At 73.1% G+C, this 41,320-nt stretch carries 41 protein-coding genes; 18 read left to right on the top strand and 23 right to left on the bottom strand.

The features are described from left to right. Positions 1–97 precede the first annotated feature (97 nt). A complete protein-coding gene (locus tag DRV96_RS14195; RefSeq protein ID WP_162911066.1) occupies positions 98–619 on the bottom strand; it encodes an alpha/beta fold hydrolase in 522 nt (173 codons plus the stop codon). 38 nt (positions 620–657) lie between these two features. Beyond that, positions 658–1,689, bottom strand: coding sequence for an alkane 1-monooxygenase (locus DRV96_RS14190; protein ID WP_162911065.1), 1,032 nt, complete (start codon positions 1,687–1,689; stop codon positions 658–660). Between the two features lie 104 nt (positions 1,690–1,793). On the opposite strand from DRV96_RS14190, the gene dapC reads away from it, so the two are divergent. The 5 genes from dapC to prmB are packed head-to-tail and all read left to right on the top strand — an operon-like array spanning position 1,794 to position 7,095. Then, positions 1,794–2,990 (top strand): succinyldiaminopimelate transaminase, encoded by a 1,197-nt coding sequence (dapC, locus tag DRV96_RS14185; protein ID WP_119292253.1) that lies wholly within the window; start codon positions 1,794–1,796, stop codon positions 2,988–2,990. After that, positions 2,987–3,808, top strand: coding sequence for a 2,3,4,5-tetrahydropyridine-2,6-dicarboxylate N-succinyltransferase (dapD, locus tag DRV96_RS14180; RefSeq protein WP_119292251.1), 822 nt, complete (start codon positions 2,987–2,989; stop codon positions 3,806–3,808). The genes dapC and dapD overlap by 4 nt, the downstream gene beginning before the upstream one ends. 46 nt (positions 3,809–3,854) lie before the next feature. After that, complete coding sequence (locus DRV96_RS14175; protein WP_119292264.1) at positions 3,855–5,051, top strand: PilT/PilU family type 4a pilus ATPase; 1,197 nt, start codon at positions 3,855–3,857, stop codon at positions 5,049–5,051. After that, the gene (gene dapE, locus DRV96_RS14170) at positions 5,048–6,214 is read left to right on the top strand and encodes a succinyl-diaminopimelate desuccinylase (protein ID WP_119292249.1); all 1,167 of its coding nucleotides are present in this window, start codon (positions 5,048–5,050) and stop codon (positions 6,212–6,214) included. Before DRV96_RS14175 ends, dapE begins: the two co-directional genes overlap by 4 nt. Further along, positions 6,211–7,095 carry a 50S ribosomal protein L3 N(5)-glutamine methyltransferase gene (prmB, locus tag DRV96_RS14165; protein ID WP_119292247.1) on the top strand — a complete coding sequence of 295 codons (885 nt, stop codon included), beginning with the start codon at positions 6,211–6,213 and terminating at the stop codon, positions 7,093–7,095. The genes dapE and prmB overlap by 4 nt, the downstream gene beginning before the upstream one ends. Here the strand turns inward: prmB and DRV96_RS14160 are convergent. After that, the gene (locus DRV96_RS14160; protein WP_119292245.1) at positions 7,038–8,858 is read right to left on the bottom strand and encodes a GGDEF domain-containing protein; all 1,821 of its coding nucleotides are present in this window, start codon (positions 8,856–8,858) and stop codon (positions 7,038–7,040) included. The genes prmB and DRV96_RS14160 overlap by 58 nt on opposite strands. 95 nt (positions 8,859–8,953) lie before the next feature. On the opposite strand from DRV96_RS14160, the gene DRV96_RS14155 reads away from it, so the two are divergent. Beyond that, complete coding sequence (locus DRV96_RS14155) at positions 8,954–10,921, top strand: ABC-F family ATP-binding cassette domain-containing protein (protein ID WP_119292243.1); 1,968 nt, start codon at positions 8,954–8,956, stop codon at positions 10,919–10,921. A gap of 33 nt (positions 10,922–10,954) precedes the next feature. Here DRV96_RS14155 and DRV96_RS14150 read toward each other — a convergent pair whose 3' ends face one another. Then, positions 10,955–11,872, bottom strand: a complete 918-nt coding sequence (locus tag DRV96_RS14150) for an asparaginase (protein ID WP_336470521.1) — start codon at positions 11,870–11,872, stop codon at positions 10,955–10,957. Between the two features lie 100 nt (positions 11,873–11,972). On the opposite strand from DRV96_RS14150, the gene lexA reads away from it, so the two are divergent. The 4 genes from lexA to DRV96_RS14130 all read left to right on the top strand — a co-directional run bounded on the left by lexA (position 11,973) and on the right by DRV96_RS14130 (position 15,321). Continuing rightward, the gene (gene lexA / locus DRV96_RS14145) at positions 11,973–12,656 is read left to right on the top strand and encodes a transcriptional repressor LexA (protein WP_119292238.1); all 684 of its coding nucleotides are present in this window, start codon (positions 11,973–11,975) and stop codon (positions 12,654–12,656) included. Between the two features lie 139 nt (positions 12,657–12,795). Further along, positions 12,796–13,665 (top strand): HTD2 family dehydratase, encoded by an 870-nt coding sequence (locus DRV96_RS14140; RefSeq protein WP_119292235.1) that lies wholly within the window; start codon positions 12,796–12,798, stop codon positions 13,663–13,665. An 11-nt stretch (positions 13,666–13,676) separates the two neighbouring features. Next, positions 13,677–14,111, top strand: a complete 435-nt coding sequence (locus DRV96_RS18130) for a hypothetical protein (protein ID WP_162911064.1) — start codon at positions 13,677–13,679, stop codon at positions 14,109–14,111. Between the two features lie 238 nt (positions 14,112–14,349). Beyond that, on the top strand, positions 14,350–15,321 hold the full coding sequence (locus DRV96_RS14130; RefSeq protein WP_119292233.1) for an IS110 family RNA-guided transposase: 972 nt from the start codon (positions 14,350–14,352) through the stop codon (positions 15,319–15,321). A 115-nt stretch (positions 15,322–15,436) separates the two neighbouring features. On the opposite strand, the gene DRV96_RS14125 is transcribed toward DRV96_RS14130, so the two are convergent. The 10 genes from DRV96_RS14125 to DRV96_RS14080 form a co-directional block, all read right to left on the bottom strand. Further along, on the bottom strand, positions 15,437–16,096 hold the full coding sequence (locus DRV96_RS14125) for a hypothetical protein (protein ID WP_119292231.1): 660 nt from the start codon (positions 16,094–16,096) through the stop codon (positions 15,437–15,439). Between the two features lie 39 nt (positions 16,097–16,135). Continuing rightward, entirely contained in the window at positions 16,136–16,387 is a 252-nt protein-coding gene (locus DRV96_RS14120; RefSeq protein ID WP_119292228.1) for a hypothetical protein, read from the bottom strand. A 57-nt stretch (positions 16,388–16,444) separates the two neighbouring features. Beyond that, entirely contained in the window at positions 16,445–17,329 is an 885-nt protein-coding gene (locus tag DRV96_RS14115) for an ABC transporter permease (protein WP_119292262.1), read from the bottom strand. Between the two features lie 18 nt (positions 17,330–17,347). Then, on the bottom strand, positions 17,348–18,289 hold the full coding sequence (locus DRV96_RS14110) for an ABC transporter permease (RefSeq protein WP_119292226.1): 942 nt from the start codon (positions 18,287–18,289) through the stop codon (positions 17,348–17,350). Positions 18,290–18,490: 201 nt separating this feature from the next. Continuing rightward, a complete protein-coding gene (locus DRV96_RS14105) occupies positions 18,491–19,999 on the bottom strand; it encodes an ABC transporter substrate-binding protein (RefSeq protein ID WP_119292223.1) in 1,509 nt (502 codons plus the stop codon). A 34-nt stretch (positions 20,000–20,033) separates the two neighbouring features. Further along, a complete protein-coding gene (locus tag DRV96_RS14100) occupies positions 20,034–21,101 on the bottom strand; it encodes an ABC transporter ATP-binding protein (protein WP_119292221.1) in 1,068 nt (355 codons plus the stop codon). Continuing rightward, entirely contained in the window at positions 21,098–22,102 is a 1,005-nt protein-coding gene (locus DRV96_RS14095; RefSeq protein ID WP_119292219.1) for an oligopeptide/dipeptide ABC transporter ATP-binding protein, read from the bottom strand. Before DRV96_RS14095 ends, DRV96_RS14100 begins: the two co-directional genes overlap by 4 nt. Positions 22,103–22,115: 13 nt before the next feature. Then, positions 22,116–22,832: a DUF1028 domain-containing protein gene (locus tag DRV96_RS14090; RefSeq protein ID WP_119292217.1), complete on the bottom strand. Its 717-nt coding sequence runs from the start codon at positions 22,830–22,832 to the stop codon at positions 22,116–22,118. Next, on the bottom strand, positions 22,829–23,806 hold the full coding sequence (locus DRV96_RS14085) for a Bug family tripartite tricarboxylate transporter substrate binding protein (protein WP_119292215.1): 978 nt from the start codon (positions 23,804–23,806) through the stop codon (positions 22,829–22,831). The genes DRV96_RS14090 and DRV96_RS14085 overlap by 4 nt, the downstream gene beginning before the upstream one ends. A gap of 13 nt (positions 23,807–23,819) precedes the next feature. Beyond that, entirely contained in the window at positions 23,820–24,701 is an 882-nt protein-coding gene (locus DRV96_RS14080; protein ID WP_119292213.1) for a fumarylacetoacetate hydrolase family protein, read from the bottom strand. Positions 24,702–24,793: 92 nt separating this feature from the next. On the opposite strand from DRV96_RS14080, the gene DRV96_RS14075 reads away from it, so the two are divergent. From DRV96_RS14075 to DRV96_RS14065, 3 genes are all read left to right on the top strand, one after another. After that, positions 24,794–25,465, top strand: coding sequence for a FadR/GntR family transcriptional regulator (locus tag DRV96_RS14075; RefSeq protein WP_119292211.1), 672 nt, complete (start codon positions 24,794–24,796; stop codon positions 25,463–25,465). Positions 25,466–25,563: 98 nt separating this feature from the next. Continuing rightward, positions 25,564–26,418 (top strand): tripartite tricarboxylate transporter substrate binding protein, encoded by an 855-nt coding sequence (locus DRV96_RS14070; RefSeq protein WP_119292209.1) that lies wholly within the window; start codon positions 25,564–25,566, stop codon positions 26,416–26,418. 16 nt (positions 26,419–26,434) lie between these two features. After that, positions 26,435–27,136, top strand: a complete 702-nt coding sequence (locus DRV96_RS14065; RefSeq protein ID WP_119292207.1) for a molybdate ABC transporter substrate-binding protein — start codon at positions 26,435–26,437, stop codon at positions 27,134–27,136. 87 nt (positions 27,137–27,223) lie between these two features. Here the strand turns inward: DRV96_RS14065 and DRV96_RS14060 are convergent, their stop codons facing one another. From DRV96_RS14060 to DRV96_RS14050, 3 genes are all read right to left on the bottom strand, one after another. Continuing rightward, on the bottom strand, positions 27,224–27,835 hold the full coding sequence (locus tag DRV96_RS14060) for a hypothetical protein (RefSeq protein WP_162910342.1): 612 nt from the start codon (positions 27,833–27,835) through the stop codon (positions 27,224–27,226). A 62-nt stretch (positions 27,836–27,897) separates the two neighbouring features. Further along, positions 27,898–28,275 carry a hypothetical protein gene (locus tag DRV96_RS14055; protein WP_210757054.1) on the bottom strand — a complete coding sequence of 126 codons (378 nt, stop codon included), beginning with the start codon at positions 28,273–28,275 and terminating at the stop codon, positions 27,898–27,900. A 39-nt stretch (positions 28,276–28,314) separates the two neighbouring features. Further along, the gene (locus DRV96_RS14050) at positions 28,315–28,500 is read right to left on the bottom strand and encodes a hypothetical protein (RefSeq protein WP_119292201.1); all 186 of its coding nucleotides are present in this window, start codon (positions 28,498–28,500) and stop codon (positions 28,315–28,317) included. Between the two features lie 70 nt (positions 28,501–28,570). On the opposite strand from DRV96_RS14050, the gene DRV96_RS14045 reads away from it, so the two are divergent. The 5 genes from DRV96_RS14045 to DRV96_RS14025 all read left to right on the top strand — a co-directional run bounded on the left by DRV96_RS14045 (position 28,571) and on the right by DRV96_RS14025 (position 36,107). After that, positions 28,571–29,398 (top strand): FRG domain-containing protein, encoded by an 828-nt coding sequence (locus DRV96_RS14045; protein ID WP_119292199.1) that lies wholly within the window; start codon positions 28,571–28,573, stop codon positions 29,396–29,398. Positions 29,399–29,563: 165 nt separating this feature from the next. Further along, positions 29,564–29,995: a hypothetical protein gene (locus DRV96_RS14040; RefSeq protein WP_119292197.1), complete on the top strand. Its 432-nt coding sequence runs from the start codon at positions 29,564–29,566 to the stop codon at positions 29,993–29,995. A 69-nt stretch (positions 29,996–30,064) separates the two neighbouring features. Continuing rightward, entirely contained in the window at positions 30,065–31,072 is a 1,008-nt protein-coding gene (locus DRV96_RS14035) for a D-2-hydroxyacid dehydrogenase family protein (RefSeq protein ID WP_119292195.1), read from the top strand. Beyond that, positions 31,069–32,268 (top strand): MFS transporter, encoded by a 1,200-nt coding sequence (locus DRV96_RS14030; protein ID WP_235823408.1) that lies wholly within the window; start codon positions 31,069–31,071, stop codon positions 32,266–32,268. Before DRV96_RS14035 ends, DRV96_RS14030 begins: the two co-directional genes overlap by 4 nt. 164 nt (positions 32,269–32,432) lie before the next feature. Continuing rightward, the gene (locus DRV96_RS14025) at positions 32,433–36,107 is read left to right on the top strand and encodes an ATP-binding protein (protein ID WP_119292193.1); all 3,675 of its coding nucleotides are present in this window, start codon (positions 32,433–32,435) and stop codon (positions 36,105–36,107) included. Between the two features lie 34 nt (positions 36,108–36,141). On the opposite strand, the gene DRV96_RS14020 is transcribed toward DRV96_RS14025, so the two are convergent. The 6 genes from DRV96_RS14020 to DRV96_RS13995 all read right to left on the bottom strand — a co-directional run bounded on the left by DRV96_RS14020 (position 36,142) and on the right by DRV96_RS13995 (position 41,052). Then, on the bottom strand, positions 36,142–37,320 hold the full coding sequence (locus tag DRV96_RS14020; RefSeq protein ID WP_162911063.1) for an MFS transporter: 1,179 nt from the start codon (positions 37,318–37,320) through the stop codon (positions 36,142–36,144). A 31-nt stretch (positions 37,321–37,351) separates the two neighbouring features. Then, a complete protein-coding gene (upp, locus tag DRV96_RS14015; protein ID WP_119292189.1) occupies positions 37,352–37,984 on the bottom strand; it encodes a uracil phosphoribosyltransferase in 633 nt (210 codons plus the stop codon). Positions 37,985–38,128: 144 nt separating this feature from the next. Further along, positions 38,129–38,905 (bottom strand): SIR2 family NAD-dependent protein deacylase, encoded by a 777-nt coding sequence (locus DRV96_RS14010; protein ID WP_119292187.1) that lies wholly within the window; start codon positions 38,903–38,905, stop codon positions 38,129–38,131. A gap of 4 nt (positions 38,906–38,909) precedes the next feature. Continuing rightward, on the bottom strand, positions 38,910–39,641 hold the full coding sequence (gene rlmB, locus DRV96_RS14005; protein ID WP_119292185.1) for a 23S rRNA (guanosine(2251)-2'-O)-methyltransferase RlmB: 732 nt from the start codon (positions 39,639–39,641) through the stop codon (positions 38,910–38,912). Between the two features lie 254 nt (positions 39,642–39,895). Next, a complete protein-coding gene (locus DRV96_RS14000; protein ID WP_119292183.1) occupies positions 39,896–40,207 on the bottom strand; it encodes a hypothetical protein in 312 nt (103 codons plus the stop codon). 104 nt (positions 40,208–40,311) lie between these two features. After that, complete coding sequence (locus tag DRV96_RS13995) at positions 40,312–41,052, bottom strand: acetyltransferase domain-containing protein (RefSeq protein ID WP_259371665.1); 741 nt, start codon at positions 41,050–41,052, stop codon at positions 40,312–40,314. Between the last annotated feature and the right edge of the window lie 268 nt (positions 41,053–41,320).

Genomic DNA, 41,320 nt, shown 5'->3' with positions numbered 1-41,320 from the left:
CAAGATCGCACCGCAGTGGGTCGGTCTGGGCACAGGTGCGCCCGCAGCGGCCCTGGCGGCCGCGTAAGGGGTGCGGAAGATGAGAAATCGACCCGAATCAAGCGCTGCGAAGCGCGCACGAGCCCGTCGCAGCGACATCACCCGCGCAGCAGCGCCGCGTGACGTTCGTTCCTCTGGCCCTGACGCCAACCCGACGGGCGTCTGCGGCGATCAATTGCCTCTCAGCCTCTGACGCCCACGCGGCGCGCACGTCGGCGTGCAGCTGCGCCTCGCTGTCGATGCGGCCGCTGCTCTTGCCGTAGCCGCGGTAGTCGGGCATGAACAGGTCGTGACCGGCGCGGCGGTAGAAGCCGACGTCGGCGAACCAGCCGTCGAGGTTGCCGGCGTTGCCGTGCAGGAAGAACACGAGGCCCGCCGGCGCCGGCAGCTGCAAGTGCAGCGCGTGCAGCCGCGCGCCGGGCACGTCGACCCAGGTCTCGTGCACGTCGGGGCCGAACGCGAAGCGGTGCGCGGCCGGCAGCGGCTGCGGCATGAAGATCAGCCGCTCCTGCGCCGCCCACAGCAGCGCGAGCACCGCGGCATAGGCGCCGGCGGCGACCGCCGCGAACCCGATCCACATCGCCGGCGGCCGCGGCTTCAGGCCGCGGCGCACGCCGCCTACAGCCGCGGGTGCATCACGCGGAACCACAGCGGCGGCACCGACGCGAGGAACAGGCAGCCGGCGTAGCCGGTGGGCAGCTGCGGGCCCGGCAGCGCGGCCAGCGTCGGGTACGGCTTCCAGGCGTGCAGGTGGTGGTCGCTGTGGCGCTGCAGGTTGGCGATGAAGCAGTTCGTCAGCGCGTGGTCGGCGTTCCACGCGTGCTGCACGCCGAACGGCTCGCGCCGGCCGCCTTCGCCGATGCGCCGCTCGAGCCCGTAGTGCTCGACGTAGTTGATCGCCTCGAGCAGGAACACCGCGTAGGCCGCCTGCACGAGCCAGAACAGCAGCGCCGCACCGCCGCCGAAGGCGGCCAGCGCGGCGAGCAGCGCGAACTGCGCCAGCGTGGCCCACGCGAGCGCGCTGCGGTGCCAGCCGCGCCGCAGGCGCGCGAGCTGCTGCGCCTCGAGCCGCCACGCGCTCGCGAAGCTGCCCACCAGCGTGCGCGGCAGGAAGCGCCACAGGCTCTCGCCGTAGCGCGCCGTGGCCGGGTCGTCGCGCGTGGCCGCGCGCGGGTGGTGACCGCGGTAGTGCTCGACCATGAAGTGCGCATACAGCACGCTGCCCATCAGCAGCCAGCCGAGCGCGCGGTCGAGCCTGGACTTCGAGTGGCCGAGCTCGTGCGCGAACGTGATGCCCTGGCTGCCGGTGACGCCGCCCACGCCGAGGCCGAGCGCGACGACGGCCCACCACGAACCGCCGCCGTCGACGTGGCGCACCGCCAGCGCGACGCCGAGCGCGAGCAGCAGCGCCTGCCACAGCGCGTGCGCGCGCAGCACGGCAACGAATCCGGGCGTGGCCGACGCCGCCGGCGGCGGCGACGTCCAGCGCGGCGCGGCGCGCTCGACGAGCGCGAGCACGACCTGGAAGCCGAGCGCGGTGGCCCACGCGGCCCAAGGCGTGCGCCACGCCGCCACGCCGACCGCCAGCGGCATCAGCCACGCGAGCATGAAGCGCGCGGGCGATGCGGGAGTCGAGGCCGTGGTCGTCACCGCACGATGATGCGCGCCGCGCGCGCCACGCGTCAATGCGGGCTCGCCGCGCACGGGGCCCGGCCGCCGCAGTCGTTTTCGATAGCGTCTTCGATAATCGGCCGATGAATCCGCTGCTGCAGCGCCTGCACCCCTACCCCTTCGAGCGCCTGCGCGAGCTCACGCGCGACATCGTGCCGTCGCCGGCGCACCGGCCGATCAGCCTGGGCATCGGCGAGCCCAAGCACCCGACGCCGCCACTCGTCGAGCGCGCGCTGGTCGGCGCGCTGCAGGGGCTGTCGAGCTACCCGGCCACCGCCGGCACGCCGGCGCTGCGCGAAGCGATCGCCGGCTGGGTGCAGCGCCGCTACGGCGTCGCGCTCGACCCGGCGACGCAGGTGCTGCCGGTCAACGGCTCGCGCGAGGCGCTGTTCGCGTTCGCGCAGGCCGTCGTCGATGCGTCGCGGCCCGGCGCGACCGTCGTCGTGCCGAACCCGTTCTACCAGATCTACGAGGGCGCGGCGCTGCTCGCCGGCGCACAGGTGGCCTACGCGAACAGCGACCCGGCGCGCAACTTCGCCGTCGACTGGAGCGGCATCGACGAGGCGACGTGGGCGCGCACGCAGCTGCTGTACGTCTGCTCGCCGGGCAACCCGACCGGCGCCGTGATGCCGCTGGTGGAATGGCAGCGGCTGTTCGAGCTGAGCGACCGCCACGGCTTCGTGATCGCCAGCGACGAGTGCTACTCCGAGATCTACTTCGGCGACGAGCCGCCGCTGGGGGCGCTGCAGGCCGCACGCGCGCTCGGGCGCGACCGCTTCGAGCGGCTGGTCGTGTTCACGAGCCTGTCCAAGCGCAGCAACGTGCCGGGGATGCGCTCGGGCTTCGTCGCCGGCGACGCCGCGCTGCTGAAGGACTTCCTGCTGTACCGCACGTACCACGGCAGCGCGATGAGCCTGCCGGTGCAGGCGGCCAGCATCGCCGCGTGGAACGACGAGGCGCACGTGCGCGACAACCGTGCGCAATACCGCCTCAAGTTCGAGCGCGTCACGCCGATGCTCGCCGACGTGCTCGACGTGAAACTGCCCGACGCCGGCTTTTACCTGTGGGCCGGCGTGCCGGGGGCCGACGACGTCGCGTTCGCCCGTGGACTGCTCGCTCAATACAATGTCGCCGTCCTTCCCGGCAGCCTGCTCGCGCGCAGCGCGCGTGGCGTCAACCCCGGCGCCGGGCGCATCCGCATGGCGCTGGTGGCGCCGCTCGACGAGTGCGTCGAAGCCGCCGAGCGCATCGTCGCCTACACCCGAGCCCATCTGACATGAGCCAAGACCTCCAGTCCGTCATCGACCGCGCGTGGGACGAGCGCGCCCACCTGCCCGCCGCCGCGACGCCCGAGCTGCGCGAGGCCGTCGAGCAGGCCATCGCCGACCTCAACGCCGGGCGGCGCCGCGTCGCCGAGCGCCAGGGCGTCGGCCGGTGGACCGTCAACCAGTGGCTGAAGAAGGCGGTGCTGCTGAGCTTTCGCCTCAACGACAACGTCGCGATGCACGCGGGCGACCTGGCCTTCTTCGACAAGGTGCCGACGAAGTTCTCGCACCTCGACGAGGCGCAGATGCGCGCCGCCGGCGTGCGCGTCGTGCCGCCGGCCGTCGCGCGCCGCGGCAGCTACCTCGCCAAGAACGTCGTGCTGATGCCCAGCTACGTCAACATCGGCGCCTACGTCGACGAGGGCACGATGGTCGACACCTGGGCCACCGTCGGCTCGTGCGCGCAGATCGGCAAGAACGTGCACCTGTCAGGCGGCGTGGGTATCGGCGGCGTGCTCGAGCCGCTGCAGGCCAACCCGACGATCATCGAGGACAACTGCTTCATCGGCGCGCGCAGCGAGATCGTCGAAGGCGTGATCGTCGAGGAGAACTCGGTGATCTCGATGGGCGTCTACATCGGCCAGAGCACCAAGATCTACGACCGCGCCACCGGCGAGGTGATCTACGGGCGCGTGCCGGCGGGCTCCGTCGTCGTCAGCGGCTCGCTGCCGTCGGCCGACGGCAAGTACAGCCTGTACTGCGCCGTCATCGTCAAGAAGGTCGACGCGCAGACGCGCGCGAAGACCAGCATCAACGAGCTGCTGCGCGCCTGAGACGCGCGACGGCCGCGAAAGGATCGCCATGAGCAGCGCCGGCAACATGGAACGCGTGCTCCGCCTGATGGCGGAGAAGAACGCGTCGGACGTGTACCTGTCGGCCAACACGCCGATCCTGATCAAGATCGCCGGCCAGATCCTGCCGGTGTCGGACCAGGTGCTGACGCCGTCGCAGCCGCGCCAGCTGCTCGCCGAGCTGCTGACGCCGCACCAGCTCGAGGAGCTCGACGACACCGGCGAGCTCAATTGCGCGATCGGGCTGCCCAAGGTCGGCAGCTTCCGGCTGTCGGCGTTCCGCCAGCGCGGCTCGATCGCCGCGGTGTTCCGCTGCATCCCGTTCCAGATCCCGTCGCTCGACTCGCTCGGCGTGCCCGAGATCCTGTCGCAGCTCGTGCTCGAGAAGCGCGGCCTGATCCTGATGGTCGGCGCCACCGGCACCGGCAAGAGCACGACGCTGGCCGCGATGCTCGAGAAGCGCAACCAGGAGATGACGGGCCATATCCTGACGATCGAGGACCCGATCGAGTTCCTGTTCACGAACAAGAAGAGCGTCGTCAACCAGCGCGAGGTCGGCCGCGACACGCAGAGCCTGCAGGTGGCGCTGAAGAACGCGCTGCGCCAGGCCCCCGACGTGATCCTGATCGGCGAGATCCGCGACCGCGAGACGATGACCTCGGCGATCTCGTACTCGCTGTCGGGCCACCTCGTGCTCGCGACGCTGCACGCCAACAACAGCTACCACGCGCTCGGGCGCATCCTGTCGTTCTACCCGCCCGAGGCGCGCCCGTCGCTGCTGGCGGACCTCGCGTCGGGGCTGAAGGCCATCGTTTCGCAGCGGCTGATCCGTGCGGTGGCCGGCGGCCGCATCCCGGCCGTCGAGGTGCTGCTCAACACGCAGCTCGTCTCCGAGCTGATCGCGCAGGGCGACCTCGCCGGCGTCAAGGAAGCGATGGAGAAGTCGCTCGCCGAAGGCTCGCAGACCTTCGAGGAAGACCTCGCGAAGCTGATCGAGAAGGGCAAGATCACGCGCGACGACGGGCTGGCGTTCTCCGACTCGCCGAGCAATCTGATGTGGCGGCTGCAGAACGACACCAGCGCGATCTCGCGCGTGGCACCGAAGGCCGCCGCCCCCGAGCCCGACGGGCCGTCGTTCACCGAGATCACGCTCGACGTGCGCCCCGAGGAGCCGCGCTCGATCGCCGGCATGAAGCTGCCGCCGCTGCCGCCCGAGCGGCGATGACGCACCCCGCCCGCGACCCGCACGCCGCGCTGCGGCTGGCCGAGGCGCTGATCGCGCGCCCGTCGGTCACGCCCGACGACGCCGGCTGCCAGACGCTGATCGGCGAGCGGCTGCGCGCCGCCGGCTTCGTGTGCGAGACGCTGCTGCGCGGCCCCGACGACTTCCGCGTCACGAACCTGTGGGCCGTGCGCTGCGGCGCGCGACCGGGCCCGACGCTCGCCTTCGCGGGCCACACCGACGTCGTGCCGCCGGGGCCGCTCGCGCAGTGGACGAGCGACCCGTTCACGCCGTCGCACCGCGGCGGCAAGCTCTACGGGCGCGGCGCCGCCGACATGAAGAGCTCGCTCGCGGCGATGGTCGTCGCCGTCGAGGACTTCGTCGCCGCGCACCCCGACCACGCCGGGCGCATCGCGTTCCTGATCACCAGCGACGAAGAGGGCCCGTCGGTCGACGGCACGGTGCGACTCGTCGAGTGGCTGCAGCAGCGCGGCGAGCGGCTCGACGCGTGCATCGTCGGCGAGCCGACCTCGGTCGAACGGCTCGGCGACACGATCAAGAACGGCCGCCGCGGCTCGCTCAGTGGCCGGCTGCGCGTGATCGGCGTACAGGGCCACGTCGCGTACCCGCAGCTCGCGCGCAACCCGATCCACCAGCTCGCGCCGGCGCTGGCCGAGCTGGTGGCGATCGAATGGGACCGCGGCAACGACCACTTCCCGCCGACGACGTTCCAGGTCAGCAACGTGCATGGCGGCACCGGCGCGACGAACGTGATCCCGGGCGACGTCGTCGTCGACTTCAACTTCCGCTTCAGCACCGAGTCGACGCCGCAGCAGCTGCGCGAGCGCGTGCACGGCGTGCTCGACCGCCACGGGCTGCAGTACGCGCTCGACTGGACACTCGGCGGCGAGCCGTTCCTGACGCCGCCGGGCCCGCTCAGCGACGCGCTCACCGCGGCGATCCGCGCCACCACCGGCGTGACGCCCGAGCTGTCGACCACCGGCGGCACCTCCGACGGCCGCTTCATCGCGCGGATCTGCCCGCAGGTCGTCGAGTTCGGCCCCGTCAACGCGAGCATCCACAAGATCGACGAACACGTCGAAGCCGCGAGCGTCGACACGCTGGCCGCGATCTACCGCGGCACGCTGGAGCGCCTGCTGGCATGACGCTGCTCGACGCCGTGCGCGCCGCCAGCGCCCGCCTCGAAAAGGCGGGCGTTTGCTTTGGCCACGGCACGACCAATGCGTGGGACGAGGCCGTGTGGCTCGTGCTGTGGCGCCTGGGGCTGCCGCTCGACGACCTCGACGGCGTCGCGCAGCGCGAGCTGACGCCCGCCGAACAGCGCGCCGTCGACGCGCTGATCGACGAGCGCATCGCCACGCGCAAGCCCGCGGCCTACCTCACCGGCGAGGCCTGGCTGCAGGGCGTGCCGTTCACCGTCGACGAGCGCGTCATCGTGCCGCGCTCGCTGATCGCCGAAGTGATCGCCGACGGCACGATCGACCCGTGGCTGAGCGCGCACACGCGCCGCGTGCTCGACCTGTGCACCGGCAACGGCAGCCTCGCGGTGCTGGCCGCGATGGCGTGGCCCGACGTCACCGTCGACGCCGCCGACCTCAGCGCCGACGCGCTCGCGGTGGCCAGGATCAACGTCGAGCGCCACCACCTGGCCGACCGCATCACGCTGTTCCAGGGCGACGGGCTGGCCGCGGTCGGCGACCGGCGCTACGACCTGATCCTGTGCAACCCGCCGTACGTCAACGCGCAGTCGATGGCGGCGCTGCCGCCCGAGTACCGCGCCGAGCCGGCACTGGCGCTGGCCGGCGGCGCCGACGGGATGGACTTCGTGCGCACGCTGCTGCGCGACGCGCCGGCGCACCTGAACGACGACGGCGTGCTCGTGCTCGAGATCGGGCACGAGCGCGCGCACTTCGAGCACGCGTTCCCCCATCTCGAACCGGTGTGGCTGCCGACCAGCGCCGGCGACGATCAGGTGCTGCTGCTCGAACGCGGCTCGCTCGTCGACGCATCGGCGTCCCACACGTAAACGCCGACCCCGCTGGTCTTCGCGTGGCGTTTGGCCTTGGCCGCGGCGTTGGCGACTTCCTCGGCGGCGCGGAACCGCCCCGGCGCGATCCGAAGCACCCCGAGCGCCAGCGTCGTGCACGGATGGAAGCGCACGACGCCATCGCGGTCTTCGGCCCGGATGCCCCCTGCCGCGAGGTCGTCGGGATCGAACAAATCGCGCGCCCGGGCGTTGAACTGATCGACGATCGCGCGGCAACGGGCCTGCCAGTCGCCGCTCTGGAAGACGACGACGAAGTCGTCACCGCCCACGTGACCGACGAAGTCGCGGTCGGCCTCGACGTGGGTCAGCAGCACCTGGGCGAGCAGGCGGATCATCTCGTCGCCGCGCCAGTAGCCGTAGTGGTCGTTGTAGGGCTTGAAGTGATTCAGGTCGGCGTAGGCGACGGCGAACGGTGCGCCACGCTCGAGCAGGCGTTCGACGTGCTGCGTGATCGGGATGTTGCCGGGCAGGAAGGTCAGCGGGTTGGCGTGGCGCGCCGCCTCGATGCGCGCCTCGGTCACCGCACGCACGAGTTGCTCGCCGGTGCCCAGCCCGCGGTAGCGCCCGCCCTCGGTCAGGATGAAGCCCTGCGACAGGTAGCGCTGGTCGGCCGAGGTCAGCACCGCAATCAGGTCGTCGACCTGTGCGTGCACGTCCAGGCACAGCGGATGCGTGTTCGCGTGCAGCATCGCCGGGCGGCGACCATACAGTTCCTTGAAGAAGGGGCGCGCATACTGCGCGATGAATTCGCTGCGCACCAGCAGTCCGCAGGGCCGGTCGGCGTCGACGATCGCCAGTGCGGGCAGGTCCGCGCGGCGTTCGAAGGCCGCGAACACCTCGTCGTGCGTCGCCGTCACGGGCAGCGCCGGGGCGTCGATCAGAAGCCGTGACGCCGACCAGCCGCGGTTGCCCACGCGCTGACGCTGCGGCAGCACGGCGATGGCGTGGTCGGCGAGCACCTGTGCCGCCTCGCATTCGATCGCCTCGCGCAGCTGCGCTGCCGGCCGCCCGAGGAAGTACCCCTGCACCAGCGGCACGCCCAGGTCGCGCACGACGCGCAGCTCGGCAGCGGTCTCGACGCCTTCGGCCACGAGCTGCGCACCGAACGTCTCGGCCAGCTGCTGCAGCGCGCGAAACGTCTGCACCTTGTCACCGTTGCAGCCGACATCGCGCGTGAAATAGCGGTCGATCTTGACGATCTCCGGCTTGATCTGCGACCACAGCCTCAGGCTGGACCGGCCGTCGCCGAAGTCGTCGAGCGCCACGCCGATGCGTGCCCGGCACAGCTGCTCGGTCGCCTCCACCAGCGCGTCGACGTCGCGCACGTGCTCGTGCTCGGTCAGCTCCACGACCAGCGCCTCGCTGGCCACGCCCTGCGCACGCAGCAGGTCGAGCATGCGGCGCAGCTGACCGTCAGCCAGCGCCGCCAGCAGCGCCGCCGCACTGAGGTTGACCAGCAGACGCCCGCGCGCGCCCTGCGTGAGCCAACCGGAAAGCGCCGCCCGCACACAGGCGAGTTCGAGCGCTTCGGTGACCCCTTCGGCGCGGGCCGCCTGGAAGAGCGCCTCGGGGCCTGGCCACCGGCAGCCGGGTGGCGTGCGCACCAGCGCCTCGTGCCCGTAGACACTGCCATCGCGGCTGAGCACGATCGGCTGGTAGTGCATCAGCAGGGCGCGGCGCTCGACCAGCTCGCGAACGCTGCGCACATCCTTCGTCGCCGCGGACCAGGTCGTGGGGTCCATCGCCTCCCTCCTTGCACGCCAACTGCGGATATCGGCATCCCCCGAGGGCGACTTGAGGACGCCGGGCGCGGTGCAGGCGGCGACAATCGCGCCCCGTGATCACCCTGCGCAACCTCACCCTGCGCCGCGGCACCAAGGTCGTGCTCGAGCGCGCGAACCTCGTGATCAACCCGGGCGAGAAGGTCGCGCTGGTCGGCCGCAACGGCGCCGGCAAGTCGAGCCTGTTCGCGCTGCTGGCCGGCCGGCTGCACGCCGACGCCGGCGAGTGCGAGATCCCGCCGAAGTGGCGCCTCGGCGAAGTCGCGCAGCAGATGCCCGACACGGACGACGGCGCGACCGACTTCGTGCTCGCCGGCGACCTGCCGCTCGTGCAGGCGCAGCAGCAGCTCGCCGCCGCCGAGGCCGCCGACGACGGCCACGCGATCGCGCAGGCGCACCTCGCGCTCGAGGAAGCCGGTGCCTTCGACGCCCGCGCGCGCGCGCAGGCGCTGCTGCTGGGGCTCGGCTTCAAACCGGCCGAGCTCGACGCGCCGGTCAACAGTTTTTCGGGCGGCTGGCGCATGCGGCTGCAGCTCGCGCGCGCGCTGATGTGCCCGGCCGACCTGCTGCTGCTCGACGAGCCGACGAACCACCTCGACCTCGACGCGCTCGTGTGGCTGGAGAGCTGGCTGCAGCGCTTCGCCGGCACGCTCGTCGTGATCAGCCACGACCGCGAGTTCCTCGACGCCGTGACGACCGTCACCGTGCACTTGGACCACGCCGAACTGACCCGCTACGGCGGCAACTACACCGCGTTCGAGGAGATGCGCGCCGAGCGCATCGCGCAGCAGCAGGCGGCGTACGCGAAGCAGCAGGAGCGCATCGCGCACCTGCAGCGCTTCATCGACCGCTTCAAGGCCAAGGCGACGAAGGCGCGCCAGGCGCAGAGCCGCGTCAAGGCGCTGGCGCGCATGGAGCGGCTCGCGCCGGTGCTGACCGCGAGCGACTTCGCGTTCGAGTTCCGCGAGCCGGCGAACCTGCCGAACCCGATGCTCGCGCTGAAGGGCGTGGCCTGCGGCTACGGCTCAACGGTCATCGTGAAGGGCGTCGAGCGCACCGTGCTCGCCGGCCAGCGCATCGGCATCCTCGGCGCCAACGGCCAGGGCAAGTCGACGCTCGTGAAGACGATCGCGCGCGTGCTGCCGCCGCTGGCGGGCACGATCACCGAGGGCAAGGGGCTGGCGATCGGCTACTTCGCGCAGCAGGAGATGGACCTGCTGCACGCCGACGACACGCCGCTGCAGCAGATGGTGCGGCTCGCGCGTGAGGTCTCTCCGCAGGCGCGCGAGCAGGACCTGCGCAACTTCCTCGGCCAGTTCCAGTTCGGCGGCGAGATGGTGCACCAGCCGGTGGGCACGCTGTCGGGCGGCGAGAAGGCGCGCCTGGTGCTGGCCACCATCGTCTGGCAGCGTCCCAACCTGCTGCTGCTCGACGAGCCGACGAACCACCTCGACCTGCAGATGCGCGAGGCGCTGAGCATCGCGCTCAACGAGTTCGACGGCACCGTGATGCTGGTCAGCCACGACCGCGCGCTGCTGCGCGAGGTGTGCGACGAGTTCTGGCTCGTCGCCGACGGCACGGTGCAGCCGTTCGACGGCGACCTCGACGACTACCAGCGCTGGCTGCTCGAGCGCTCGCGCGCACTGCTGCGCGGCGGCGTCGCGCCGGCGACACCGGCACCGGCATCGGCGCCGGTGCCCGCCGCCGTCGCGGCGGCCCGTGCCCCCGCGCCCGCGCCTGCGAGCCGCCGCGACGACCGCAAGGCGCAGGCGCAGGCGCGCGCGAAACTCGCCGAACGCACGCGGCCGCTGCGCATCGAGCTCGAGCGCATCGACCAGCGCCTCGCAGTGCTCGCGCGCGAGCGTGCCGAGGTCGAGGCGGCGCTGTCGCAGCCCGGCGTCGCCGCGGCCGACATCGCCGAGCTCGGCCGCCGGCTGAACCACGTCGCCGCCGAGGTCGCGATGCTCGAGGAGCGCTGGCTCGAGGTCGGCGCCGAGCTCGAGCAAATCACGGCCGGCGGCTGACCCGTCCGCCCGGGCGCGCGCACGGCGCGGCACTCAGCCGGCGCGCAACCGCTCGAGCAGCAGGTCGATGCGCATCTGCCACGGCGTGCGCGCGTCGACGGCGCGCGTCGCGGCGTCGATCACCGGCCCGTAGGCGCAGCGCGTCGCGATCGCCACCGCGACGCCGCGCGCGCGTGCGCGCTCGAGCGCGGCGAGCACCTCGGCGTGCACGTCGCCGAAGCCGGTCGCGGCGACGACGAGGCCGTCGACGCCGTCGGCCACCAGTGCGTCGACGACGCGCCCCGATGCCCCGGCGTGGCTCGCGACGACTTCCACGCGCGGCCACTGGCCGACGTCGCGTGCGATCGCGCCCAGCCCCACCGGCGCACAGGTCGGCACGTCGCGCAAGCGCTGCAGCGCGCCGGCGACGACGGCGCCGACCGGGCCGGCATCGCCGCTGTCAAAGGCGTCGAGGCGCCAGCCGTGCACCTTGCGCACGTCGACCGCCGCGTGCACCGTGGCGGCCAGCACGGCCATGACGCCGCGCCAGCCGAGCGCGGCGCCGTGGCGCGCAACGGTGACCGCGTCGAGCAGGTTCTGCGGCCCGTCGGCCTGCATCGACGTGGCCGGGCGCATCGCCGCCGTCAGCACCAGCGGCTTGGCCGGCGCAAGCACGCGGTGCAGGAAGTACGCCGTCTCTTCGAGCGTGTCGGTGCCGTGCGTGACGACGACGCCGGCGACGTCGTCGCGCGCGAGGTGGTGCGCGCAGCGCTGCGCGAGGCGCTGCCACACGGCGTGCGTCATGTCCTTGCTGTTGAGCTGCGCGACCTGCTCGCACTCGAGCGCGAGCCCGGCCAGCGGCGGCACCGCGGCGACCAGCCGCTCGACGCCCAGCTGCGCGGCCTGGTAGCCCACCGCCTCGTCGGCACTCGCGGCGGTGCCGGCGATCGTGCCGCCGGTGCCCAGGATCACGACTTTTGCGGCATCACTTGGCATCGGGGCGACACATGGATAAAAATACAGTCACTGGATGGATCCACAGACCCGGCCGGCCCTGGCCGGCGCCACGACGATGATCGACGGACCCAAACTCACCGCGCGCCAGCAGCAGATCCTCGACCTGGTGCAAAGCGCGATCGAGCGCACCGGCGCGCCGCCGACGCGCGCCGAGATCGCCGCCGAGCTTGGCTTCCGCTCGGCCAACGCCGCCGAGGAACACCTGCAGGCGCTGGCGCGCAAGGGCGTCATCGAACTCGTCGGCGGCACGTCGCGCGGCATCCGCTTGAAGTCTGACACATTGCGCGCGCTGGCCCAGTCGCGCGGGCGGCAGTTCGCGCTGCCGCTGCCGGGCATCGCGCAGCTGACGCTGCCACTGGTGGGCCGCGTCGCCGCGGGCAGCCCGATCCTCGCGGCCGAGCACATCGACCGCACCTACGTCTTCGAGGCCGGGCTCTTCCCGCGGCGGCCCGACTACCTGCTGCGCGTGCGCGGCATGAGCATGCGCGACGCCGGCATCCTCGACGGCGACCTGCTCGCGGTGCAGAAGGCCAGCGAGGCCAAGAACGGCCAGATCGTCGTCGCGCGGCTCGGCGACGAGGTCACCGTCAAGCGCTTCCGCCGCACCAAGGCCGGCGTCGAGCTGATCCCCGAGAACCCCGAGTTCGAGACCCTCGTCGTGCCGGCGCGCGATGGCGACGTGCCGTTCGCGATCGAAGGCATCGCGGTGGGGCTGCTGCGCAACAACATGCTCACCTGAGCGGGCGCGCTGCAGCCGGGCGCCCGAAGACCATGAGGGCGGCCCGTTCGCGCTGTACGCGCCGCGCGACGGATGTCGCACTGCGAGCGGCGCGATACTCGTCGCGCCCGTGCACGCGGCGCTGCCGCCACGGCCACGCATGGACGATCCGCCTTCGCCATCCGCCTCGACGGCCGTCGACCTGCCGACGCTGCGCCGGTGGCTCGGCCGCTCGCGCGGCGACGAGGACCTGCTCGCCGTGCCCCACGCGCGCCTGATGGCCGCCACGCTCGGCCTGCCGCCCGACGCGATCGTCGCCGGCGCGCCATTGCCGCCGCTGTGGCACTGGCTGTACTTCCTCGAGGGGTGGCCACCGTCCGAGCTCGGCCGCGACGGCCACCCGCGGCGCGGCGACTTCCTGCCGCCGGTGCCGCTGCCGCTGCGGATGTGGGCCGGCGGCGACGTCGAGTTCGTCGCGCCGCTGCCGCTGGGCGCGACGGCGCGCAAGCGCTCGACGGTGCACGCCATCGAGCACAAGCGCGGGCGCAGCGGCGACCTCGTCTTCGTCACGGTGCGGCACGAGGTGTTCGCCGGCGATGCGCTCGCGGTGCGCGAGTTGCACGACATCGTCTACCGGTCGCCCACGCCGCCGGCCGCACCGCGCGCGCCGGCAGCCGCCCTGCCCGCGCCCGTGCACCGCGAGCCGTTCGCGCCCGACACGACGATGCTGTTCCGCTACTCGGCACTGACGTTCAACGGTCACCGCATCCATTACGACGTCGACTACTGCCGCACCGTCGAGGGCTACCCGAACCTCGTCGTCCACGGCCCCCTGCTGGCCACCGTGCTCGCCGGCCTCGCGCAGCGGCTCGGGGCGCGTCCACTGCGGCGCTTTCGCTACCGCGCGCTCAACCCCGCGCTGCTGGGCGCGCCGCTCGCGCTGTGCGCTGCCCCTGCCGCCGACGGCCTCGCGGTGTGGGCCACGCGCGGCGACGGCGCGGTGGCGATGCACGCCGACGCGGTGTCCTGAGCGCGCCGCCGATGTCCGCCCGCACGGCCCCGACCGTCACACGGACCGCGCGGCGCCTGTGGGCGCTGGCGTACACCGCACTGCCGGCCGGTGCCGCCGAAGCGCGCACGACGATCGAGTTGCACCTGGCCGGCCGCGAGGTGGCGGTGGACGTCGACGCCCCGGCGCATACCGCGCGCGGCGCGGCGATCCTTTCGCACGGATTCACGCGCAGCCGCACGACGCGGTCTGACCACGCGCGCGCGGTGGCCGCGCGGTGGGGCGCGGCGCTGCCGGCGCTCGTCAGCGACCGCGTGATCGAAGGCGCGCCGCATTCCGCCTTCGAGGCGCCGAGCGACTGGCTGTGCCGCCTGGCGTGCGACGCCACCGACGCCGCGCGCCAGGCCGTCGTGCGCGCGACGCTGCTGCAGGCCGTCGAGCGCTGGCTGCCGCGCGGCACGCGGTAGAGGCCTGCGGCCGCAGCGCGGTGCGCGCCGCTTGTATGTTCAGCGCAGACCAGCACGGTAGAGTCTGAACGCCGTTGAGGCGGCCAGACCGGCCCGTGCAGTTTGGTAGCCGCTGGGGTGATCGAGCCCGTCTCTGAGTAAAGAGCGCACGGCCACCGTGCTGGTCTTCTTGAAGCCCGAACGGTTACGCGCGCCGGCCTGTCCGAGCGCGCATGCACAAGCAAGGGATCCGAAGACCATGTCTGCTTCCTCAGTGGTGGTGGGCATCGACGTGGCCAAGACGCATGTCGATGTCGCGGTGCTGGGCGCCCAGCTCGAGGCCCAGCGGTTCGACAACCAGGCCGAGGCTCACTCGGCGTTGGCGGCGGCCTTGAAGCCGCTGGACGTGGCGCTGGTGGTGATGGAGGCCACCGGCGGCTACGAGACAGAGCTGGCCTGCGCGCTGCAGGCTGCGGGCCTGCCGGTGGCGGTGGTCAACCCGCGCCAGGCACGTGACTTCGCCAAGTCGATGGGCCGCCTGGCCAAGACCGACGCGGTGGACGCGCGCATGCTGGCCGAGTTCGCCGCGGTGCTGCTGCGCCGCGAAGACCTCGCCCGCTTCCTGCGCCCGCTGGCCGACCCGCAGCAGCAGTGGCTGGCCGCGCTGGTCACGCGCCGGCGCCAGCTGCTGGCCATGCTGCTCGCCGAGCGCCAGCGCCTGCAGATCACGCCCAAGGGGCTGCACCCGAGCATCGAAGCCATCGTGGCGGCCATCAAGGCCCAGCTCGACGAGATCGAAGGCCAGATGGTCGGCCACGTGCGCGAGCACTTCACCGAACTCGACCGGTTGCTGCAGTCGGTCAGCGGCATCGGCCCGGTGGCCAGCGCCACGCTGATTGCCGAGCTGCCCGAGCTCGGCCGGCTGAACCGGCGCGAGATCGCCGCGCTGGCGGGCCTCGCCCCGATGGCCAACGACTCCGGCTCCAGCAAAGGACGACGACGCATCCAGGGCGGGCGCTTCGACGTGCGCCGCGTGCTGTACATGGCCGCACTGACCGCCAGCCGCCGCAACCCCGTCGTCAAGGCCTTCTACGAGCGACTGATCGCCGCCGGCAAATGCCCCAAGGTCGCCTTGGTGGCTTGCATGCGCAAGCTGCTGACCACGCTGAACGCCATGGTCCGCACGCGCACTGTCTGGCACGCCGATCATCGATCCGCCGCCAAGACCTGAACCCACCCGCACCGCCAAAGCGCAGGGTTGTCCACCGGGCTTGCTTGTGGGCAACCCGTGCTCACGCCAGCAACTCGGCGTTCCTCAGCCACGGGGGACTTGACGAAGAACACGGTTACTCAGCGCGGCACCATGCCGCCGCGCCAGCTCGCGTCGGGCAGCGGCCGCGGCCATGCGGGATCTCGAAGCGCGGCAGCTCCGGCAGCAGGCAGCCGATCGCGACGATCACTGTGGGCACGTGGTACAGCGGCACCCACACCGTCATCGCAATCTCGTCGAAGAGCACCGACAGCAGCCCGACGGCGCCGAACAGGCCCACCGCCGTGAATGTCGGGATGCCGCGGCGGAAGAACACGACGACGCGCGCCGCCCGCAGCCGCTCGTGGAAGCGCGCCGGCGCCTCGCGCAGCGTGCCCGCCAGGGCGCGGCGACGACGTCGAGCGCGGCCTCGTCCTGCGCGGTGCGCTCGCGCGCTGCTGCGCAGGCGCAGCCGGCTCGTCCAGCCCTGGCGCACCGGCACCAGCCGCGCCCAGTTCCACCCCAGCACGGTAAGCAGGTCTTCCAGCAACGCGGGCCGGGGTCGATCCGCCGTGGGCTCGAGTGCGATGTCGCCGGCGACGCGGCGCACCGCCGGCACGTCGAGCGTCAGCACGAGGCCGTCGACGTGGACGCGCCCGCGCGTCAGCCGCACGTCGGCCGAACCGGCGCGGTCGACGCCCTGGCTGCGCGCGATCGTGAAGCCGGGCCCGTCGACGAAGTGGCGCGCGAGCGGCACCGACTCGACGTCGCCCAGCCGCGTGGCGACGTCCTGGCCCTAGGCCCGCCGCGTGGCCGGGGCGCCGTCGCGGCGTTCGAGCATGCGCGTCAGCCGGTACGCGCCGCGCTCGAGCACCTCGAGCCGAAGCGTCTCGTTCGGCGCACCGGCATCGCCCGCGGTCGCCGGCGGCTTGAACAACAGCCGGCGCTCGCGACGCTCACACGCCGCAAGGTCGACGTGGCGGCCGCCGCGCGCGAAAGGCTCGACGAGCGCGACGACGGCGTGGTGAGTCAGCAGCGGCGCGGACACGGGCGGCGGTGGGCAACGGGTGCGCACCGACTGTGCGCCGGCGCGTGGGCGCCGCGCTCAGCGCTGGCGCGGGTCGAACGCGTCGCGCAGCCCGTCGCCGAGCAGGTTGAACGACAGCACGAGCACGAAGATCGCCAGTCCCGGCCACAGCGCCATCCACGGCGCCTGGTCCATGTAGTTCTTCGCCGTGTTGAGCATGCTGCCCCAGCTCGGTGCCGGCGGCTGCTGGCCCAGCCCGAGGAACGACAGGCTCGCCTCGGCGATCACGGCGCTGGCGATCGCCAGCGTCGACTGCACGATCAGGGGCGCCGTCACGTTGGGCAGCACGTGCTTCAGCGCGATGCGCCACGGCGGGTTGCCGACCGCGCGCGCGGCCTCGACGTAGTCCTCGACTTTGACGGCGAGCACCTGCCCGCGCGTGAGACGCACGAACACCGGCGTGGCCGACACGCCGATCGCGATCATCGCATTGGTCAGGCTGGGGCCGAGGAAAGCGGCCAGCGCGATCGCGAGAATCAGGAACGGACAGGCCAGGAACGCGTCGGTGATGCGCGAGATCACCGCGTCGATCCAGCCGCCGAAGAAGCCGGCCACGAGTCCGATCGGCACGCCCAGCAGCAGCGAGATGCCCACCGAAACGACGCCGGCCAGCAGCGACGCCTGCGTGCCCCAGACGACGCGCGACAGCACGTCGCGCCCGAGTTCGTCGGTGCCGAACCAGTGGGTGGCCGACGGCGGCTTGCGGATCGCGCCCCAGCTGGTGGCCACCGGGTCGTGGGGTGCGATCCACGGCGCGAACAACGCGAGCGCGACGAAGAACAGCACCACTGCCAGCCCGAGCATCGCCGCCTTGCGGCGCAGCAGGCGCCGGCCGGCGCGGCGCCACGGCCCCGCGGGTGCGCGCGGCGCCGCAGTGGGATTCGAAGGCAGGACGGCAGCCATCAACGCGACCTCGAGGCTTCAACTGCGCATTCGCGGGTTGACCGCGAAGTACGCCAGGTCGGCGAGTAGGTTCAGCACGATGTAAGCCGTCGCGGTCACGAGCACGACACCCTGCACGACAGCGTAGTCGCGGTTGAACACGGCGTCGACGATCAGCTTGCCGAAGCCCGGGATCGTGAACACCTGCTCGGTCAGCACGGCACCGGACAGCAGTGTGCCGAGCTCCAGCACGCCGAGCGTGATGACCGGCGTCAGCGCGTTGCGCAGCGCATGGCGCAGCACGACGACGCGCTCCGACAGGCCCTTGGCCCGCGCGGTGCGCACGTAGTCGGCCGACATTACCTGCAGCATCGCGCTGCGCGTGTGGCGCATCAGCACCGCAGCGATGCCCGTGCCGAGCACGAATGCCGGCATCACTATCGATGCCAGGTTCGTGCGCAGGTCCTCGAGGGGGCTGACGTAGCCCGACGCCGGCAGCCAGCCGAGTTGCACCGAGAAAAGCATGATTAGCATGATGCCGAGCCAGAAGTTGGGCACCGACAGCCCCCCCAGCGCGAACACCGTGGCGCCGTGGTCCCACGCGGTGTCGCGCTTGACTGCCGCGATCACGCCGGCCGGGATGCCGATCACCAGCGCGACCAGCATCGCCATCACGGCGAGCTGGATCGTCACCGGCAGCTTCTGCGCGATCAGCTGCAGCACCGGCTCCTTCGTGCGCACCGACTCGCCGAGGTCGCCTTGCAGCACGCCGCCGACCCAGTACGCGTAACGCACCGGCAGCGGCTCGTCGAGGTGCAGCTGCTCGCGCAGCTGCGCGATCAGCTCGGGGCTCTGGTCCTCGCCGGCGAGGATCATCGCCGGGTCGCCCGGCAGGAGCTGCTGCAGGCCGAAGATCAGTATCGAGACGAAGACCAGCGTCGGGATGACGGTGGCCAGTCTGCGGATCAGGAACTCAAGCATGTCAGCGCACAGCCATGGCGGTACTGCCCTCAAGACGCCTGCGCCGCCGACGTCCAGCGGTCGCCGCGGATGCGGCTTTGGCTTCGGCATCACATCGCTGGTGCGATGTGAGCTTTCGCCGACGCGCGGGCGCGTTGCCGGGCCGCTGGCAGGGCCCCTTGGGTAGAGGCGGCGCAGGCGCTTCGGTGGGGACCACGTTCCTCAGTTCATCTTCAGCCCTTGCACCCGCAGCAGCCCGTCGGGGATGCTGCGCACGCCGCTCAACTTGGCGTTGTAGGCGTACAGCCAGTTGCGGTGGTACAGGTACACGATCGGGCGCTCCTTGAGCACGCGCTGCGCGACCTGCTCGTAAGCGCGCTGGCGCGAGGCTATCGTGCCGGCCGTGCGCGCGGCGTTGAGCTGCTCGTCGATCTCCGGGTGGCAGATGCCGGCATAGTTCAGCGGCTGCTTGCAGCCGACGAAGCTGTAGATGTTGCCGTCGGGGTCGGCGCGGCCGCTCCACGCGAGCACGTAGGCCTCGAAGTCGCCCTTGTCGGCCAGGTTCAGCGAGGTCGCGAACTCGGTCGACTGGATCTTGACGTCGAAGCCGGCCTCCTTGGCCATCGCCTGCACGACCTGCGCGATCTTCTGCGCGTCGCTGGTGGTCGGTGTCATCAGCGTGAACGACGGGTTCGGCACGCCGACCTGCTGCAGCAGCTGCTTCGCGCGCGCGACGTCGCGCTTGGGCACCGGCAGGCTCTTGACGTAGTAGGGGTTGTTGGGCGCGACCCACTGGTTGCCCGGCGTCGCCTCGCCGTCCATCACGACTTGCACGATGCCGTCGCGGTCGAGGCTGAGCTCGAACGCCTCGCGCACACGCACGTCGCGGCCCAGCGGATTCTGCTGCGCCCGCTCGCTCTTGCCGACGTTGATCGTGATGCCCTGGTAGCCGATCTCGGTGATGCGCGTGACCTTGAAGCGCGCGTCGTTGCGCAAAGCGGCGACGTCGGATGATGCGACTCGCTCGATGAAGTCGAGCTGGCCCGACTTCAGATTCGCCAGTCGCACCGTGGCATCGGGGATCGGCGTGTAGGTGATGCGCTCGAAGTGGATCGCGCCCTTGTCCCAGTACTGCGGGAAGCGCTCGAACACGATGCGATCCTGCGCAACGCGCTCGACGAAACGGTAAGGGCCGGAGCACACCGGCCGCGCGGCGAAGTTGGCGCCGGCGGCCTGCGCGGCCTTCGGTGACACCATCATGCCGGCACGGTCGGCCAGCGCCGCGAGCAGTGGCGCAAACGGCGCACTCAGGTTGAAGCGCACCGTCGTCGGGTCGATGACGTCGACGCTCGCCACCGGGCGCAGCTCGCCGCTGCGGTTGCTGCCCTGCAGCGTCTTGTGGCGCTCGATGTTGAACTTGACCGCCGCGGCGTCGAACTTCTCGCCGTCGTGGAACACGACGTCGTTGCGCAGCTTCATCGTCAGCGCCTTCTGGTCGGGCGACCACTCCCAACTGGTGGCCAGCTGCGGCACGATGTTGAGCTTCTCGTCGACGTCGACGAGCTTGTCGCACAGCGCGGCGAACACGATGCGCCCGACGAAGGTGCGCGCCGTCGTCGGGTCGAGCGCGTCAGGGTCTTCGGCCAGCCCGATGCGCAGCGTCTGCGCGTGGGCGGCGGCGGCCAGCAGCAGCGCGAGCGCCGGCAGCAGGGATCGGGCGAGCGGTTTCATCGGCAGGTCTCCGGGGTGAAGGAACGACGGGGATTCACGCGGCGGCGGGGGCGGCGAAGGCCGCCTGCAGACGCGCGAGGCGGGGGTTGATCGGCGCGGCCGCCGCAGCGGCCGGTGCGGCGGGAATCTCGCGCCAGAAGTGGCACGCGACGCCGTGGCCGGCGTCGAACTGCAGCGCAGGGTCGGCCTCGGCGCAGTGCGGCCGCGCATGCGGGCAGCGCGTGTGGAAGCGACAGCCGCTCGGTGGCGCTGCGGGGCTGGGCACGTCGCCCTGCAGCACGCGGTGCGCGTGCACCGCGTCGGCGCCGCGGCCGGCCGGCTGCGGGCGCGGGATCGCCGCCAGCAGCGCCTGCGTGTACGGGTGGCGCGGCGCGGCGAACAGCGCAGCGGTGTCGGCCAGCTCGACGATGCGCCCAAGGTACATCACCGCAACGCGGTGCGCGATGTGCTTGACGACCGCGAGGTCGTGCGCGATGAAGACGTAGGCCAGGCCGAAGCGGCGCTGCAGGTCCTGCAGCAGGTTGACGACCTGCGCCTGCACCGACACGTCGAGCGCCGACACGGCCTCGTCGCAGACGATCAGTTTGGGCTCGACGGCCAGCGCGCGCGCGATGCCCACGCGCTGGCGCTGGCCGCCCGAGAACTCGTGCGGATACCGTGCCGCGTGGTCGGCGCGCAGCCCCACCGTGTGCAGCAGCTCGGCCACGCGTTCGGCCTCGCGGCCGCGGTGCAGGCCGTGCAGGCGCAGCGGCTCGGCCAGGATCTGGCCAACCGTCATGCGCGGGTTCAGCGACGAGAACGGGTCCTGGAACACGATCTGCATGGCGCGGCGCTGCGCGCGCAGCGCCGTGGCGTCGAGAGCGTCGAGCTCGCGCCCGTCGAACACGATGCGCCCCCCGCTGGGTTCGACCAGCCGCAGCACGAGGCGCCCGAGCGTCGACTTGCCGCAGCCGGACTCGCCGACGACGCCCAGCGTCTGGCCGGCGTCGAGCGTGAAGTCGACGCCGTCGACCGCGCGCACGTGCGCCTGCACGCGCCCGAACAGCCCGCGGCGCACCGGGAAGTGTTTCTTCAGCCCTTCGACGCGCAGCAACGCCGTCATGCCGGGATCTCCAGCGCACGCAGGCCCAGCGCGTCGGGGTCGAGCGGCGCCTTCCAGCACGCCGACGCGTGGTCCGGCGCGACGTCGCGCAGCGGCGGCTCGGCTGCGTGGCACTGCGCATCGGCGAACGGGCAGCGCTCGGCGAAGCGGCAGCCCGGCGGACGGCGCAGCGGGTCGGGCACCTGACCCTCGATCGACGCGAGCCGATGCTGCATCACGTCGAGCCGCGGGATCGCGCCGAGCAGCCCGACCGTGTACGGGTGCTGCGGCGCGTCGAACAGGGCCTGCACCGGCGCGCGCTCGACGATGCGCCCGGCATACATCACGACGACGTCGTCGGCGACTTCGGCGACGACGCCGAGGTCGTGCGTGATCAGGATCACCGCGGTGCCGCTGTCGCGCTGCAGTGTGGCCATCAGCTCGAGGATCTGCGCCTGGATCGTCACGTCGAGGGCCGTCGTCGGCTCGTCGGCGATCAGCAGCCTCGGCTCGCACGCGAGCGCCATCGCGATCATCGCGCGCTGGCGCATGCCGCCCGAGAGCTTGTGCGGGTGTTCGTGCAGCCGTTGCGCCGCTGCGGGGATGCGCACGCGCTCGAGCATTTGCAGCGCGCGTGCCTGCGCCTCGGCGCGACCCATCCGGCGGTGGCGCTGCAGCACCTCGACGATCTGCGCACCGATCGTGAACGCCGGGTTCAGCGAGCTCATCGGCTCCTGGAAGATCATCGCGATGCCGTTGCCGCGCAGGTCCTGCAGCTCTCGCGCCGGCAGGCCGACGAGCTCGCGCCCCTCGAAGCGGATCGAGCCGCCGGCGATGCAACCCGGCGGCGCGACGAGCCCCATGATCGACAGCGAAGTCACGCTCTTGCCGCAGCCCGACTCGCCGACGACGGCCAGCGTGCGACCGGCCTCGACGTCGAAGCTCACGCCGTCGACGGCGGCGAACTCGCCGTCGTCGGTAGCGAAGGTGGTGCGCAGGTCGCGGACCTCGAGCAGCGCCAACTCGGGCTCCGGTTCAGGCGGAGGCCGCCCGCGACGCGTGGAAGCGCTCGATGTGCGCCTCGATCAGTCGGCGGTCGAGCACTCCGACGGGGTCGTGGCGGCCGGGCAGGCACGCGGTGAAAGGTTGGAAGCGTTGCAGGCTCACGTCGTAGAGCCGATGCAATTCCTGGACCGGCTCGGCGTGGTCGTCGACGCGCAGGTCGAGTTGCGGGTGGTCCTCGTCGGCGTGGATGCGCAGCGCCGCCGACTGCTTGCCACGCTTGTCGCCGCCGGCGGCCTCGCCGGCGGCCATCGCGGCGAGCAGCCTCTCGGCCAGCGGACGGCCGGCGCTGGCGACGAAGGCCTCGGCAGTGGCCTCGATCACGCGTGGCCCGGCGAGCATGTTGCCGGCGACGCTGAAGCCGTCGTGCACCGCGTGGCCGCACCAATCGATGCAGGCACTGCCGGTGTGCGCTGCCCCGGGTCCGTGCGCACCGAGCACGTGCAGCTGCCGCTGAGCGCGTCCGGCGTCGGTGGCCGTCAGCGCGGCGACCACAGCCGCCGGCGCGTGCCCCTGTGCGAGCAGCATCAGTCCTGCCGGCCCGTACAGCGGGTTCATCAACGCCTGCGTGGCCACCGCACCGACGCCGCGCTGCGTGTGCACGCACAGCGCACCGACCGCGAAGAACCGGCTCGCGATCGCCACGCCGAAGCGGCCGTCGGCATCGCGCGCGAGGATCGACCAGGTCATTCGACCTTCCCGATGCGCCGCACGGCCTCGGTCATCACCTTCGCGTCGGCGTCCCAGTAGGCCTGGAACTCGGGCGCGTCGAGGTATTCGATCGGGCTGCCGGCGCGGGCTACCATCTGCACGACCGACGGATCGGCGGCGGCCTTGCGCGCGGCGGCGCGCAGTTTCTGCACGATCGGCTCGGGCGTGGCCGCCGGCACGAACAGCGCCGACCACTGCGCGAACTGCACCGGATAGCCGGCCGACTTCAGCGAAGGCACCTCGGGCATCGACGCCAGCGGCTTGTCGCCCCAGTGCGCGAGTGCGCGCAGCTTGCCGGCCCTGATGTGCGCGACCACGCTGGCCGGCCCGGTCGACAGCGCATCGACCTGCCCGCCGAGCAGCGCCTGCACCGCGGGGCCGGCGCCGGTGTACGGGATGTGGACCATGCTGAAGCCGGCGCTGGCCTTGAGCATCTCCATCGGCACGTGCATCGTGCCGTAGTTGCCCGAGCTGCCGTAGTTGTAGCGACTGGGGTTCTTCTTCAGGTCGGCGACGAACTCGGCGAGCGTCTTCCACGGCGCGTCGGCACGCACGACGAGCACCGTCGGATCGGCGGTGAAGCGCGCGATCGGCCTGAACTGTTCGAGCGTGAACTGCGGCTTGCGGCCGAGGATCGCGTCGGCCTCGGGCAGGATCGAGATCGACGACAGGCTCATCAGGATCGTGTAGCCGTCGGGCGCTGCGCGGCCGGCCGCGCCGATGCCGGTGGCTCCGCCCGCGCCGGCGCGGTTCTCGACGATCACCTGCTGGCCGAGCTCGCGCGACAGCGCCTCGGCCACCGGGCGCGCGACGGTGTCGGCCACGCCGCCGGGCGGGAACGGCACGATCATCGTGATCGGCTTGGTCGGCCACTCGCCCTGCGCGAGAGCCAGTTGGGCGGCGCACAGCACTCCGGCCGCGAGCGGGATCAGGGTGCGAAGCAGCGTCTTCATGCGGCGGGTCTCCTCATTCGAAGCGGTTCTCGAGCGTGCCGATGCCGTCGATTTCGATGCGCACGACGTCGCCGCGGGCCAGCCAGCGTGGCGGGTTCATGCCCATGCCCACGCCGGCGGGCGTGCCGGTGGCGATGACGTCGCCCGGCAGCAGCGTGATGCCGCGCGAGATGGTCTCGATCAACGTGGGAATGTCGAAAATCAGGTCGGTGGTGCGCGCGTCCTGGCGCAGCTCGGGCTGGCCGCCGGCGGGCGTGACCCAGCAGCGCACCCGCGTGTCGGTGCCGTCGAGCTCGTCGGCGGTGACGATCCACGGACCCATCGGGCAGAACGTGTCGAAGCTCTTGCCCAGGTCCCACTGCTGGTGGCGCATCTGCACGTCGCGCGCGGTGACGTCGTTGACGATGGTCCAGCCGAACACGTGCGCGAGCGCATCGGCACGCGAGATGTTCTTGCCGCCGCGGCCGATGACGACGGCGAGCTCGGCCTCGTAGTCGATCTGCGACGAGATCGCCGCGCCCGGCAGGCGCACCGTGTCCCCGGGCCCGACGACGCACTCGGGCACCTTCGTGAACACGATCGGCCACTGGTCGACCGCGCTCGGGCTGGCCTTGAACACGGTGTCGCGCAGCTCCTTCGCGTGCGCGTGGTAGTTGCGGCCGACGCACCACAGGTTGCGCCGCGGGCGCGGCAGCGGCGCCTCGAGGCGCACGTCGTCGAGCGGCATGCGCTCGCCGGTGGCGGCCGGCAGCGGCTCGCCGGCGGCGGCGCGCTCGACGAGCGGCAGCGCGCCGCGCGACGCGTCGTCGAGCGCGAAGGCGCGCACGCTCAGGCCGTCGGGCGACACCTCGCCGACGCGGCGCTGGCCGCCGTGGATGTAGGTCGCGATGCGCAAGGCGGTCTCCTTCGTGGCGGGCGAACGCTTCGCCCGCGGGTACGACCAAATGCTACCATTCGCAGCCATCACGCCGCCCTTCCCGCCGCCCGATGGACGCTGCCGCCGCCTTGCGCGAGGCCCTGCTCGACAAGCTGATCAACCGCACCTGGCGCCCCGGGCAGCGGCTGCCGACCGAGCGTTCGCTGGGCGAGCAGTTCGGGCTGAGCCGCTCGACGGTGCGCCGCGCGCTGCAGGACCTCAAGCGCCAGCGCCTGATCACGCAGACGGTGGGCAGCGGCACCTACGTCGCGCCGCGGGCCGATCAGGTGCTCGCCGAACTGCAGCGCCGCCAGGCCGGCGAGGCGACCAGCCCGGCCGAGCTGATGGCCGCGCGCCTGGTGCTCGAACCGGCGCTGATCGACATGGTGATCGGCAACGCGACGCCGGCCGACTTCGCGCGCATGGAGGAGTGCAACGACCGGGCCGAGGCGGCGACCACGCTCGAGGAGTTCGAGCGCTGGGACGCCGCGCTGCACGAGGCCATCGCCGACGCCGCGCACAACCGCTTCATCTCGAGCGTGTTCCGCCTGATGAACGAGGTGCGCGCGCAGGGCGAATGGGGCGTGCTCAAGCGCCGCAGCGCCACACCCGAGCGCCGCGCCGAGTACCAGCGCGAGCACCGCGCGCTGGTGGCCGCGCTGCGCGAGCGCGACGCCGAGCGCGCGCGCGCGCTGTGCCGCGAGCATCTGGTGCACGTGCGCACCAGCATGCTCGGCTACTGACCGCGTCGCGCCCGATTGACCGGCTCCGCAGCGAACGCTAGATTGGACGACGGATGGGTCCAGATCGGACCAATTCAGCCCAATAAGCCGGAGACGCCATGCACCCGACCCTGACCCGCCGCCTGGCCACGCTCGGCCTGTGTGCTGCGGCGCTGGCCGCCGCACTGCCCGCCATCGCGCAAGAGTGGCCGGCGCGACCCGTCAAGCTGATCGTGCCGTTCGCGCCGGGCGGCTCGGCCGACGTATTCGGCCGCTTCCTCGCGCAGCGGCTGCAGGAGGCGCTCGGGCAGAGCTTCGTCGTCGAGAACCGGCCGGGCGGCGGCGCCGTGATCGGCACCGACGCGGTGGCCAAAAGCGCGCCCGACGGCTACACGCTGCTCGTGATGTCGAACACGCTGCCCGAGCTGATCAAGGCCGCGAAGGACAAGCCCGACGGCATGACCTACGCGTCGTCGGGGCCGGGCACGCCTTACCACTTCGCCGGCGAGCTGTTCAAGCACATGGCCGGCATCCAGATCGTGCACGTCCCGTACAAGGGCAGCAGCGGCGCGCGCACCGACGTGCTCGGCGGCCAGGTCGACATGATGTTCGACGCGATCCCGACGATGACCGAGCACATCAAGTCGGGCAAGGTCAAGGCGCTGGCGGTCAGCGGGCGCGCGCGCTCGCCGATCCTGCCCGACACGCCGACGCTCGCCGAGGCCGGTGTGCCCGGCTACGAGGCGACGATCTGGCTCGGCGTGATGGCCCCGCGCGGCACGCCGGCGGCCGTCGTCAACCGGCTCAACGCCGAGATCGGCAAGATCACCGCCAACGCCGACGTGCGCCGCGCGTGGGCCGCGCAGGGCACGTCGGCGATGACGATGAGCGTCGACGAGTTCACCAGATACCTCAACGACGACATCGCGAAGTGGGCCAATCTGATCCGCGCGGCCCACATCAAGGTCGATTGAGCGGGCAGGCGCCGCGATGACGACGACGCTGCATCTGCTTTGCGCCGGGGCGGCGCAGGGGCTGGTCAAGGCCCTGCAGCCGGCGTTCGCCGAGGCCACCGGAGCGACAGTGACCGGGCGCTTCGGTGCCGTCGGCGCGATGAAGGAGGCGCTGCTCGCCGGCGAGCCGTGTGACCTGATGATCGTCACTGACGCGATGGTCGGCGAGCTCGCCGCCGCCGATGCACTGCGCGCCGACACGCGCCGCGCGCTCGGGCGCGTGCGCACCGGCATCGCGGTGCGCCGCGGCGAGCCGCACCCCGACGTGTCGACGCCCGAATCGCCGCGCGACGCGCTGCGCGCGGCCGACGCGATCTACTTTCCCGACCCGCAGCGCGCGACCGCCGGCATCCATTTCGCACACGTGATGCGCGAACTCGGCGTGCACGACGACCTCACGCCGCGCTTTCGCACCTTCCCGAACGGGGCCACCGCAATGCGCCAACTCGCCGCCAGCGACGCCCCGCGGACGATCGGCTGCACGCAGGTCACCGAGATCCTCTACGCCGACGGCGTCGACCTCGTCGGCGCGCTGCCGGCGCGTTTCGAGCTGGCCACCGTCTACAGCGGCGCCGTCGCAACGCGCGCGGCGCAGCCCGCGCTGGCGGCACGCTTGCTCGACCTGCTGGCCGGCGACGACGCTCGCGCGCTGCGCGCGGCCGGCGGCTTCGAGACCTGAGGCCGGCGGCCACGCGGCGGCGCCAGGGCCCGCCGGCACGGCCGGTCGTTGTCCGAGCACGGGGCGCGGCGTGCCGCCGCGCGACGATCACTGCGACGTGCGCAACTCGTCGCGCGTCTGCGTCTGCGTGCGTTCCTGTGTGCGCAGCTGGTCACGCGTGCGCGTCTGCAGCTCCTCGAGGCTGCGCAGCTGGTCGCGGATCTGGGCCTGCGTGCGCTCCTGCTCGCGCAACTGCTCGAGCGTGCGCTGCTGTTCCTGCTCCTGCTGCCGCAGCCGATCGCGCAGCGGCTGCGCCGCCTGTTCGCTCGCGCGCTGCTGCTCGCGCGTCTGCGTCAACAGGCGCTCCTGCGTGCGGATCTGCTCCTGCGTGCGTGCGATGGCCTGCTCCAGCGCGCGCAGCTGTTCGCGCGTTTGCGTCATCGCCTGCTCCTGCGTGCGGATCTGGTTGCGCGTCTGCGCGAGGGCCTGTTCCTGCGCCTGCAAGCGGGCCTGCTCGGCCGTGCGTGTCTGCGTCTGTGTTTGCGTCTTCGCCGGCGCCTGAGACGGGGGCTGCGCCTGCAGCGGCGGCGCGCCCACGGCGCCGCCACCCCCGCCCCCGCCACCGCCGCCACCCCCGCCCCCGCCGGCGGCCACTGCGGCGGTGACGGCCATGACCAACGCCGTGGTCAGGCCGACTCGACCGAATTTGCGGACTTTCATGAACGCTCTCCTGTGCACACGATCGGCATCTCGGCGCGCGCCCGTGGCGCGGCGCCGCGGACTCAACGCTTCAGCGGCGCGCAGGGATCACGCGGCGGCGTGCCCAGCGCCCGGCGGCCCTGCTCCTTGGCGCGCGCGGCCATCTGCTCGCGATGCTGCGCCATGTAGGCGACGCACTCGTCGTAGCTTTGCATCGAGCGCAAACGCGCGCGGTGCTCGTTGCGCTCCTGCGCCGTCATCATCGACCAGCCGGGCGTGTAATCGCTGCCCCAGCGGGCGCGCGGCCCGGCACCGGGCGCCGGTGCCGAAGCCGCCGGACCGCTCGCGGCGGCCGCAGGCCCGGCCTGCGGACCGGGCCCCTTGCCGGGCGGCTGGGCGAGCACCCCCGTGGCGGCCGTGGCCACGAGGACGGCGAGAACGAGTGATCTGCTGCGATGCATGACGTGTACCTCCCGACTCAATGAGACGACGCCGCAACGCTAGTGCGGTGCGTCCGCGGCCATCTTGACCGGCATCAAAAGGCCCACATGCGGCGCGGGCGCGAGCGGCGCGACGAGGGTGAGTGCCTTGCACGCCCGCCGCTGCAGCGCGACGTCAAACCGCCGGCGCGTGCGCCCGGTGTGCCGGCGCAGCGCCGCAGCCTGATCGCCAGCGGTGCGCGTCAAGCCGCAGCCACACGACGCGGTTAACCTCGACCGCAATGCGGGGCGGCAGGTGGTCCGCGGAGGAGAAGGCATGAAGGTGATCCGGCTGGAGCGCTGGGCCGATTTCGTCGACCTGACGTCGGCGCAGGCCGGCTGGGCGTTCCGCGGCGAGACCTCGGCGCAGTGGCCGCTGGTCAGCTCGCTGACGCGGCGGCTGCAGACGTACTGCGACGACAAGTCGCTGTGGCCGCTGCGCGAGGAGCGCGCGCTGCGCATCTTCCGCCGCAAGGCGCACATCCACCTCGCCGACCGCAGCGCACTCGACGACGACCTGCGCTGCCTCGCGCTGATGCAGCACCACGGCGCGCCGACGCGGCTGCTCGACTTCACGAAGTCGCCGTACGTGGCCGCCTTCTTCGCGCTCGAGGACGCCACCGGCGACGCCGCCGTCTACGCGCTGAACACGCCGGTGCTGTGGACCGCGACGCCGGCGTTCGACCCGACACTCACGCGCGAGCGCATCGACCCGCGCATGGCCGGCAACTACGCGCGCTACTTCCTCGGCAACCGCTGGCCGGTGCTGTGGTGCGGCGAACCCTCCGAAATGGACCGCCGCCTCGTCGCGCAGTCGGGCCTGTTCGTCGTGCCCGGCGTGCTCGACGAGCCGCTCGAGCGCATCCTGCAGCACTACGGCCGCACCGACGAGCTGATCGTCAAGATCGTGCTGCCGTTCGCGATGCGCGCGCAGGCCATGAGCGCGCTGTACCGCATGAACGTGACCAACGCGTCGCTGTTTCCCGACCTCGAGGGGCTCGCCCGCGCCACCGCGTACGAGCTCGAGGTCGTCTGGGAGCGGCTGATCGACGAGTACCGCGCGCGCCAGGGCGCGCTCGATGCGCCGGCCGCGCCGCAGCGCTGAGCAGGGCCGCGTGCCGGCGGTGGGCGCACACCGGCGCCGCGTGACGAATTGCCGCCCGCGCGCCGCGCTGTTCACGCGATCGCTGCGCCCCGCGCGCCGGGATGATCGCTGCCAGCCGCCTTCCGCCGCACTTCAGCCGCAGCCCCGCGTGCCGATAACGCTGCCATGTTTTCCAGCCTGCTCCAGCGACTCGTGCCCGCCGCACCACCCGCGGCGACGAGTCGCCTGTTCAGCCGCATCGAGGTCTGCCCGCCGGCCGCGCAGCCGGCGTGGTGGACCCGCGCCGGCGCGTGGCTGCGTGGCGGCCACGACGCCGCGGTGACGCGACCGGACGCCCGCCTCGCGGCGGTGCGCGCCGAGTTCGCCGACGCGATCGCCGACTGCGTCGACGACGCCGTCAGCGTCGTGCCCGGCGACGTGCTGATGCGCATCAACACCGCGCGCTCGCTGCGCGACCTGTGGCACCTGCGCCCGGCGCTGTACCACGTGATCGCGCTGCGCCACAGCCAGTGCGAGGCCGAGCAGCGCCTGGCGCGGCTGAACCGCCACTTCCCGACGCGCGCGCCGCGCTCGGGCTTCGCGCCGCTCGACGCCTGACGGCGGCGGCCGCCGCCCCCGCGTCGTCCCGGCGCCCGTGCGACGCTGGGGCGACAATCGTCGCCGGCCATGAACATCATCATCCTCGACGACTACCAGGACGCGGTGCGCAAGCTCAAGTGCGCCGCCAAGCTCGAGCCGTACCACGCCAAGGTCTACACCAACACGGTCAAGGGCATCGGGCAGCTGTCGGTGCGGCTGCGCGACGCCGAGGTGCTGGTGCTGATCCGCGAGCGCACCCACTTCCCGCGCCAGCTGCTCGAGAAGCTGCCGCGGCTGCGGCTGATCTCGCAGACCGGGCGCGTGGGGCCGCACATCGACGTCGAGGCGTGCACGCGGCTGGGCATCGCGGTGGCCGAGGGCGTCGGCGACCCGACCGCACCGGCCGAGCTGACGTGGGCGCTGATCCTGGCCGCGATGCGCCGGCTGCCGCAGTACATCGGCAACCTCAAGCACGGCGCGTGGCAGCAGTCGGGGCTGAAGGCGGCGTCGATGCCGCCGAACTTCGGCATCGGCATGGTGCTCAAGGGCCGCACGCTGGGCATCTGGGGCTACGGCAAGATCGGCCGGCTGGTGGCCGGCTACGGCCGCGCGTTCGGCATGCAGGTGCAGGTGTGGGGCAGCGAGGCCTCGCGCGCGGCCGCGCGCGCCGACGGCTTCGCCGCCGCCGCGAGCCGCGAGGCCTTCTTCGAGAGCAGCGACGTACTCACGCTGCACCTGCGGCTGGTCGACGCCACGCGCGGCCTCGTCACGCTCGACGACCTCGCGCGCATGAAGCCCACCGCGCTGTTCGTCAACACGTCGCGCGCCGAACTCGTCGAGGACGGCGCACTCGTCTCGGCGCTCAACAAGGGACGCCCCGGCATGGCCGCCATCGACGTGTTCGAGAGCGAACCGATCCTGCAGGGTCACCCGCTACTGCGCCTCGAGAACGCGGTGTGCACGCCGCACATCGGCTACGTCGAGCTCGACAGCTACGAGAAGTACTTCGGCGCCGCGTTCGACAACGTCGTCGCCTTCATCGAGAACCGCCCGACGAACATCGTCAACCCGGATGCGCTGAAGGTGATGCGGTGAGCGCCGCGCCGCCGTCGCCGTCGGCCGCGCGCTGGGCGCTGCTGGCGGGCAACTTCGCGATCGGCTGCGGCGTGATGGTCGTGCCCGGATCGCTCAACGACCTCGTGCGCTCGCTGGGCGTCAGCGTCGCGCTCGGCGGGCAGCTGATCGCCGCGGCCGCCGTCGTGATGGCGGTGGGCGCGCCGCTGATGGCCGCCCTCGTCGGTGGCTGGGACCGCCGCGTGCTGCTCGTGGCCTCGCTCGCGTGGTACGCGCTCGGCCACGCGCTGGCCGCCGTCGCGCCGACCTACACGGCGTTGCTGCCGCTGCGCGCGGCCACCGTGCTCGCGGCCGCGGTGTTCACGCCGCAGGCGGCCGCGGCGATCGGCGCGATGACGCCGCCGGCCGAGCGCGGGCGCGCGATCACGTTCGTCTTCCTCGGCTGGTCGGTCGCCTCGGTGGTCGGCATGCCGGTGCACGCGTGGATCGGCGAGACTTTCGGCTGGCGCTGGGCGTTCGCGCTCGTCGCGGCGCTGGCTGCCGGCGGCGCGTGGTGTGTGTGGCGCGCGATGCCCGCGGGCGTGAGGCCGCCGGCGCTGAACCTGGGCGACTGGCGCGCCGTCGTCACGCACCCGGTGCTGATGGCGATCGTGCTCGTCACCGCGCTGTCGGGTGCCGGTCAGTTCACGCTGTTCTCGTACTTCGCGCCGTACTACCGGCAGGTGCTCGGCGCGAGCCCGACCGAAGTGAGCCTGCTGTTCTTCTGGTTCGGCGCCTTCGGCCTGCTGGGCAACGTGCTGCTCGCGCACCACGTCGACCGCATCGGCGCCGCACGCGCGGTGTTGTGGCTGCTCGCGTGCATCGCCGTGTCGATGGCGGCGTGGCCGCTGGCCGGCGGCGTCGTCGCGATGGCGGTGGTCCTGGTGCCGTGGGCGCTGGGCTGCTTCGCGTCGAACTCGGCACAGCAGGCGCGGCTGGGCATCGCGGCGCCCGCGCTCGCGCCGGCGCTGCTCGCGCTGAACACGTCGGCGATCTATGCCGGCCAGGCGATCGGCGCGGCCGGCGGTGGCGCGGCGGTGGCCGCGCGTGAGGCCGCCGGCGCGACGGCGGCCGCCGCCTACGCCACGTTGCCGTGGATCGGACTGGCGTGGCTGGCCGCGGCGATCACCCTCAGCGCGTGGGCGCAGCGCCAGCGCGTGGCGAGCGCGCCGCGATGACCAGCGTATGACGGCAGCGCCCGGGCGACCCGAGCGCCCTACCCCCTACACTCGGGCTCCGCTGCACACTGCCTGCGCTGCCCCGCGATGACACGACGGCCCGCCAGCCCCCGTCCCCGGCACGCGCTGCCGCGTCGCCGACGCTCGCGCGCAGGGGCCTGGCGATGACGCTGCGCTGGCGCCACCTCGCAGCGATCACGGTGATCGCCATGCTCGCCGTCGGCGGCGGCGGCGCGCTGTGGGTGCAGTCCGAGCGTGCCGACGACGAGCTGCGCACGCGGGCGCTGGACGACGCCGCCAAGCGCGGCCTGCAGGTGGGCAGCGCGATGGCCGGGCGCATCGACGCGCTCGTCGGCGGCATGGACGTCGGGCTGCAGCGCGTGCGCGACGCCTGGCTCGCCGCGGGCGGCGCGGCCGATGCAGCCGCGGCGGTCGACGCCGTCGCACGCAGCGTCGTCGACGCGCTGCCGCGCGGGCTGGCGGCGTACCTGTCGGTGGTCGATGCAAACGGACGCGTCGTCTACGCGACGGTCGACGGCGCGCTCGGCGTGGACGTCGGCGACCGCGAGCACTTCCGTGAGCAGCAGCGCGCCAGCGACGACCGGCTGCGCATCGGCGCGCCGATGCGCGCGCGGCTCGTCGACGGCTGGACGTTCATCGTCAACCGGCCGCTGAGGCGCGACGGGCGGTTCGCCGGCACCGTCAACCTGTCGGTCGACACCGAGGGGCTCGCGCGCGAGCTCGCCGCCTTGCAGCTGGCGCCGGGCGAGATCGTCGCGCTCGTCGACGGCCATGGCCGCCTGCTCGCGCGCACCCCGAATCACGCCAGTGCGGTGGGCACCGTGATGCCGGCCGACCGGCCGTTCCTCGCCCCCGGCGCCGCGGCGCAGGGCACGTACCGCGCGGCGAGCCGCGTCGACGACGTGCCGCGCCTGTTCGCCTGGCAGCGGCTCGGGGGCCGCGGCCTGACGCTCGTCGTCGGCCTGTCGGAAGACGCGATCCTCGCGCCGCTCGATGCGCAGCGCGCGCGCCATCGCGCGATCAACGCGACCGTCTGGGCGTTGCTGCTGCTGCTCGGCGCGGTCGCGGCGGTGCTCGTGCGGCGCGAAGCCGGCCGGCAGGCGCAAACGCAGGCCCAGCTCGAGCGCAGTCACGCGCGCCAGGCGCTGATCGCCGAGCTCGCCACGCTGCCGGCGGTCGCCGACGGCGACGTCGAGGCCGTCGCCGCCTTCGTCACCGAGCGCGCGTCGGCCGCGCTCGGCACGCCGCGCGCCGGCGTGTGGCTGTTCGACGCGGCCGCGCGCACGCTCGTGTGCCGCGACCTGTACACCTCGCGCACCGGCGGGCACGAGCACGGCGCGACGCTCGACGCCGACGCCGTCGCCGCCGAATTCGAGTGGCTGCGCCGCTCGAAGGTCCTGGCCGCCGAAGACGCGCTCGCCGACCCGCGCACCGCCGCCTACGCCGACCGGTATCTGCGCCCGCTGGGCATCCGCGCGCTGCTCGACGTCGGTCTGTGGCGCGGCGACGCACCGGCCGGCATCCTGTGCTTCGAGCGCTTCGACGGGCCTCACCGCTGGCCGGCCGACGACATCGCGTTCGCCTGCCAGGTCGCCGACCAACTGTCGCTGGCGCTGAGCAACGAGCGGCGCCGGCGCACCGAAGACGAACTGCGCCGCAAGGAGGCGCAGCTCGCCGAGGCGCAGCAGATCGCGCGCGTGGGCAGCTGGGACCTCGACCTGGCCAGCGGCCGCGCGTCGTGGTCGGCCGAGGAATTCCGCCTGCTCGGGCACGAGCCCGGTGCCGTCGAGCCCGGCGTCGAGGCCTTCATGGCCGCCGTCCACCCCGACGACCGCGAGCGCGTCGCCGCCGCGATGCAGCGCGCGATGACGCCGGGCAGCGACGGCCGCTACGCGGTCGAGCACCGCGTGCGCACGCCGGCCGGCGAGCGCATCGTCGACGAGCGCGGGCAGGTCGTGTTCGCGGCCGACGGCCGCGCCGAGCGCATGATCGGCACGACGATGGACGTCACCGAGCGCAAGCGCACCGAGCGGCTGCTCGCCGCGATCAACGAGGCGCAGGCGCGCTTCATCGCTCGCGCCCCCGAGGGCGAGATCTTCGGCGGGCTGCTCGCCGCCACACTCTCGCTCACCGAGAGTGAATACGGTTTCATCGGCGAGGTGCTGCGCACGCCCGACGGGCGGCTCACGGTCAAGGCGCACGGCCTCGACGCCGCCGCCCCGATGGTCGAGACGCGACGTCTGCTCGAGCAGCACGCGCCGAGCGACATGGTGTTCGGCAACCTCGACAACCTGTTCGGGCGCGTCGTCACCGAGCGCGCGTTCGTCGTCGCCAACGACGTCGCGCGCGACGCGCGCGCGGCGGGCACGCCGCCGGGACACCCGCCGATCCGCAACTTCATGGGCGTGCCGCTGACCGAAGGCGACGAGGTGCGCGGCCTGATCGCGCTGGCCAACCGCGCCGGCGGCTACGACGCCTCGATGCTGCCGGCGCTGCAGCCGCTGATGACGGCGTGCGTCAACATGTTCGGCTCGCTGCAGGTCGAGCGCGAGCGCGCCCAGGCGCAGGCGGCGCTCAACGCGCTGAACGCGACGCTGGAGGCACGCGTGGCCGAGCGCACCGCCGAGGCCGAGCAGGCGCGACGTGAAGCCGAGCGCGCGAACGCCGCGAAGAGCGATTTCCTGTCGCAGATGAGCCACGAGCTGCGCACGCCGCTCAACGCGGTGCTCGGTTTCTCGCAGCTGCTCGAGATGTCGCCGCTGCGCAGCGATCAGGCGGCGCACGTGCGCGAGGTGCTGCGCGCCGGGCGCCAGCTGCTCGAGCTGATCGACGAGATCCTCGACCTCGCGCGCGTCGAGGCGGGCAAGGTCAGGCTCGCACCCGAGCCGGTCGCGCTCGGCGCGCTGGCCGCCGAGTGCGCGCAGATGCTGCGCCCGATCGCGCAGCAGGGCGACGTCGCGGTGCACGTGGCCGTCGACCCGGCCGCGGTCGTGCACGCCGACCGCGCGCGGTTGCGCCAGGTGCTGCTGAACCTGCTGACCAACGCCGTCAAGTACAACCGGCGCGGCGGCGAGGTGACCGTCGACGCCCAGTGCACGCCCGCGCCAGCGGCGGCAGGGGGCGACGCCGGCGGCTGGGAAGTGCGCGTCACCGACACCGGCGCGGGGCTGACCGAGGACCAGATCGGGCGCCTGTTCCAGCCGTTCGAGCGGCTCGACGCCGCGCGCTCGCGCGTCGCCGGCACCGGCATCGGCCTGAGCGTGTGCAAGCGGCTCGTCGAGCTGATGGGTGGGCGCATCGGGGTGCGCAGCGAGCCCGGACGCGGCAGCACGTTCTGGTTCTGGCTGCCAGGCGCCCGTGCCGAGGCCGGCGCCGACCCGGCAGCCGCCGCCGCGTCCGCCGCCTCGCCGCCGCCGCTGGCGGCGCCGCGCGGACGGCCGCGACGCGTGCTGTACGTCGAAGACCACCCGGCGAACCAGCGCCTGCTGGCCGACGCACTGGCGCCGCGCGGCGACGTCGACCTCGCGATCGCCGGCGACGCCGACGCCGCGCTCGAGGCCGCCGCGAGCGCGCCGCCCGACCTGCTGCTGCTCGACATCCAGCTGCCCGGCTGCGACGGCTACGAGCTGCTGCGGCGCCTGCGCACGATGGGCTGCGACGCGCCGGCGGTGGCGGTCAGCGCCAACGCGATGCCGGCCGACGTCGCGCGCGGGCGCGCCGCCGGCTTCGTCGAATACCTGGCCAAGCCGCTCGACCTGCGGCAGTTGCTCGACGTCGTCGAGGCGCAGCTCGAGGCGCGGCGCGCGGCCACCGCCTGAACGGGGCCGCGCGGCGCGTCGCCGGCGCCCCCTCTCAGCGCCGCAGCATCGCGACCAGCGCGGCGGCCGCGACGGCAGCCAGCAGCGCCGGAAAGCCCCAACCCGGCGCCCACTGCAGCGCCGCCGCGCCGAGCGCCGGCGACAGCATCGCGCCCACCGTGTACGACAGCACGAGCACCGCGGTCGCGTTGACGAGCGCGGTGCCCTGGTGGCGGTGGCCGATCTCGATCATCGCGAGCGTGTACAGGCCCCCGCCCGCACCGCCGCAGACGAAGGCCACCGCCCCGGCCAGCCACGGCCACGCGCCGACCCACGGCAGCGCGAGCGTCGCGGCGAGCGTCGCCGCCGCGCAGCCGATGGCCACCGCGCGGCGCGGCAGGCGGTCGCTCGCCTCGCCGAGCGGCAGCATCATCAGCGTGCCGCCGAGCCCGCTGGCCGACACCAGCAGCGCCGCCGCCGCGGCCGTGAAGCCCATCGCGAGGCCGTACAGCGGCAGCACACCGGCCAGCCCGCTTTCGAAGAAGCCGCCGGCCAGTCCGGCGACCATCACCGCCGGCGCCGCACGCAGCGCATCGACGACGCCGTGCAGGCCCAGCCGCGTCGCGCCGTCGTGCGCAGTCGGTGCCAGCGGCGGTAACGCCAGGCTCCACGCGAAGCCGACGGCCACCAGCGCGATCGCCGTCCAGCGCGAGCGCTCGGCCGCGTCGCCGTCGGTGCCCACGGCAGCCAGCAGCGCCGGGCCGAGCACGAAGGTGAGACCCACCATCGTCTCGAACAGCGCGACGACGCGCCCGCGCCGGTGCGGCGGCGCGAGTTCGGCCACCGTCGCCTCGGCGACGATCCAGCGCAGCGCCGCCGCGATGCCGGCGACGAAGTACAGCGCCGCCCACAGCGCGAGCGACGTGCTCAGCGTGATGCCCAGCAGCGTCGCCAGCGGCACCGCGACGCTGGCGATCAGCGCGTGCCGCCGCCCGAGCCAGCGCACCCAGCGCGCCGCGAACGGCGTCGCCGCGCCGATGCCCAGCCACAGCGCGGCACTGAACAGGCCGGTCGTCGCGGTGTCGAGCCCGCGCGCCTTCAGCGTGAACAGCAGCAGCGGCGCGAACATGAAGAAGCCTGTCAGCTCGAAGAACGTCGAGCCGAACAGCGCGAACAGGCCGCGCCGGCGCAGCGCAGGCGCGAGGTCGGCGCTCGCCGCCGGGGGCGCGGGCAACGGGTGCACGGGCCGGGTGCGCTCGTCGCGCTCAGGCGTCCTTGGTGCCGAAGATCTTGTCGCCCGCGTCGCCGAGGCCGGGGATGATGTAGCCGTTGGCGTCGAGGTGGCTGTCCACCGCCGCGGTCCAGCAGCGCACGTCGGGGTGCGCGCGCTCGAGCGCGGCGATGCCCTCGGGCGCGGCCACGAGCACGAGCGCGCGCACGTCGCGGCAGCCGCGCGCCTTGAGCAGGTCGACGGTGGCGATCATCGAGCCGGCGGTGGCCAGCATCGGGTCGACGATCAGCGCGGTGCGCTCGTCGAGGTGGCCGACGAACTTCTCGAAGTAGTGCTCGGGCTGCAGCGTGTCGTGGTTGCGGCTCAGCCCCACGACGCTGATCTTCGCGTTGGGCACCATCTGCAGCACGCCGTCGAGCATGCCCAGCCCCGCACGCAGGATCGGCACCACGGTGACCTTGCGCCCGGCGATCTGCTGCACCTCGATCTCGCCGCTCCAGCACTGGATGCGCCGCGGCTCGAGCGGGAAGTCGGCCGTGGCCTCGTACGCGAGCAGCGCGGCGAGCTCGCCGGTGATCTCGCGGAACTTCTTCGTGCTGACGTCGGCCTCGCGCAGCAGGCCGATTTTATGCTGGACGAGGGGGTGCCGGACGGTGATGACGGGCATGGCGGATGCGCAAGAGCGTGGTGGGTACGGCGTCGGCACCAAGGCGCCGACGACGGGTGAGCGGCTGCGGCGTCCAGCGGACGCCGCGGATCCGGCTTCGCCGGTCCGCCGGCGTCGCCGCCTCGAGGGGCAGCGCCCCAGGTGCTACGGGGTGGGTCGCTGAAGTGTATCGAGCAGCCGCGGCAGCACGCCGGCGGCCGTGCCGCGCAGCACCCAGTGCGCCTGGTCGTCGATCTCGCTCGCGTCGGGGTTGACGATGGCCACCTGCGCGCCGGCGCGGCGCGCGACGTGCGCGAGCCCCGCGGCCGGCCACACCGCGCCCGACGTGCCGACGACGAGCATCACGTCGCACGCGCGCGCGGCGCGCTCGGCCGCGTCGAGCGCGCGCTCGGGCAGCGCCTCGCCGAACCAGACGACCGCCGGGCGCACTAGGTTGCCGCACGCGCTGCAGCGCGGCGGGCGGCCCGCCGCCGCGGTGGCGGGGTCGCAGGCCCGGCCGCGCGGGCACGGCTCGAGCCAGCGGTCGGTGAGGATGTCGCCGTGCAGGCGGATCGTCTCGGGCCAGCCGGCGCGCTGGTGCAGGTCGTCGACGTTTTGCGTCACGAGCGTGAGCACGCCGGGGCGACGCCGGCCGAACGCGGCGAGCGCGAGATGGCCGGCGTTGGGCTGCGCCGCGCGCACGCCCGCGCGCCGCTCGGCGTACCAGTCCCACACGCGCTGCGGGTCGGTGCGGAAGCCCTCCTCGCTCGCGAGCTGCGCCGGGTCGAACTTCGACCACAGCCCGGTGGCCGCATCGCGAAACGTCGGGATGCCGCTTTCGGCGCTCATCCCGGCGCCGGTCAGCACGCACACGCGCCGCGCCGCGTCGAGGTGCGCGCGCACGGCGGCGAGCGCGGCGGGGTCGAGCACGCCGCCGGCCATCTGGTCAGCCGCGCTGGCGCACCGCCTCGTACAGGCAGATGCCGGCCGCGACCGAGACGTTCAGGCTCTCGACCGCGCCCTTCATCGGGATGCGCACGAGCAGGTCGCAGGTCTTGCGCGTGAGCTGCCGCATGCCCGGCCCCTCGGCGCCGAGCACGAGCGCGAGCGGCCCCGACAGGTCGGCCTCGTACAGCGTCAGCGCGGCGTCGTCGGCAAGGCCGACGACGCGGATCGAGCGCTCCTTCAGCTCGGTGAGCGACCGCGCGAGGTTGGTCACCATCAGGTACGGCACCGTCTCGGCGGCGCCGCTCGCGACCTTGGCCACCGTCGCGTTCAGTCCCACCGCGTGGTCCTTCGGCGCGATCACCGCGTGCACGCCGGCGCCGTCGGCCACGCGCAGGCACGCGCCGAGGTTGTGCGGATCGGTCACGCCGTCGAGCGCGAGCACGAGCGGCGGGCCCTGCACCGCATCGAGCAGGTCGTCGAGCGAATGGACCTGCGGCAGCGGCTTCACGCGCGCGACCACGCCCTGGTGGCGCGGGTTGCCGACGAGGCGCGTGAGCTGCGCGTCGTCGCTGTCGACGACGCCGATGCCGGCGTCGCGCACGCGCTGCACGAACTGGCGCATGCGCGCGTCGCGCCGCGTGGCGTCGACGTGCACCTCGATCACGCTGTCGGGCGCCGTCTTCAGGCGCACGCCGACGGCGTGGAATCCATACAGCACTTTGGCGGCCATGCGGCGATGGTAGCCGCGCGCGCCGCAGGTTCGGCCGCAGCGGCTCGAAATCGGACCCGCCTTCGGTGAGCCGTCCGAGGGTGTCCGAGCGGCCGCCGCGGATCCGGCTGCGCCGGTGCGCCGGCGGCGCTTGCCGGCCGCGCCGGTCCTCGCGGCCCGGCCGCTCGCCAGTCACGAAACGTCCGCCGGACCTTCCGACTCCGGGCTCGCCCCCTCGAGGCGGCAGCGCCGAAGGCGCTGCGGGGGTGGTCCCTCTACGCGCGCAGGTGCAGCGGCAACGCCGCCGCGTCGTCGGCCGGCGCGGGTGCAAAGCGCGTGCCGGGTGCGTCGTTGGCGAGCGACCGCATCTCGGCGTAGACGTCGGCCAGGCGCGACGCTGGCACGCGCATCAGGTGCAGCGACATCGACAGCGGCGTCACCGGCCGCGTCGGCCGCTCGTCGGTGGACAGGGGCCGCGCCGCCGCCGCCGGTTCGACCGGCGCGACCGCGGTGACGGCCTTCGATGCCTGCGCGACCGGCGTCAGCGCGAGCCCGGTGGGCGAGGGTGGAGCGATCGAGAAGGTCATGGCGGCACCGTGAGGGGAAACGGCTTGACGAAGCTATCGGCCCACTGAAGCAGGACTTGAGGGGTTTTCACCCCCCATTTCCGTGACGGCCGGCGTGACCGACGTCACGACACGTAACGCCAGGCCAGGATCGCGCCGATCAGCACCGGCTGGTGCAGCATGTAGAAGGTGAGCGGCCAGCGGCCCAGCGCCGCCAGCGGCTGCGCGAAGCGGGGCACGGCCGCCGCCAGCACGCCGCGCCGGTTTGCCAGCAGCCACTGCCCCACCGCGAGCCCCCACAGCATCACGCCGAGCCACGGCAGCAGCGGCACGTAGTCCTCGGTGATCGGCTTGCGCGTCACGAGGCCGACCCAGTTCGTCCACCGCGTGTCGAAGAACGGGTGCTGCACGAGGTGCGGCAGCGCGATCGCCACCGCGCCGAGCGGCCACAGCCCGGCGCGCAGCGGCGCCGCGAAGCGCGCGACGACGAGCATCAGCGCGATGCCGTGCAGCACGCCGAAGCTGATCCAGCTGGCCGGAAACATCAGCGCCGAACCGGCCGAGACGAGCACCGCGCAGCCGGCGACCTGCGCCCAGCGGCGCCAGAAGCGCGCGGCCGGCTGGCCGGCGTCGAGCGCGAGCGCCTGCCCGAGCCCGGCGGTGAACAGGAACAGGCTGACGATCGCGGTGCGCTGCAGTGTCCACAGCGGGTCGCGGTAGAAGTCCTGCCGCGGCTCGAGCAGGCCGAAGTGGTTGAGGTCGAACGCGAAGTGGAACGCCGCCATCCACAGCATCGCGGCGCCACGCAGCGCGTCGACGCGGTCGAAGCGTTCGCGGGGCACGGCAGCGGCGGCGGGGGCGGTCACGGCGCCGACGATACCGCGCGCCGCGGCCGCCACGACGCGCGGGCGGCGGCTCAGAGCTTGTGAATCATTCGATCGGTGCTGAGCGCTGATCGAGTGGCGTTGATCGCGCGCGGTGTCGACGCCGGCATCGGCCGCACGCGACCCTTCGCCCATCCAGCACCCGCAGGGCGGTCGCGAGGCAGGGTTTTGCCGGGGTTTTCGCGGTTCATACAGTCCTTGCGGCTGCGGCAGACGCAGTTGGGCCCAGACCCAGCAACTGTGGCGCCAG

Source organism: Azohydromonas sediminis (genome assembly GCF_003574675.1).
Taxonomy (GTDB): Bacteria; Pseudomonadota; Gammaproteobacteria; order Burkholderiales; family Burkholderiaceae_C; genus Calidifontimicrobium; species Calidifontimicrobium sediminis.
The sequence above is the reverse complement of the archived record's forward strand: the minus strand, read 5'-3'. Positions and strand labels throughout refer to the sequence as shown.

Bases quoted from the DNA above. Each gene is read 5' to 3' on its own strand.
- DRV96_RS14195 (WP_162911066.1), bottom strand. From the start codon at position 619: ATGTGGATCGGGTTCGCGGCGGTCGCCGCCGGCGCCTATGCCGCGGTG.
- dapC (WP_119292253.1), top strand. From the start codon at position 1,794: ATGAATCCGCTGCTGCAGCGCCTGCACCCCTACCCCTTCGAGCGCCTG.
- dapD (WP_119292251.1), top strand. From the start codon at position 2,987: ATGAGCCAAGACCTCCAGTCCGTCATCGACCGCGCGTGGGACGAGCGC.
- DRV96_RS14175 (WP_119292264.1), top strand. From the start codon at position 3,855: ATGGAACGCGTGCTCCGCCTGATGGCGGAGAAGAACGCGTCGGACGTG.
- dapE (WP_119292249.1), top strand. From the start codon at position 5,048: ATGACGCACCCCGCCCGCGACCCGCACGCCGCGCTGCGGCTGGCCGAG.
- prmB (WP_119292247.1), top strand. From the start codon at position 6,211: ATGACGCTGCTCGACGCCGTGCGCGCCGCCAGCGCCCGCCTCGAAAAG.
- DRV96_RS14160 (WP_119292245.1), bottom strand. From the start codon at position 8,858: ATGGACCCCACGACCTGGTCCGCGGCGACGAAGGATGTGCGCAGCGTT.
- lexA (WP_119292238.1), top strand. From the start codon at position 11,973: ATGATCGACGGACCCAAACTCACCGCGCGCCAGCAGCAGATCCTCGAC.
- DRV96_RS14140 (WP_119292235.1), top strand. From the start codon at position 12,796: ATGGACGATCCGCCTTCGCCATCCGCCTCGACGGCCGTCGACCTGCCG.
- DRV96_RS18130 (WP_162911064.1), top strand. From the start codon at position 13,677: ATGTCCGCCCGCACGGCCCCGACCGTCACACGGACCGCGCGGCGCCTG.
- DRV96_RS14130 (WP_119292233.1), top strand. From the start codon at position 14,350: ATGTCTGCTTCCTCAGTGGTGGTGGGCATCGACGTGGCCAAGACGCAT.
- DRV96_RS14115 (WP_119292262.1), bottom strand. From the start codon at position 17,329: ATGGCTGCCGTCCTGCCTTCGAATCCCACTGCGGCGCCGCGCGCACCC.
- DRV96_RS14110 (WP_119292226.1), bottom strand. From the start codon at position 18,289: ATGCTTGAGTTCCTGATCCGCAGACTGGCCACCGTCATCCCGACGCTG.
- DRV96_RS14105 (WP_119292223.1), bottom strand. From the start codon at position 19,999: ATGAAACCGCTCGCCCGATCCCTGCTGCCGGCGCTCGCGCTGCTGCTG.
- DRV96_RS14100 (WP_119292221.1), bottom strand. From the start codon at position 21,101: ATGACGGCGTTGCTGCGCGTCGAAGGGCTGAAGAAACACTTCCCGGTG.
- DRV96_RS14090 (WP_119292217.1), bottom strand. From the start codon at position 22,832: ATGACCTGGTCGATCCTCGCGCGCGATGCCGACGGCCGCTTCGGCGTG.
- DRV96_RS14085 (WP_119292215.1), bottom strand. From the start codon at position 23,806: ATGAAGACGCTGCTTCGCACCCTGATCCCGCTCGCGGCCGGAGTGCTG.
- DRV96_RS14075 (WP_119292211.1), top strand. From the start codon at position 24,794: ATGGACGCTGCCGCCGCCTTGCGCGAGGCCCTGCTCGACAAGCTGATC.
- DRV96_RS14070 (WP_119292209.1), top strand. From the start codon at position 25,564: ATGCACCCGACCCTGACCCGCCGCCTGGCCACGCTCGGCCTGTGTGCT.
- DRV96_RS14065 (WP_119292207.1), top strand. From the start codon at position 26,435: ATGACGACGACGCTGCATCTGCTTTGCGCCGGGGCGGCGCAGGGGCTG.
- DRV96_RS14060 (WP_162910342.1), bottom strand. From the start codon at position 27,835: ATGAAAGTCCGCAAATTCGGTCGAGTCGGCCTGACCACGGCGTTGGTC.
- DRV96_RS14055 (WP_210757054.1), bottom strand. From the start codon at position 28,275: ATGCATCGCAGCAGATCACTCGTTCTCGCCGTCCTCGTGGCCACGGCC.
- DRV96_RS14045 (WP_119292199.1), top strand. From the start codon at position 28,571: ATGAAGGTGATCCGGCTGGAGCGCTGGGCCGATTTCGTCGACCTGACG.
- DRV96_RS14040 (WP_119292197.1), top strand. From the start codon at position 29,564: ATGTTTTCCAGCCTGCTCCAGCGACTCGTGCCCGCCGCACCACCCGCG.
- DRV96_RS14035 (WP_119292195.1), top strand. From the start codon at position 30,065: ATGAACATCATCATCCTCGACGACTACCAGGACGCGGTGCGCAAGCTC.
- DRV96_RS14025 (WP_119292193.1), top strand. From the start codon at position 32,433: ATGACGCTGCGCTGGCGCCACCTCGCAGCGATCACGGTGATCGCCATG.
- upp (WP_119292189.1), bottom strand. From the start codon at position 37,984: ATGCCCGTCATCACCGTCCGGCACCCCCTCGTCCAGCATAAAATCGGC.
- DRV96_RS14010 (WP_119292187.1), bottom strand. From the start codon at position 38,905: ATGGCCGGCGGCGTGCTCGACCCCGCCGCGCTCGCCGCCGTGCGCGCG.
- rlmB (WP_119292185.1), bottom strand. From the start codon at position 39,641: ATGGCCGCCAAAGTGCTGTATGGATTCCACGCCGTCGGCGTGCGCCTG.
- DRV96_RS14000 (WP_119292183.1), bottom strand. From the start codon at position 40,207: ATGACCTTCTCGATCGCTCCACCCTCGCCCACCGGGCTCGCGCTGACG.